This is a genomic window from Pseudomonas silesiensis (assembly GCF_001661075.1).
GTDB lineage: Bacteria > Pseudomonadota > Gammaproteobacteria > Pseudomonadales > Pseudomonadaceae > Aquipseudomonas > Aquipseudomonas silesiensis.
Genome location: NZ_CP014870.1, coordinates 3,923,744 through 3,980,757 on the forward strand (window position 1 = coordinate 3,923,744; position 57,014 = coordinate 3,980,757).

The 57,014-nt window shown below is 61.6% G+C and carries 53 protein-coding genes and 1 pseudogene (2 of these 54 running past the window's edge); 16 read left to right on the forward strand and 38 right to left on the reverse strand.

Annotated elements, in window-relative coordinates:
• Positions 1-456: the 5' end (the start) of an acetamidase/formamidase family protein gene (locus tag PMA3_RS17390; RefSeq protein ID WP_064678332.1), read on the reverse strand. 879 nt of this gene lie to the left of the window's left edge; the window shows 456 of its 1,335 coding nt (coding positions 1-456); the start codon lies at positions 454-456; its stop codon lies beyond the left edge, outside the window.
• 374 nt (positions 457-830) lie between these two features.
• On the opposite strand from PMA3_RS17390, the gene PMA3_RS17395 reads away from it, so the two are divergent.
• Complete coding sequence (locus PMA3_RS17395; protein WP_064680736.1) at positions 831-1,877, forward strand: class I SAM-dependent methyltransferase; 1,047 nt, start codon at positions 831-833, stop codon at positions 1,875-1,877.
• 263 nt (positions 1,878-2,140) lie between these two features.
• Positions 2,141-2,983, forward strand: a complete 843-nt coding sequence (locus PMA3_RS17400; protein ID WP_064678333.1) for an NAD-dependent protein deacetylase — start codon at positions 2,141-2,143, stop codon at positions 2,981-2,983.
• A 21-nt stretch (positions 2,984-3,004) separates the two neighbouring features.
• Here the strand turns inward: PMA3_RS17400 and PMA3_RS17405 are convergent, their stop codons facing one another.
• On the reverse strand, positions 3,005-3,907 hold the full coding sequence (locus PMA3_RS17405; protein WP_064678334.1) for a LysR family transcriptional regulator: 903 nt from the start codon (positions 3,905-3,907) through the stop codon (positions 3,005-3,007).
• A gap of 283 nt (positions 3,908-4,190) precedes the next feature.
• Here PMA3_RS17405 and PMA3_RS17410 point away from each other — a divergent pair, with 283 nt between their 5' ends.
• Genes PMA3_RS17410 through PMA3_RS17420 form a run of 3 tightly spaced genes read left to right on the forward strand, consistent with a single transcriptional unit; the run spans position 4,191 to position 6,784 of the window.
• On the forward strand, positions 4,191-4,889 hold the full coding sequence (locus tag PMA3_RS17410) for a CoA transferase subunit A (protein WP_064678335.1): 699 nt from the start codon (positions 4,191-4,193) through the stop codon (positions 4,887-4,889).
• A 36-nt stretch (positions 4,890-4,925) separates the two neighbouring features.
• On the forward strand, positions 4,926-5,591 hold the full coding sequence (locus PMA3_RS17415) for a CoA transferase subunit B (protein ID WP_064678336.1): 666 nt from the start codon (positions 4,926-4,928) through the stop codon (positions 5,589-5,591).
• Positions 5,592-5,602: 11 nt separating this feature from the next.
• The gene (locus PMA3_RS17420; protein WP_064678337.1) at positions 5,603-6,784 is read left to right on the forward strand and encodes an acetyl-CoA C-acetyltransferase; all 1,182 of its coding nucleotides are present in this window, start codon (positions 5,603-5,605) and stop codon (positions 6,782-6,784) included.
• Positions 6,785-6,909: 125 nt separating this feature from the next.
• On the opposite strand, the pseudogene PMA3_RS33660 reads toward PMA3_RS17420, so the two are convergent.
• Positions 6,910-7,040, reverse strand: a pseudogene (locus tag PMA3_RS33660) (NADP oxidoreductase); the annotation flags it as partial.
• Between the two features lie 223 nt (positions 7,041-7,263).
• On the opposite strand from PMA3_RS33660, the gene PMA3_RS17425 reads away from it, so the two are divergent.
• Both PMA3_RS17425 and PMA3_RS17430 read left to right on the forward strand, forming a co-directional pair.
• Positions 7,264-8,058 (forward strand): hypothetical protein, encoded by a 795-nt coding sequence (locus tag PMA3_RS17425; protein WP_064678338.1) that lies wholly within the window; start codon positions 7,264-7,266, stop codon positions 8,056-8,058.
• A gap of 173 nt (positions 8,059-8,231) precedes the next feature.
• Positions 8,232-8,819 carry a DcrB/PsbP domain-containing protein gene (locus PMA3_RS17430; protein WP_064678339.1) on the forward strand — a complete coding sequence of 196 codons (588 nt, stop codon included), beginning with the start codon at positions 8,232-8,234 and terminating at the stop codon, positions 8,817-8,819.
• Between the two features lie 2 nt (positions 8,820-8,821).
• Here the strand turns inward: PMA3_RS17430 and PMA3_RS17435 are convergent, their stop codons facing one another.
• The 4 genes from PMA3_RS17435 to PMA3_RS17450 all read right to left on the reverse strand — a co-directional run bounded on the left by PMA3_RS17435 (position 8,822) and on the right by PMA3_RS17450 (position 11,976).
• The gene (locus tag PMA3_RS17435) at positions 8,822-9,538 is read right to left on the reverse strand and encodes an alpha/beta hydrolase (protein WP_064678340.1); all 717 of its coding nucleotides are present in this window, start codon (positions 9,536-9,538) and stop codon (positions 8,822-8,824) included.
• A gap of 194 nt (positions 9,539-9,732) precedes the next feature.
• Positions 9,733-10,512: an ABC transporter substrate-binding protein gene (locus tag PMA3_RS17440; protein ID WP_064678341.1), complete on the reverse strand. Its 780-nt coding sequence runs from the start codon at positions 10,510-10,512 to the stop codon at positions 9,733-9,735.
• Positions 10,513-10,648: 136 nt separating this feature from the next.
• The gene (gene cobF / locus PMA3_RS17445; RefSeq protein ID WP_064678342.1) at positions 10,649-11,404 is read right to left on the reverse strand and encodes a precorrin-6A synthase (deacetylating); all 756 of its coding nucleotides are present in this window, start codon (positions 11,402-11,404) and stop codon (positions 10,649-10,651) included.
• A complete protein-coding gene (locus PMA3_RS17450; RefSeq protein ID WP_064678343.1) occupies positions 11,404-11,976 on the reverse strand; it encodes a histidine phosphatase family protein in 573 nt (190 codons plus the stop codon). Before PMA3_RS17450 ends, cobF begins: the two co-directional genes overlap by 1 nt.
• Positions 11,977-12,548: 572 nt before the next feature.
• Between PMA3_RS17450 and PMA3_RS17455 the strand changes: the two genes are divergently transcribed.
• The 3 genes from PMA3_RS17455 (at position 12,549) to PMA3_RS17465 (ending at position 15,727) form a co-directional block, all read left to right on the forward strand.
• Positions 12,549-13,565, forward strand: coding sequence for an arginine N-succinyltransferase (locus PMA3_RS17455; RefSeq protein ID WP_064678344.1), 1,017 nt, complete (start codon positions 12,549-12,551; stop codon positions 13,563-13,565).
• A 61-nt stretch (positions 13,566-13,626) separates the two neighbouring features.
• The gene (astA, locus tag PMA3_RS17460; RefSeq protein ID WP_064678345.1) at positions 13,627-14,661 is read left to right on the forward strand and encodes an arginine N-succinyltransferase; all 1,035 of its coding nucleotides are present in this window, start codon (positions 13,627-13,629) and stop codon (positions 14,659-14,661) included.
• Between the two features lie 196 nt (positions 14,662-14,857).
• Positions 14,858-15,727 carry an isocitrate lyase/PEP mutase family protein gene (locus PMA3_RS17465; RefSeq protein ID WP_064678346.1) on the forward strand — a complete coding sequence of 290 codons (870 nt, stop codon included), beginning with the start codon at positions 14,858-14,860 and terminating at the stop codon, positions 15,725-15,727.
• 196 nt (positions 15,728-15,923) lie between these two features.
• Here PMA3_RS17465 and PMA3_RS17470 read toward each other — a convergent pair whose 3' ends face one another.
• Positions 15,924-17,165, reverse strand: coding sequence for a M20/M25/M40 family metallo-hydrolase (locus tag PMA3_RS17470; RefSeq protein WP_064678347.1), 1,242 nt, complete (start codon positions 17,163-17,165; stop codon positions 15,924-15,926).
• A 223-nt stretch (positions 17,166-17,388) separates the two neighbouring features.
• Positions 17,389-18,462 (reverse strand): diguanylate cyclase, encoded by a 1,074-nt coding sequence (locus tag PMA3_RS17475; RefSeq protein ID WP_064678348.1) that lies wholly within the window; start codon positions 18,460-18,462, stop codon positions 17,389-17,391.
• A 219-nt stretch (positions 18,463-18,681) separates the two neighbouring features.
• On the opposite strand from PMA3_RS17475, the gene PMA3_RS17480 reads away from it, so the two are divergent.
• Positions 18,682-19,638 (forward strand): alpha/beta fold hydrolase, encoded by a 957-nt coding sequence (locus PMA3_RS17480; RefSeq protein WP_064678349.1) that lies wholly within the window; start codon positions 18,682-18,684, stop codon positions 19,636-19,638.
• A 110-nt stretch (positions 19,639-19,748) separates the two neighbouring features.
• Here PMA3_RS17480 and PMA3_RS17485 read toward each other — a convergent pair whose 3' ends face one another.
• From PMA3_RS17485 to PMA3_RS17510, 7 genes are all read right to left on the reverse strand, one after another.
• Entirely contained in the window at positions 19,749-20,426 is a 678-nt protein-coding gene (locus PMA3_RS17485) for a type 1 glutamine amidotransferase domain-containing protein (protein ID WP_064678350.1), read from the reverse strand.
• 788 nt (positions 20,427-21,214) lie between these two features.
• Entirely contained in the window at positions 21,215-21,388 is a 174-nt protein-coding gene (locus tag PMA3_RS32845; protein ID WP_167355121.1) for a hypothetical protein, read from the reverse strand.
• 11 nt (positions 21,389-21,399) lie between these two features.
• Complete coding sequence (locus PMA3_RS17490; RefSeq protein WP_056746628.1) at positions 21,400-21,642, reverse strand: hypothetical protein; 243 nt, start codon at positions 21,640-21,642, stop codon at positions 21,400-21,402.
• A 161-nt stretch (positions 21,643-21,803) separates the two neighbouring features.
• The gene (locus tag PMA3_RS17495) at positions 21,804-22,874 is read right to left on the reverse strand and encodes a lipocalin-like domain-containing protein (protein WP_064678351.1); all 1,071 of its coding nucleotides are present in this window, start codon (positions 22,872-22,874) and stop codon (positions 21,804-21,806) included.
• Positions 22,864-25,335 (reverse strand): ABC transporter permease, encoded by a 2,472-nt coding sequence (locus tag PMA3_RS17500; protein WP_064680737.1) that lies wholly within the window; start codon positions 25,333-25,335, stop codon positions 22,864-22,866. Before PMA3_RS17500 ends, PMA3_RS17495 begins: the two co-directional genes overlap by 11 nt.
• Position 25,336: 1 nt before the next feature.
• Entirely contained in the window at positions 25,337-26,005 is a 669-nt protein-coding gene (locus PMA3_RS17505; RefSeq protein WP_064678352.1) for an ABC transporter ATP-binding protein, read from the reverse strand.
• Positions 26,006-26,356: 351 nt separating this feature from the next.
• Entirely contained in the window at positions 26,357-27,163 is an 807-nt protein-coding gene (locus tag PMA3_RS17510) for a class I SAM-dependent methyltransferase (protein WP_064678353.1), read from the reverse strand.
• 179 nt (positions 27,164-27,342) lie between these two features.
• Between PMA3_RS17510 and PMA3_RS17515 the strand changes: the two genes are divergently transcribed.
• Positions 27,343-27,729 (forward strand): hypothetical protein, encoded by a 387-nt coding sequence (locus tag PMA3_RS17515; protein ID WP_064678354.1) that lies wholly within the window; start codon positions 27,343-27,345, stop codon positions 27,727-27,729.
• Here the strand turns inward: PMA3_RS17515 and PMA3_RS17520 are convergent.
• The 5 genes from PMA3_RS17520 to PMA3_RS17540 form a co-directional block, all read right to left on the reverse strand.
• The gene (locus tag PMA3_RS17520) at positions 27,720-29,150 is read right to left on the reverse strand and encodes a sigma-54-dependent transcriptional regulator (protein WP_064678355.1); all 1,431 of its coding nucleotides are present in this window, start codon (positions 29,148-29,150) and stop codon (positions 27,720-27,722) included. The genes PMA3_RS17515 and PMA3_RS17520 overlap by 10 nt on opposite strands.
• Positions 29,119-30,615 (reverse strand): sensor histidine kinase, encoded by a 1,497-nt coding sequence (locus PMA3_RS17525; RefSeq protein WP_064678356.1) that lies wholly within the window; start codon positions 30,613-30,615, stop codon positions 29,119-29,121. Before PMA3_RS17525 ends, PMA3_RS17520 begins: the two co-directional genes overlap by 32 nt.
• Positions 30,616-30,717: 102 nt before the next feature.
• Positions 30,718-31,752: an SCO family protein gene (locus PMA3_RS17530; RefSeq protein WP_064678357.1), complete on the reverse strand. Its 1,035-nt coding sequence runs from the start codon at positions 31,750-31,752 to the stop codon at positions 30,718-30,720.
• The gene (locus PMA3_RS17535; protein ID WP_064678358.1) at positions 31,749-34,556 is read right to left on the reverse strand and encodes a multicopper oxidase domain-containing protein; all 2,808 of its coding nucleotides are present in this window, start codon (positions 34,554-34,556) and stop codon (positions 31,749-31,751) included. The genes PMA3_RS17530 and PMA3_RS17535 overlap by 4 nt, the downstream gene beginning before the upstream one ends.
• A 181-nt stretch (positions 34,557-34,737) precedes the next feature.
• On the reverse strand, positions 34,738-36,186 hold the full coding sequence (locus PMA3_RS17540) for a sensor histidine kinase (protein WP_064678359.1): 1,449 nt from the start codon (positions 36,184-36,186) through the stop codon (positions 34,738-34,740).
• Between the two features lie 304 nt (positions 36,187-36,490).
• Here PMA3_RS17540 and PMA3_RS17545 point away from each other — a divergent pair, with 304 nt between their 5' ends.
• From PMA3_RS17545 to PMA3_RS17560, 4 genes are read left to right on the forward strand one after another with little or no spacing between them, the layout of a single operon-like run.
• The gene (locus PMA3_RS17545; protein ID WP_064678360.1) at positions 36,491-37,837 is read left to right on the forward strand and encodes a hypothetical protein; all 1,347 of its coding nucleotides are present in this window, start codon (positions 36,491-36,493) and stop codon (positions 37,835-37,837) included.
• Positions 37,838-37,872: 35 nt separating this feature from the next.
• Positions 37,873-40,107 carry an Ig-like domain-containing protein gene (locus PMA3_RS17550; protein ID WP_064678361.1) on the forward strand — a complete coding sequence of 745 codons (2,235 nt, stop codon included), beginning with the start codon at positions 37,873-37,875 and terminating at the stop codon, positions 40,105-40,107.
• A 60-nt stretch (positions 40,108-40,167) separates the two neighbouring features.
• Positions 40,168-40,629, forward strand: a complete 462-nt coding sequence (locus PMA3_RS17555; protein WP_064678362.1) for a curlin — start codon at positions 40,168-40,170, stop codon at positions 40,627-40,629.
• Positions 40,630-40,656: 27 nt separating this feature from the next.
• On the forward strand, positions 40,657-42,105 hold the full coding sequence (locus tag PMA3_RS17560) for a curlin (protein ID WP_064678363.1): 1,449 nt from the start codon (positions 40,657-40,659) through the stop codon (positions 42,103-42,105).
• Between the two features lie 150 nt (positions 42,106-42,255).
• Here PMA3_RS17560 and PMA3_RS17565 read toward each other — a convergent pair whose 3' ends face one another.
• The 17 genes from PMA3_RS17565 to PMA3_RS17645 all read right to left on the reverse strand — a co-directional run.
• On the reverse strand, positions 42,256-42,585 hold the full coding sequence (locus PMA3_RS17565; RefSeq protein ID WP_064680738.1) for a DUF6124 family protein: 330 nt from the start codon (positions 42,583-42,585) through the stop codon (positions 42,256-42,258).
• A 569-nt stretch (positions 42,586-43,154) separates the two neighbouring features.
• A complete protein-coding gene (locus PMA3_RS17570; RefSeq protein WP_064678364.1) occupies positions 43,155-44,423 on the reverse strand; it encodes an IS110 family RNA-guided transposase in 1,269 nt (422 codons plus the stop codon).
• 557 nt (positions 44,424-44,980) lie between these two features.
• Positions 44,981-45,847, reverse strand: a complete 867-nt coding sequence (locus tag PMA3_RS17575) for a CsgG/HfaB family protein (RefSeq protein ID WP_064678365.1) — start codon at positions 45,845-45,847, stop codon at positions 44,981-44,983.
• 29 nt (positions 45,848-45,876) lie between these two features.
• Complete coding sequence (locus PMA3_RS17580) at positions 45,877-46,311, reverse strand: curli assembly protein CsgF (RefSeq protein WP_064678366.1); 435 nt, start codon at positions 46,309-46,311, stop codon at positions 45,877-45,879.
• Positions 46,308-46,697, reverse strand: a complete 390-nt coding sequence (gene csgE, locus PMA3_RS17585) for a curli production assembly/transport protein CsgE (RefSeq protein WP_064678367.1) — start codon at positions 46,695-46,697, stop codon at positions 46,308-46,310. The genes PMA3_RS17580 and csgE overlap by 4 nt, the downstream gene beginning before the upstream one ends.
• A complete protein-coding gene (locus PMA3_RS17590) occupies positions 46,694-47,230 on the reverse strand; it encodes a type II secretion system protein (protein WP_064678368.1) in 537 nt (178 codons plus the stop codon). The genes csgE and PMA3_RS17590 overlap by 4 nt, the downstream gene beginning before the upstream one ends.
• Positions 47,205-47,579, reverse strand: coding sequence for a type II secretion system protein (locus PMA3_RS17595; RefSeq protein WP_064678369.1), 375 nt, complete (start codon positions 47,577-47,579; stop codon positions 47,205-47,207). Before PMA3_RS17595 ends, PMA3_RS17590 begins: the two co-directional genes overlap by 26 nt.
• A gap of 3 nt (positions 47,580-47,582) precedes the next feature.
• Positions 47,583-48,056 carry a type II secretion system protein gene (locus PMA3_RS17600; RefSeq protein ID WP_064678370.1) on the reverse strand — a complete coding sequence of 158 codons (474 nt, stop codon included), beginning with the start codon at positions 48,054-48,056 and terminating at the stop codon, positions 47,583-47,585.
• Positions 48,057-48,058: 2 nt separating this feature from the next.
• Positions 48,059-49,891 (reverse strand): secretin N-terminal domain-containing protein, encoded by a 1,833-nt coding sequence (locus PMA3_RS17605; protein ID WP_064678371.1) that lies wholly within the window; start codon positions 49,889-49,891, stop codon positions 48,059-48,061.
• Positions 49,888-50,406 carry a hypothetical protein gene (locus PMA3_RS17610; protein WP_064678372.1) on the reverse strand — a complete coding sequence of 173 codons (519 nt, stop codon included), beginning with the start codon at positions 50,404-50,406 and terminating at the stop codon, positions 49,888-49,890. Before PMA3_RS17610 ends, PMA3_RS17605 begins: the two co-directional genes overlap by 4 nt.
• Positions 50,406-50,954: a GspMb/PilO family protein gene (locus PMA3_RS17615; RefSeq protein ID WP_064678373.1), complete on the reverse strand. Its 549-nt coding sequence runs from the start codon at positions 50,952-50,954 to the stop codon at positions 50,406-50,408. The genes PMA3_RS17610 and PMA3_RS17615 overlap by 1 nt, the downstream gene beginning before the upstream one ends.
• A complete protein-coding gene (locus PMA3_RS17620; protein WP_064678374.1) occupies positions 50,941-51,486 on the reverse strand; it encodes a PilN domain-containing protein in 546 nt (181 codons plus the stop codon). Before PMA3_RS17620 ends, PMA3_RS17615 begins: the two co-directional genes overlap by 14 nt.
• Position 51,487: 1 nt before the next feature.
• On the reverse strand, positions 51,488-52,291 hold the full coding sequence (locus PMA3_RS17625; protein WP_064678375.1) for a hypothetical protein: 804 nt from the start codon (positions 52,289-52,291) through the stop codon (positions 51,488-51,490).
• A complete protein-coding gene (locus PMA3_RS17630; protein WP_064678376.1) occupies positions 52,272-53,978 on the reverse strand; it encodes a GspE/PulE family protein in 1,707 nt (568 codons plus the stop codon). The genes PMA3_RS17625 and PMA3_RS17630 overlap by 20 nt, the downstream gene beginning before the upstream one ends.
• A 51-nt stretch (positions 53,979-54,029) precedes the next feature.
• Entirely contained in the window at positions 54,030-54,581 is a 552-nt protein-coding gene (locus PMA3_RS17635) for a response regulator (protein ID WP_064678377.1), read from the reverse strand.
• A 222-nt stretch (positions 54,582-54,803) separates the two neighbouring features.
• Positions 54,804-55,757 (reverse strand): peptidylprolyl isomerase, encoded by a 954-nt coding sequence (locus PMA3_RS17640; protein WP_064678378.1) that lies wholly within the window; start codon positions 55,755-55,757, stop codon positions 54,804-54,806.
• Between the two features lie 13 nt (positions 55,758-55,770).
• A protein-coding gene (locus PMA3_RS17645; protein WP_064678379.1) for a cytochrome c/ABC transporter substrate-binding protein crosses the window boundary here: on the reverse strand, positions 55,771-57,014 show its 3' portion. Its footprint extends 307 nt past the window's final position; only the last 1,244 of its 1,551 coding nucleotides appear in the window; its start codon lies beyond the right edge, outside the window; it ends in the stop codon at positions 55,771-55,773.

The following is a 57,014-nucleotide window of genomic DNA, read 5'->3' on the forward strand; positions in this document are numbered from 1 at the left end:
GAAGCGAAACGCGCTGACTTCGGCGCCACAGGTGTTGCAGCGAATCGAGTCCTCGCCAATGCCTTCGACATGACTGGCCGGGTGTTCGGTGCCGCACTTGGCGCAGAACTTGGAGACGAACGGGTCGCCGTGATAACGCCCTTCAACGAAACTCATCACCCCTGACGAAGTGGCCAGCGAGGTGACGCGCATGCTTTTGATCTTGATCGCCACCGCGTCGCCGATGTCGGCCCCGGCAATCGCCACCGGTTGCGTCACTTCGTGGCCACCTTCAAAGGCCGGCGTGATCATCGGCCCCCAGCAACCCGGCGGCGTGCCGGTGATCAGAGTGCCGCCTTCGGCCAGCGGACCCAGCATAGGCTGGCTCGGGCCGATGAGGCCGTTGGTGTACTGGTCGACACGCAGGCGATTGACGGGAGAGTGTTTCAAGGCAGGTTCAGACAGGATCGTGGTCATTATTGTCCCCTTAACGGCATCAGAAGCGAAACGGCCGCCCGCTGCGACGACCAGGAAATTGCCTCGAAAGCCCGTGCTTGCGGGCGCCAGACAACCTTCACAGTTCATCGCAGGTTTGTATCCGGGGTGTGTTCGCCAGTGCACCGGTATTGAGGGCAACTGTATCGAGAAGGTGGATTGATACATTGGGATACACGCGATGTTGCGCTCGCAACGACTTTCGTCGCTCCGGTCAGCAGTGCACCTCTGCCGGACTAAACTTAGTGCACGCAGGACGTACTCATCGTCCTGGTCATTCCCACGACCACCGCCCAGGGCTGAACGCCTCGAAAAACCTCGCCTCTGGACCGTGATCCACCAAAGGAGCACACATGATGGACGAGGCCCGACTAAATGATTTCATGGGTAAACTGGTAAACGACATGGGCGGCGCGGCGATGCTGGCCAATGTCATCCTCGGCGAAGAACTCGGGCTGTACCGGGCCATGGCCGACAGTCAGCCGATCACCCCTGAAGCTCTCGCCGAAAAGACCGGCTGCAACACTCGCTTGCTGCGTGAATGGCTCAGTGCCCACGCCGCCTCCGGCTACATGGAACACCGCGACGGCCAGTTCAGCCTGCCCGAAGAGCAAGCCCTGGCGCTGGCGAACGAAGACTCGCCGGTCTACGTCGCGGGCGGTATCGGGGTTGTCGCGTCGTTTTTCCATGACAAGGACAAGCTGGTCAACGCCATGCGCGGCAATGGCGCCCTCGCCTGGGGCGATCACCATCCGTGCATGTTCAGCGGCACGGAGCGGTTCTTCCGGCCCGGCTATAAAGCGCATTTGACCGCCGAATGGCTGCCGGCACTCGAAGGCGTGGTCGCCAAACTGGAAGCTGGCGCCAAGGTCGCGGACATCGGCTGCGGCCACGGTGCTTCCACCGTGATCATGGCCCAGGCGTTCCCGAATTCGCGGTTCGTCGGGTTCGACTACCACGCGCCTTCCGTCACCGTGGCCACCCAGCGCGCGGAAGAAGGCGGCGTACACGGGCGTGCACGATTCTTCCAGGGCACGGCAAAAAGCTTTCCCGGCGATGACTATGACCTGGTCTGCTACTTCGACTGCCTGCATGACATGGGCGACCCGGTGGGCGCGGCGCGGCATGCCTATGAGTCGCTGAAACCGGACGGCACGGTACTGCTGGTGGAACCGTTCGCCAACGATTCGCTCGACGACAACATCACCCCGGTTGGCCGCTTGTTCTACGCCGCCTCGACCTTCATCTGCACGCCGAACTCACTGTCCCAGGAAGTCGGGCTCGGCCTCGGTGCCCAGGCGGGCGAGGCGCGGTTGCGCAAGGTCTTTACCGAGGCGGGCTTCAAGACGTTCCGGCGGGCGACGGAAACGCCGTTCAACCTGATTCTGGAGGCGCGTAAATAGATGCCGCAGACAGCTGAGGGCTGACCGTTAACCGCTAAAGGGTGGGAAACGCCAAAACCTGTAGGAGCCGGCTTGCCGGCGAAGGCTGCGGGCCAGCCGACATCGATGCCGGATGTGAGGCCGCTTTCGCTGACAACTCGGATCGCCGCACCGCGGCGCCTACAGTGGACCGAGCCATGTTGGCCCATACCCGCAGCCCCACCTGTCCGGGTGATCCGTAAATGCTACCCTGCAAGCAGTCAAGGCCCTATGGAGTGTTGAACATGCTCGACAGTCTCATCGGCGAACAACTCGACCGCCTCCAGCAGTTGATGGCCGATCGACCGTTTGCGGTCCTGACCGGTGCCGGCATCAGCACCCCGTCGGGCATTCCGGATTACCGCGACAACCAGGGTGTGCGGCGTGGCCGGTCACCGATGATGTACCAGGAATTCCTCTCGGCCCCCGAATCCCGGCGCCGCTATTGGGCGCGGGCGATGCTGGGCTGGCCACGGGTGCGCCAGGCCCGGCCGAACGAGGCCCACGAAGCCTTGTCCAGCCTGCAAAGCGCCCGGCAGATTGGCGGGTTGATCACCCAGAACGTCGACACCTTGCACGACCAGGCCGGCAGCCACGACGTGATCGAACTCCATGGCAGCCTGCACCGGGTGTTGTGCCTGGACTGCGGCCAGCGCAGCGAGCGGGATTCGATCCAGCAATTGATGGAGGCACAGAATCCGTACCTCGCCGGGGTGGACGCCGTGCAAGCACCGGATGGCGACACCCTGCTCGATGCGGCGTTCGAGGCGCGCTTCCAGGTGCCCCATTGCCCGCACTGCGCGGGAGAGCGGATGAAGCCGGATGTGGTGTTTTTTGGTGAAAATGTGGCGCAGGTAACGGCGGCCAAGGCCATGGCGGCGGTCGAAAAAGCGGCTGGACTGCTGGTGGTCGGGTCTTCGTTGATGGCGTTTTCGGCGTTTCGGTTGTGTCGGGCGGTGGCGGATCAGGGCAAGCCGTTGCTGGCGATCAACCTGGGCAAGACCCGGGCGGATGACATCTTGGATTTGAAAATTGAGGGTTCGTGCGAACAGCTTTTGCCGTTGCTGACTCAGCGCCTCTCCCCCTGATTATCCCACAGGGTATTGTGTTTATCGTGAAGACAGGCGCTCGCCCAGGTTTTCTTCTTTGAGAATATCGAACAACGCCTGCGCCGCCGCCGACAGTTCCCCACCCGGTTTGGTCAACACCCCGATCGCCCGCTCCACCACCGGATCGCGCAAGGTAATGCACCGCGCCCCCAGCTCGCGCATCTGCCCCGCGCACAGCGCCGGCACCGCGCTTACGCCCAACCCGCTGGCAACCATTTTTCCGACCGTCGCCAACTGATGGCTTTCAAACTCCACCGGCAATTTCATGCCCCGGGCCTGCAAGTGTTCTTCCAGCATCACCCGCACCGTCGACGGTCGCTGCAAGGTAATGAACGGCTCCTTCAGCAACGTCTGCCAGTCGATGTCGCCCAGTTCCGCCAACGCGCAATCATGGGGCACCACCGCCACAAACCGGTCCATGTACAACGGCGTGAATGCCAGCGACGAGCTCTGCATCGGTTCAAACGCCACCCCCAGTTCCACCTGGCGGTCACGTACCATTTCCAGCACTTGCTCGTTGATCACGTCGTTCACGGTGACGTTGACCTTGGGATAGCGCGCGCGGAACGTCTTGAGGATCGGCGGCAGCAGGTTGCCGGCAAACGAAGGCATGGCCGCCAGGGTCACGCGACCCCGCTGCAGGGTGAAGCGCTGGCGCAGCTCGTCCTCGGCATTGTCCCAGTCGGCAATCAGTCGCCGCGCCAGTGGCACCAGCGATTCGCCTTCCGGGGTCAATGCCACATTGCGCGTGTTGCGGGTGAACAAACGCCCGCCCAGGCCCTCCTCCAGCGCCTTGATGGTCAGGCTCAACGCCGACTGCGACAGGTGCAAACGCTCGCAGGCCACGGCAAAGCTCAGGCTCTGGGCCACGGCGAGGAAGGCGCGGATCTGCTTGACTGTCATGAACACTGTCTCCAACGTGATACGCATTCCCAAGGAGCTGCGGTGCGACGATTCGACTTGCCAGCGAAGGGGCCCGAGAGTCCTCCGAGGTCCTTCCCTGGTCCTGCGGCGTTCAACTGGCCGCCTTCGCTGCGATGCGGCGATCCGACAAGCCAGCGCCTACAGATTAGTGAGTTTTATCTATTAATCTACCCTAAAAATCAACTTAACAAATAAATCCAGCAGCGCGACACTCCATCCCATTCGGCTAGCCAGCCGCCCATAAAGAATAAAAGAGGTGCATATGGCAGGTTTCGACAAGCGCGTGAACTCCTACGAGGAAGCTTTGGCAGGTCTTGAAGACGGCATGACCGTGATCGCCGGCGGCTTCGGCCTGTGCGGGATCCCGGAAAACCTGATCGCCGAGATCAAGCGCAAAGGCACCCGTGACCTCACGGTGGTTTCCAACAACTGTGGCGTCGACGGTTTCGGCCTCGGCGTGCTGCTGGAAGACCGGCAGATCCGCAAAGTGGTGGCCTCCTACGTCGGTGAGAACAAACTGTTCGAAGACCAACTGCTCAAAGGCGAAATCGAAGTCGTCCTGACCCCCCAAGGCACCCTTGCCGAAAAAATGCGCGCAGGCGGTGCGGGCATCCCGGCGTTCTTCACCGCTACCGGCGTCGGCACCCCGGTCGCCGAAGGCAAGGAAGTGCGTGAATTCCACGGTCGCCAGTACCTGATGGAAGAATCCATCACCGGTGACTTCGCCATCGTCAAAGGCTGGAAAGCCGACCATTTCGGTAACGTGATCTATCGCCACACCGCCCAGAACTTCAATCCGCTGGCCGCTACCGCCGGCAAGATCACCGTGGTCGAAGTCGAAGAAATCGTGGAGCCCGGCGAGCTGGACCCGGCGCAGATCCATACCCCTGGCATCTACGTCGACCGGGTCATTTGTGGCACGTTCGAGAAGCGCATCGAACAGCGCACCGTGCGTAAGTGATCCCCTGCCCCCGGACCGAATGAAGGAATAACAACAATGGCACTTTCCCGCGAACAAATGGCTCAACGCGTCGCCCGCGAAATGCAGGACGGCTTTTACGTGAACCTGGGCATCGGCATTCCGACCCTGGTCGCCAACTACATCCCCGAAGGCATGGAAGTCATGCTGCAGTCGGAAAACGGCCTGCTCGGCATGGGCCCCTTCCCGACTGAAGACACCATCGATGCCGACATGATCAACGCCGGCAAGCAAACCGTGACCGCACGTACCGGCGCGTCGATTTTCTCCTCCGCCGAGTCCTTCGCGATGATTCGCGGCGGTCATGTCGACCTGACCGTGCTCGGTGCGTTTGAAGTGGACGTGCAAGGCAACATTGCCTCGTGGATGATCCCGGGCAAGCTGGTCAAGGGCATGGGCGGCGCCATGGACCTGGTGGCCGGCGCAGACAACATCATCGTCATCATGACCCACGCGTCCAAGGACGGTGAGTCCAAGCTCCTGTCCAAATGCAGCCTGCCGCTGACCGGCGCCGGTTGCATCAAGCGTGTACTGACCGACCTTGCCTATCTTGAAATCGAAAACGGCGCGTTCATTCTCAAGGAACGTGCGCCGGGCGTCAGCGTCGAGGAAATCGTCGCCAAGACCGCCGGTAAACTGATCGTGCCCGAGCATGTGCCGGAAATGCAGTTCGCTGCCCAGTGAGGAATCTTTCCATGCAAGAAGTCGTCATTGTCGCCGCCACCCGTACCGCCATCGGCAGTTTCCAGGGCGCCCTGGCCAACGTGTCGGCGGTTGACCTCGGGGCTGCGGTGATCCGTCAGTTGCTGGCGCAAACCGGCCTGGACGTTACCGAAGTCGATGAAGTCATCATGGGCCAGGTATTGACCGCCGGCGCCGGGCAGAACCCTGCGCGCCAATCCGCGATCAAAGCCGGCCTGCCGTTTACCGTGCCGGCGATGACCTTGAACAAGGTCTGCGGCTCGGGCCTCAAGGCCCTGCACCTGGCCACCCAGGCCATTCGCTGCGGCGATGCCGAGGTGATCATCGCCGGCGGCCAGGAAAACATGAGCCTGTCCAACTACGTAATGCCCGGTGCGCGCACCGGCCTGCGCATGGGTCACGCGCAAATCGTCGACACCATGATCAGCGACGGCCTGTGGGATGCGTTCAACGATTACCACATGGGCATCACCGCCGAAAACCTGGCGCAGAAATACAACCTGACCCGCGAGCAACAGGATGCTTTCGCCGCAGCCTCCCAGCAGAAAGCCGTAGCCGCCATCGAAGCCGGGCGTTTTGCCGATGAGATCACGCCGATCCTGATTCCCCAGCGCAAGGGCGATCCGCTGTCTTTTGCCACCGATGAACAGCCACGGGCCGGCACCACCGCCGAAGCCCTGGGCAAGCTCAAGGCCGCCTTCAAGAAGGACGGTTCGGTGACTGCCGGTAACGCCTCGTCCCTGAACGACGGGGCCGCCGCCGTGATCCTGATGAGCGCGGAAAAAGCCAAGGCCCTGGGTTTGCCAGTGCTGGCGAAAATCGCCGCCTACGCCAACGCGGGCGTCGACCCGGCCATCATGGGCATCGGCCCGGTCTCGGCCACTCGCCGTTGCCTGGACAAGGCCGGCTGGTCGATCGAGCAGCTGGACCTGATCGAAGCCAACGAAGCCTTCGCCGCGCAATCCCTGGCGGTGGCCAAGGACCTGGAATGGGACCTGGACAAGGTCAACGTCAACGGCGGCGCCATCGCCCTGGGTCACCCGATCGGTGCTTCGGGCTGCCGGGTGCTGGTGACCTTGCTGCACGAAATGATCAAGCGTGACGCCAAGAAAGGCCTCGCCACCCTGTGTATCGGCGGTGGTCAGGGCGTGGCCCTGGCGATCGAGCGGGCGTAAAGCGTTCAACAGACTGCGCGGGGGCCCACGAAGAACCGTCGCAGTCTGGCAACACCCCCGGTTTGTGGCGAGGCGGCGTTCCGACAAGCCCCCTCACCACAAACCGGGTTCTATTTGCCTGGCCGTTAGCCAAGTTTCACCAGATTCAATGCCGGCAGCGGTCCACCCGAAAACTGCACCAGCCGCGCCCCATCGCTCAATACCCAAGATCAATCCCGAAGAAGCCCGACTGATCGATCAGTGCTGCCACTTGTGCTCCAGAGGTAGATCGCGAAATCGGTCTGTCAGTCACTGCGATGTTGAAGGTGCCGCCGTCTTCGCGAGCAAGCTCGCTCCCACAGGGAATGGTGGTGGCTGGAAGGATTGCGCCTGTTCGGCTGGTTTTAATGCTTTGTTTGTATACAAAATTCGTCCATCCATAAAGCAATCCTCTGCCCGCAATGCTAACGTTGCCTCTCCCTCAGGTCGGAGATGCGTGCGTGCTGCTGCTCAAACTGCTGGTAATTCCCGGATTTCTCTTGCTGATTTCCCTCGCGGGCAAACGCTGGGGGCCTAGCGTCGCCGGCTGGCTATCGGGGTTGCCGGTGGTGGTCGGGCCGATTCTGTTTTTCCTCGCCATCGAGCAAGGTCAGGTGTTCGCCGCTCAATCGGCAACCGCAGCGTTGTCGGCGATGTTCGCCATGATTGCCTTCTGCGTGACCTATGCCCAGGTCGCACAACGGACGGGATGGCCGTGGGCGCTGGTCATTTCGCTGTCGGTGTGGGCCTGCGCTGCCGTGGCGCTGTCCTTGATCCCGCCGTCGTTGACGTTGTCGGTGATCGCCGCCGCGATCGCCTTGCTGGCCGCGCCCTGGTTGTTCCCCAAGGTGCAGCCCGTCCTTGCGGGCCCGGCGCCAAAGTCCGACAAACTACTGTTGCGCATGATGGCCGGTGCCTTGCTGACCCTGGCCGTCACGCTGCTGGCCAGCACCGTCGGCGAACGCTGGAGCGGCCTGCTCGCGGTGTTCCCGGTCCTGGGCAGCGTGATGGCGGTGTTCTCCCAGCAAACCCGTGGACCGGCCTTTACGGCAGCCTTGCTGCGGGCCACCGCGACCGGGATGTATTCGTTTGCCGCGTTTTGTCTGGTCCTCGCCTTGACCTTGCCCGGCATGGGCCTGAGCGGGTTCGGGCTCGCCATCGCGGTGTCCGTGGCCATGCTCGGGGTCACCAAACGCCTGCTCGCAAAGCCGGCGAAACCAGTGCCCGAGGTTGGAGAGCCGGCAATCCGGCGCTAGCTGATCTACCGGCTGGCGGCCAAAGGCCGCTTGCCCGACGAGTTGCAGAAACCGACAAGTCCGCTGCGGACCAGTTGTCGTAATCCTCCCCGACCATGCACGGCACAGTGTGAGTGCACCGGACTCTGTGGGATCATCGTCCGCCAAAGCGCGACCATCCCTGGAGATTTTGAATGTCATTGTTGAGTAAAAAAACCGTTGTCCTGTTGCTGATGGCGGTCGCCGGTCTCGTCGCGTTGAATGCACAGGCCGCCAAGGCGCCGGCCAGCGACAAGGCGCCGGTACAGCAGGTGTCGATGCTGGGCGGCAAGTTCAAGTTCACCTTGCCCAAGGGCTTTATCGCCACCCCATTGCCCGCCGGTGACGCCGCGACCGGTACCGCCGGGGCAACGGGCACCATGTACACCAACAACACCACCAAAACCGTGGTGATCGCCGCTGAAAACACCATTCCCGGCGGCGCCAACGTCAAGGACAACGACGGTCAGTTCCTTGACGCCGCAGTGTCCAACTTCGCCACCGAGCAAGCCGCCGCGCTGCCGGACTTCACCAAGCTCAGCGAGAAAAGCCTGACCCAGAAAGGCACGGGCCTGGGGCTGCGGCAGATCGACAGCACTGCCACCCAGGGCGGCGGCAAAACCCTCGACACCACGCTGATGGCCGCGTCCAGCAAGCGCATGGCGATCGTTCAGGTTATTTCCCGCCTCAGCGACAATGCCGGCCACGAGGCGCTGGTTAAACAGATCGTCACCGGCAAGTAGTGTCAGGGATTGAGACGCTGCAACCAGGCACTCAAATCCTGCATTTCGATAGCGCTGATGCTATGACCGACACCCGGGTAGGCATGGAACTCAGGCTTGAGTGACAGGCTCTGCAACAGTCTGTCAGCGTCAGTGCCATCGTTGTACGGCAGGCGTTTGTCCGCCGTGCCATGACCGATGAAAATCGCCAGCGAGCGGCGTTTTTCATCGGGTTTGAGCTCGGACTTGAGCACCGGCAGAATCCGCCCGCTCAACGCCGCGATTCCGCCCACTGCCTCGGGCTGACGCAGCGCCATCTCGTAGGACATGATCGCGCCCTGGCTGAAGCCCACCAGGAACACCTTGTCTGGCTGGGTGTGATACTTCTTCGCGGCCTGTGCAACGAAATCCTCCAGTATCTGCGCGCTGGACTTCAGATCATCGGTTTCGCCGTTATAGGCACCGGTGCCTTTTTCGCGAAACCACTTGTAACTACCCTCCTCCATCACCATCGGAGCCCGCACCGACAAGTAGTTGTATTGCTCGGGCAACGCCTCCTTGATGTCGAACAGGTCCTGTTCGTTACTGCCGTAACCGTGGAGGAAAATCACCAGGGGTTGGTCGCGGGATTCGGCGTGGGCCTGTTCCAGGTACTTGAGCGGCAGATCGGTTTGCAGCGGGGTTTGAGCGTGGACCGCGGCGGACGCCAGCAGCGTCAGCAGGGCAAAAAACTTCAACATAAAGCTTCCTTCACAGGTGCAGGATTCGGGTAGAGCCTAACACTGTGAAACGGGAAGTCGATGATGGCCTGGGGATCGGCATCGCTGCCTGGGCCATCTTCGCCGGCAAGCCGGCCTCGCTCCCACAGGGATCTCATTTCAACAGGTGGACTATGGCAACCGCATCAACGATTGCCACTTCTTGAACGGTCTGATCAATGGCCGTAAACGTCGAAGTCAAAGTATTTATCCTGCACCTGCTTGTACTTGCCGTTGGCGCGGATTTCGGTGATGGCGGTGTTGAATTTGTCTGCCAGCTCTTTATCGCCCTTGCGCACGGCGATACCGGCGCCGCCGCCGAAGTACTTGGCGTCTTCATAGGTCGGGCCGACAAAAGCGAAGCCCTTGCCCGCATCGGTTTTCAGGAATCCGTCGTCGAGGTTGACCGAGTCGGCCAGCATCGCGTCGAGGCGACCGGAGACCATGTCCAGGTTGGCTTCCTGTTGGGAGCCGTAGCGCACCAGGGTAATGCCGGCCGGTTGCAGGACTTCGGTGGCGAAGCGGTCATGGGTACTGGCGCGCAGCACACCGACTTTCTTGCCCTTGAGTTCGGTCAGCGGGTCCTTGACGTCGGTGCCTTGCTTCATCACGAAGCGCGCCGGGGTGTGGTAGTACTTGATGGTGAAATCGACGTTCTTCTTACGGTCTTCGGTGATCGTCATGGACGACAGGATGGCGTCGATTTTCTTCACCTTCAGGGCCGGGATCAGGCCATCGAACTCTTGCTCGACCCAGGTGCATTTCACGTTCATCTGTTCGCACAGCGCATCGCCGATGTCCACGTCGAAACCGGTGAGTTTGCCGTCGGGGGTTTTCATCGAGAACGGCGGGTACCCGGCTTCGATACCGATGCGGATCGGCTTGGCGTCATCGGCCACGGCGGTCAGGGAAAACATCGACAGTGCCAGGGCACCGAACATCACTAGCTTCTTCATTTATAACTCCAGTGTGGAGGCTTTTATTGGCAGCCTTCGATTGGTGTTCGGGGGCTGATTGCGGTTGTTCATAAGACCTCTGTGGGAGCGGCGGTGCGACTTGCCCGCGATGGGGCCCGCCCAGACAGCGACGTCCCTAAGGCTTACGCAACAAATAGGTATCCATGATCCACCCATTGGCCAGCCGCGCCGCCTTGCGCACCCGCTCGATCTCATCCGCCACCTCCCCTAGCTTGCCGCTGATGAGGATTTCATCCGGCGTTCCCAGGTAGGCCCCCCAGTAAATCTGCGTCTCGCGATCCGCCACCTGATGGTAGGAATCTTCCGCGTCGAGCATCACCACCAGGCTGTCGGCATCGCTCACCTGCCCCGCCGCCAGCCTCCGGCCGGTGGTGATTTCAATCGAGCGGCCGATGCGATTCAACGGCACCTTGTGTTGAGCCGCCAGGGCCTGGACGCTGGTGATGCCGGGGATCACTTCGAACTCGAACACGCATCGTCCCGAGGCCAGAATCGCCTGCAGGATCCGAATGGTGCTGTCGTACAACGCCGGATCGCCCCACACCAGGAAACCGGCGCACTGCTCGTCGGTCATTTCCTCATTGATCAACCGCTCAAAGGTCATTTGCTTGGCCAGGTTCAGGTCATCCACGCTGGTCTTGTAGTCCACATCACCCCGCTCACGCTCCGGGCTGGGGGCTTCAACGAAGCGATAGGTGCGATCGGTGATGTAGCGATCGCAGATCTCCCGGCGCAGGTCGATCAGTTTGTCTTTGCTCTGGCCCTTGTCCATGAGGAAAAACACGTCGACCTGGTTCAGCGCTTTCACCGCTTGCATCGTGATGTAGTCGGGGTTGCCGGCACCAATGCCGATGACCAGAAGCTTTTTCATCATTGTGTTTCCTCAAGGTCAGTGCAGGTTAAACGCAAGCGCCAGCACCCATTGAACCGCAACTCGATGGCTGACAGCGGCTCGACATCGATCAGATTGAACGCCGCGGCATGCAGCGTTTGAGTCAGTGCGGCGCGAATGACAAATGGATGGGTGATGGCAACGATGTGCCCCGGCGTTGCCTCCAGTGTCGTCAGCCAGGCGGCCACCCGCGCACCGAGTTGCACCACCGATTCGCCGCCATGGGGGGCCGAATCAGGGTCGGCGAGCCAGGCCTGGAGCATTTCCGGTTCAGATTTATGCAAATCGTTGATCCGCGAGCCTTTCCACCGCCCGAAATCGCAGTCCCGCAGCGCCGGGACCACCTCCATGTCACGGCCGAACAATTCGGCGGTTTGCCGGGTTCGCAGTTCGGGGCCGCAGAGCAAACGCGTCGTGCCCGTGAACCGGGCGCGACGGGAATCCATCGCCAATTGCCCGGCCATCTCCAGTGGCTCATCTGTAGGAAAACGCCCAAGTTTCTGTGAGACAGTTCTAGCGTGACACATCAGCGTTAAACGGATCGACTGCACGAATCATCACTCTGTTGAAAGGAACCAATGGCTTAACGCCGCCAATAACCGGGTAATTGTGCCGCAAGTCGCGCAATCGAGGGCGTTTCGTTTCAGCCTGTCCCTCGGTGTGTCCCGCCTTAAAATCGGCTATCTCCGATACCTTTATAGGCGATGGCCTACAAGATCTGTCGAGATCGCCGTAGCCCCCGGCATACGGGCATTTCACCCGCTTTTGCGGACCAGGAAACACTGTGAAAAATAAACTAGACAGGGAGCAGGCGATAAATAAATACTGCTTTCGAGGATCAGCAACTGTACCCGACCACCCATCCAGCAGGAGCCCGGATGCCCTCTCGCAACGACCACGATAACCGTCTCGACTCCCCCTGCGCTCTGTTGCAAGTTCGATGGCTATTTCAACAAGAAAACAGTCGCCGGCACGGTGCTGCCCCACCCACTGACAACGGCTGATAAAAATAAGTGTGACGTCTGACAGTCATGCAGACGATCGCCCATTCAATGCGTGGAAACCGACAGTGATAGTCAGGTCCGGTGCCGACCGCCGGACCCATTGATACAGGAGTGCATCCATGCTGGTCTTACGCCCGGTCGAGTTAACCGACCTGCCCCAGTTACAGCGACTTGCCCGCGAAAGCATGGTGGGCGTCACGTCCTTGCCGGACGACACCGAGCGTTTGCGCCGCAGGATTCTCGATTCTGGCGCCTCATTCGCAAAAGACGTGCAGGGCAATGGGCCGGAGAATTACTTCTTCGTGCTGGAGGATCCTTTGACCCGACGTTTGGCGGGCTGCTCGGAAATCCTCGCCACCGCAGGCTTCAGCGAACCGTTCCACAGCCTGCGCAACCGGCACTTCACCAGCGCCTCGCGGGAGTTGAACATCGAACATGGCGTACCCGCGCTGTCGTTATGCCACGACCTCAGTGGCCATACCTTGCTGCGGGGTTTTCATATCGATGCAGCGCTGGTGCGCACACCGGCATCGGAGTTGCTGTCACGGGCGCGGCTGTTGTTCATTGCCGCCCATTCGCGGCGCTTTGGCGACGCGGTGATTACCGAGATCGTCGGCTACAGCGACGATGAAGGCGGGTCGCCATTCTGGGATGCGCTGGGCAAGCATTTCTTCGACTTGCCCTACGCCGAGGCCGAGCGACTCTGCGGCCTGGATAGCCGGACCTTCCTCGCCGATCTGATGCCGCAATACCCGATCTATGTGCCGATGCTGCCGCAGGCCGCGCAGGATTGCATCGGCCGCGTCCACCCCGATGGCCAGGACGCCTTCGATATCCTCGAGCGCGAAGGATTCGAGACCAACAGCTACGTCGACCTGTTCGACGGCGGCCCGACGCTGTTCGCGCGCACCTCGAACATTCGCTCGATTGCGCAGAGCGAGGTCGGTGTCGCGCAATCGGGCTTGCCCATCGACGCCCGTGGCAGCTATCTGGTGAGCAACGATTCACTCGAAAACTATCGTGCAATCGTCGCCGACCTGGACTATCGCCCGGGACAACCGGTGGCCTTGGATGCCCAAATGTGCGCGGCGCTGCAGGTGACGCAAGGCAACACGATCCGGCTGATCGACCTTTGAGCAGCCTCCGATCCCGCGCCCAACGACAACGCCCGAACAGGCGTGAACAAGGAACCGCATCATGATTGTCCGCCCGGTCAGCGTCACCGACCTGCCCGCCTTGCTGGCCCTGGTGCGGCAGGCCGGCCCCGGCTTCACCTCCCTGCCTGCCAGCGAGGAACGTCTGGCCCACCGAGTGCGCTGGGCCCAGCGGACCTTCGCCGGGCAAGTCGAGCGCGCCGACGCCGATTACCTGTTCGTGCTCGAAGATGACGATCAACAGGTGGTGGGGGTCAGCGCCCTGACAGGCGCCGTGGGCCTGCGTGAGCCCTGGTACAACTACCGGGTCGGCCTGACGGTCAGCTCATCGCCGGACCTGGGTATCCAGCGGCAGATCCCGACCTTGTTCCTGAACAATGAAATGACCGGGCAATCGGAGATCTGCTCGCTGTTCCTGCATCCCGACCAACGCCAGGGCAACAATGGTCAATTGTTGTCATTGGGGCGCCTGTTATTCGTCGCCGAGTTTACGCACCTGTTCGGCGAAAAGCTCATCGCTGAATTGCGTGGCAGCGCCGACGAAAAAGGCAGCTCGCCGTTCTGGGACAGTCTGGGCCGGCACTTCTTCAAGATGGATTTCAGCCATGCCGATCACCTGTCCGGGCTGGGCAACAAAGCATTTATCGCCGAGCTGATGCCCCGCCAGCCGCTCTACACCTGCCTGCTGACCGAACAGGCCCGGGCGGTGATCGGCAAAGCCCACCCGAACACCGAGCCTGCGATGAATATCCTCATCGCAGAAGGTTTTGCCCATAAGGGTTATATCGACATTTTCGACGCCGGCCCGGTCATCGAAGCACCGATTTCGAAAATCCGCACCGTGCGCGACAGCCAGCCACTGCTGCTGGCCATCGGCACGCCGGACGATGAGGCCCCCGTCTGGCTGATTCATAATCGCCGCCTGGAAAACTGCCGCATCACCAGCGCGCGCGCGCGGCGAGTGGGCAACAGCCTGATCGTCGACCGCATTACCGCCAAGCGCCTGCAACTGCAACCTGGCAACTCGGTGCGCGCCGTGCCGCTGCTCGATCGACAACCACAGACGGTGGCGGCGTGATCGGGGTCTGGCACTGACACCGTGGCGAGGGGGCTTGCCACCTCGCCACAAGCAAGCTCCCTTGCCACGGGATTGGCGTCATTGCGGGGCGGCTTTCAAATTCGTCATCATTTCTCCCCCTTGCGCGTGATAGCCTTTCGTTTTCTCGGCGTTGACACTTTTGCTCAAGCCCTTCCATTCCATTGGTGGAACCCATATGTCCAGGCTTTCTCATCAAGATTTGCGGCGTAACTTTCGCCAGCTGTTCGCCTCCAATGCCTGTTATCACACCGCGTCGGTCTTCGACCCGATGTCAGCACGCATTGCCGCCGACCTGGGTTTTGAAGTGGGGATCCTCGGCGGTTCGGTTGCGTCGTTGCAGGTGCTGGGCGCCCCGGATTTTGCCTTGATCACCCTCAGCGAATTCGCCGAGCAGGCCACCCGCATCGGCCGCGTGGCCCAACTGCCGGTCATCGCCGACGCCGACCACGGTTACGGTAACGCGCTCAACGTGATGCGTACCATCGTCGAACTCGAACGCGCCGGCGTGGCCGCGCTGACCATCGAAGACACCCTGCTGCCGGCGCAATTCGGCCGCAAATCCACCGACCTGATCACCGTGGCCGAAGGTGTCGGCAAGATTCGCGCGGCGCTGGAAGCCCGGGTCGATGCGCAGATGGCAATCATCGCCCGCACCAACGCAGGGATCCTGCCGATCCAGGAAATCATCAACCGCACGCGGCAGTACCAGCAGGCCGGTGCGGACGGGATTTGCATGGTGGGGGTCAAGGATTTCGACCAGCTGGAGCAGATCGCCGAGCACCTGAGCGTGCCGCTGATGCTGGTCACCTACGGCAACCCGCTGCTGCGCGACGACAAACGTTTGGCCGAACTGGGGGTGCGAGTCACCATTGATGGCCATGGTGCGTACTTTGCTGCGATCAAGGCGACTTACGACAGCCTGCGGGAACAACGGCAGATTTTTACCCAGGCCTCGGACCTGAGCGCGACGGAGCTGACGCATACGTATACGCAGCCTGAGGAATATATTCGCTGGGCTGAGGAGTTCATGAGCGTCAAGGAGTGACAGTGCGGCAGGTATAGCTGTACTGACTGTCCGGACGCCTTCGTCGGAACGCCACCCGGGGCAAGCCCGCTCCCACAGTGACCGAGTTGTTTAATCGGACGCGGTCTAATGTGGGAGCGGGCTTGCCCCGGGTGGCGTTCCGACGAAGAGGCCAGTCGCTACACCGCAAAATCCGCGGGCCCGACTTACGCTTAGCTTACTTCTTCGCCAACTCCATAATCATCCGCGACAACAGATAAATCCGCGGCGCCACGCTTTCCACTTCCGCGTATTCCTCCGGCGTATGAATATTGCCACCGACGATCCCGAATCCATCCAGGGTCGGCGTCCCCACGCCGGCCGAGAGGCTGGCATCCGCCGCGCCGCCACTGCCCTCCTCCGTCAACTTGCGGCCGATTTCACCGTAGATCCCCTGGGCCATGGCCATCAACCGATCCGATTCCGCCGTCTGCGGCATTGGCGGCAAGCCACGTTGAAGGGTGGTGGTGACTTCAGTCTCGGCAATCAGTTTGTCCTTGGACACCCGCGCCAGGTCCTTCTCGATCCGGTCGAACTCTTCCGGTACCGCGGCCCGCACGTCAGCCTTGGCGGTGGCCTGATCCGGGATCACGTTGGTGCGATCGCCGGCCTTGATCACGGTGAAATTGATGGTGGTTTTCTTTTCCGCATCCCCCAGTTTGCCCAGTTGCAGAATCTGGTGCGCCGCTTCCATCGCGGCGTTGCGCCCCAACTCCGGCGCGACGCCGGCGTGGGCAGCCTTGCCTTTGACCTCGACCACCGCCGTGGCACTGCCTTTGCGCCACACCACCAGGCCATCCGCCGGGCGACCCGGCTCGAGGTTTAGGGTCACATCGTGGGCCTTGGCGGTTTTCTTGATCAGGTCGGTGGCGATGTCCGAGCCGGTCTCTTCGCTGGCGTCGAGCAGGAAGGTGATCTGGGCGTAGTCCTTGAAGTCGAGGTTTTTCAGGACTTTCAGCGCATAAATGCCAGCGACGATGCCGCCCTTGTCGTCCATCACCCCCGGCCCGTAGGCGCGGCCGTCCTTGATGTGGAAGGGTCGCTGGGCCGCTGAGCCTTCCTTGAATACCGTGTCCATGTGCGCCATCAACAGGATTTTCGCCTTGCCGGTACCTTTGAGGGTCGCCAGCACATGGTTGCTTTTCTCCGGGGTGTTCGGCACGAGCTCGATGGTAGCGCCGAGTTTTTTCAGCTCGTCGATAGCGATGTCACTGACCTGGGTAAGGCCCGGTTCATAACCGGAACCGGAGTCGATGTTCACCAGCCGCTCCAGCAGTTTCAGGGCCTCGCCCTTGTACTGCTCCGAATCGGCGAGGATTTGTTTGTGGGGTTCGGCGAACGCCACGGGGGCGAAGGCGCCGAAGGCGAGCGTCAAGCAGAGGCTGGTGGCGAGCAGGGAGCGAGGGAGATTGAGCGTCATGAATCGATCCTTGTTTCGTGTCGGGGGAGCTGAAACCCTACCTGACTGACTCGCGCGGCTCCATACCAAATGCGACACATACAAACCTGAACAACCACCGATCCCTGTAGGAGCGAGCTTGCTCGCGGTGGACGTCCAGACAATGCGGGCATTCAGACTGCCCGCGTCATCGTTGACGTCCATCGCGAGCAAGCTCGCTCCTACAAGGGGCCCATGCAGGCCCTCAGACCGGGTCGAGCAACTCGCGCCGAGGCCGGCCATCGCCGCAGCAGATCACCCGGTTGCGACCCGTGGTCTTGGCCTCATACAGCGCCCGGTCGGCGTCGTTGAGCCAGAAGGTCGCGTCGGTGTGGGCCGGATTGAAGGCAGCCAAGCCGATACTCAGGCTGACTTTCAGCGCCGGGTTCTGCTCATAGCCCAGCGTGGCGAAGCGATCTCGTAGCGCGTCCATGGCAGCGGCGGCGCTGGCGAGTGGCAGATCCGGGAGGATCACGCAGAATTCATCGCCACCGTAACGACCGGCGAGGTCGGCTGCCCGCAGGTTCTGTTTGAGTATCTTGCTCAGCTGGCGCAACACGATATCCCCGGCGACATGGCCGTAGGTGTCGTTGATGGTTTTGAAATGGTCAATGTCGATCAGCGCAACCGCCCCGCCCCGATGCTGGCGTTGGCAGCGCTGGAATTCGACTTCCAGTTGATCCTTCCAGGCGCCGTGGTTGAGCAGGCCGGTGAGGCTGTCAGTGCGGCTCAGGGCAAGCAACTCACGCTTGTGACGGCCCAGCGTCGTGGCCTGACGGAAACAGATCCAGCCCAGCGCCAACGGGTAGAGACTCAGCAAGGGCAGACAGGCATACAACTGCAGCGGAGTGGTCTGCGCGATGGACAGCGGCGTGAAAATCAGCCAGCCGATGCCTATCCCCAGCACCTGCGCGATGGTCCCCACCAGCAGGAAACGCAGGCCCCCGATCGCCACATTGTTCATCGCCATCATCGACAGCGTCGCCGCGGTGGGCAGTGGATTGAACTGCATGGCGGCGACCCAGAAACCGCCGAGGAAGGCATCCATCAGGATGTTCCGGTGCTCGGCGTGGAAGGGCACCTTCGCCCGACGCGCCCATTGGTAGGCCACATGCGGCCACAGAATGCCGTTGAGCAGCATCAATACCCAGACCCACGGGGCCGGATCGAGTGGATACATTGCCGCGCCCACACACAAAAGCCCAAGGGCCAGGCCCAGGGTTCGCGATGTATAAAGCCTCCTGGCCATTGAAAGTCCTTTTCCTCCCGTTTTTTCCATGGGGCCTCTATGCCGCTGACGGAACCTGAACACTCCAAGGTTACAGGTGTGCTGGAAGTCTATCAGGGCAACGTCAAATAGCCATCACCGGCTGGCGGCCTGAATATCGTCCCATTGAAAAAAACACATCTGCGTCTATCGAAGTTCGCCCCTGAGCGGAACGGACCTACACTGAAATGAGATCGCAGCCTGTCCCGATCAGATAGAAGGAAGACGCTGATGCTTTTGTTGGTTGTCGCAATCGCGGTTTTCGTAGCCTGGAGCTGGTTGAGCTACCCGGCCATCGGGTATTGGCTGTATGACCTGAACATGGCGGCGGAAGCCAAGCTGTATCGCCTGCACAAGATCGTTGTGCCCATCACTGAAATGACGGTTTCGACCTGGCAAGGCGGACCGTACGAGGCATCCAGCAGCGTGCTGATGCTCCACGGCTTCAGCGCCGACAAGAACATCTGGCTGCGCTTTGCCCGCCACTTTGTCGGCAACTATCGGGTGATCATCCCCGACATTGCCGGTCACGGAGAAACCGGCTTCAAAGCGGGCGGCGGTTACGACATTGCGTTGCAGGCCAAGCGGATGATCCAGTTGCTCGACGTCTGCGGGGTCGAAAAGGTGCATGTGATCGGCAACGCCATGGGTGGCTACATGGCGGCGTGGCTGGCTGCCAACTATCCAGATCGCATTGTCTCATTGGCCCTGATCGACCCGGCCGGTGTCGCCGCGCCAGAGGTCAGTGACCTGGAGCGGCATCTGGCCAAGGGGCACAACCCGTTTCTGATTCACTCCAAGGAGGAGTTCCAGCGTTTCTACGCCATGACCATGACCCAGCCGCCGTGGGTTCCCGGTGTGGTGCTGGACGCCATTGCCCAGCGCTACGAACAGGCCTGCGATGAACTGGAAGAAATCTTCAGGGAGTATCGCGCCAGTGCGCCGATGGAACCGCGGCTCCCGGACATCAAGTGCCCCGCGCTTTTGGTGTGGGGGCGCAAGGACCGCTTGATCGATGTCAGCAGCGTGGCCATCTGGAGCAAAGGCATCGACGATTTGCGGGTGGAGATCCTGGAAGGCATCGGCCATCTGCCCATGGTCGAAGACCCTTCGCACACGGCACAGGTGTATCGGGAGTTTTTGGCATCCCAACGTTCGGAAAGTCCCCAGGATCAACGGCTGCACTGAACCAGTAGTCCTTCGAAGAATGAAGTTCGCAGGATTCTGGATCGCAGCCTGCGGCGGCTCCTGCAAGTCCACATACCCCGCAGGAGCTGCCACAGGCTGCGATCTCGATCTTATTTCAGCGCCGCCAGAAGCGCCTCGGCAGCCCCTTCGGAAGACGCCGGGTTCTGCCCCGTCAGCAACAAGCCATCCGTGACCACGTAGCTCGCCCAATCAGCGCCCTTGGAATACAGCCCCCCCTTCTCCTTAAGCATATCCTCCACCAGGAACGGCACGACATTCGTCAGCTGCACAGCGTCCTCCTCGGTGTTGGTGAAGCCCGTCACGCGCTTGCCCTTGACCAACGGCTGGCCATTCGCATCCTTGACGTGACGAAACACCCCCGGCGCATGGCAGACCGCCGCGACCGGTTTGCCGGCCTGGTGCAGCGCCTCGATCAGCGCGATCGAATTCGGGTCTTCGGCCAGATCCCACAGAGGCCCATGGCCTCCCGGATAGAATACGGCGTCGTAATCTTCGGCTCTCACACTGCTCAACAAGGCGGTAGAGGCCAGGGCGGATTGGGCGGCGGAATCTTTGCGAAAACGCTCGGTGGCAGCGGTTTGCGCATCCGGCTCATCGCTTTTCGGGTCCAGGGGTGGCTGGCCGCCCTTGGGCGAGACCAGCGTCAACTGAGCGCCGGCATCCTTGAATACGTAATACGGTGCGACGAACTCTTCCAGCCAGAAGCCGGTTTTCTTGCCGGTGTCGCCCAATTGATCGTGGGATGTCAGAACCATCAGGATTTTCATGTCGCTCTCACTCCATTCCAGGGTTATTCGCACGCTGAACCGCGCACAGGGACCTGTGTGATGGACCCTTCACAGCGTCAGTTTGTTTCACTGGTCGTTCGCGAGTTCTGAGTGATGGCGCATAGCCTTGACGAGCGTCCGTCTGTGCCATGGCCTGGCCGTAAACAAGGACTTTTACTGCTGCGCACCAAGGTCTTGAGTGAAGTACAACTAACTGCGCGATGCCGTACAACTTCAAGCGCATCTGCGCAAGACTCCTCAGAACAACTCTTTGAATGGGGTTGATCCGGCCAAAATATTTTGCAGCGCATTATCCAAACAATCGGCATATCCATTAGTGCTGCCAGCAGATGTATTCATCTGAAGGACTGGAAGAATCGATCACCCAATAAAAATGGGCGACCACGGTCGCCCATTTTCAATACTGGAACTTTTGACATTCTGCTCCAGTGAAAGTGTTCGCCCAGTGTAGGGGCCTCGGCAATCCGTGCACTGGTAAAGAGCCCTGACACTGGGCGAACGGGAAGTATTTTAATACAACTTAAAGAATATGTCCGGATATATCAACATGAAATTATTTATTAAATGTCGCCCTGAATATAATTACATCCACCTTAAACTCACCAGTTCGATCATTACCCGATTATTACAGAAAAGTTACAGAAGCCAACTTAGAGTCAATACTCAACTTTCTTAACAACACTTACTTCCTTTATGTTGGTGATAGACCGTCCTTCAGTTTCATCTGAACCTTCCCGTTTTGTGCGGACAAGCATCGACCTCGACCTTCACGGAGTATTCGCTGTTTCCTGCGCAGTAGATTCGCCGCTGTCAGTGCCTTTACCACTGTCCTTGCGTCGAGTCGGATCGGTGGGACGCAGGGCGTCGTTATCGCGTTCAACTTCTCCCGGTGGCCGCGGCTCGTCGGGATGTTCCGTGGTCTCTGGTGTTTCGCGGTTCATGATGGTTCTCCTCAGGCTTCGGGATCGTCGACTTCCTGGGCGACGTTCACTGCAGGTGAATCCTTATGGGATTGATCGGCCTTGGCCTTCAACGCCTGCCACTGCTCGAGGTCGATGGCGCCTTGCCCCAGCAGATCATCGGCCACTCGCAACAGCTCGGCGTAATGGGCATCGGGGGACTGCTGCCAGTAGGCCTTGTCTTCGAACAGGCGCTGCCACGACGCAAGGTCAGGCGGTTTCAGGTCGTCGCTCATGGAGGGCTCCCGCTTGGGCGTTCGTAGGGTAGAGGGTTGAGCGGGGTTCGGAGTTCCGGTGGGATGGGGTCAAGATAAAGATAAAGATAAAGATAAAGAGATCGTCCGAACGCGGCGCGAGCCTTCGGCAGCTCCTGCAAGTGGCCTGCGACCTTTTGATTTTAGTAGCCGGTCATTTCAAGATAACCCTGCCCTGCGTGGCTACCACTCAACTGCACCGGCCCCTCCCAATAGGGAATGCGCAAATCCATCCAGGCCTTGGGGTTGAGGGCATCGAGGGTGATGTCGAGTTGCTTGCCGGGAATCTTGATCGACCAGCGCACGGGCATGGCACGGCCGGCGACTTTCGCCGTGTCCTGCGCAGTGAGGAGGATGTCGGCGGCGTGCAATGATTGCGTCTGCCCCCGGGCGTCGATCCAGGTGCCGGTGAGGTACGGCTCGCCGTCTTTATGCCGCATGCGGTACAGCATGACCTGTTCGCCGCTGTCCAGGTGCAGGGAAAACCAGTCCCAGCCCGTTTGATTCGCGGTCAGCGGCTGGCTGCTCCACTCACGGTCGAGCCAGGCCGGGCCGCTGACCTGATAAACCTTGCCATCGATTTCGAGTGAGCCACTGGCCTGGAAAAACGGTTGGCTGTAATAGTAGGACGCCTGGCCCTGTTCGGATTTCTGACTGAACCCTTTGTCGCCCTGCAGCACCAACGGACGCGCAGAGGTCAGCCGCAGTTGGTAGTTGAACGCCTTGTCCCGGGCATTGAGTTGCATATCGGCCAGAGGATTGTCAGCGCTGGCCTGACTGCTGAAATGCCAATCGTCGATCCACGCGCTGAAAGGCGTCAGGTTCACCCCGGCCTGACCGACGCCACCCCGGGCATAACGTTCGGCTGCGTAGTGCACCGTTGCCGACGTCACCGCGGCGTGCCCCAGCCAGATGATCGGGCTGCCCCAACCTGCTTGCTCGGACGCGGCGTTCAACGCACTGCGAAACAATGTCCATTGCGCGCCGAACTCGTTGCCCTGATCGTCCTTGAGGTTGGCGGTGACATACCACCATTCGATGCGAAAACCGTCGTGGGGGCCGTGATCCGCCGGGAAACTGAAGACCCTGCCAGGCACCACCGGCTTGAACGCGGCAGCCTGATTGCCCAGCCCCGCGAAGCCTTTCTGATCAGGCGCCGGGTTATCGCACCCGCCGAGCAACGCCAGCAACAACACCGCCACCTTAATCCTCATGGGCAAAGGTCCTCAGCAAATCCGCCGGTTGCGTGCGATACAGCGAATACAGCGGCCACGCCGACGCCAGCAAGGTCGCGAGCAGCGCCAATCCCAGCAACTGCAACAGCTGCAGCGGGAACACCTGCAGCGGCAGGCGCCAGCCGAAAGCCTGGACGTTGATCACGGCATTCAGGCACCAGGCCAGCGCGATGCCCAACGGCAATGCCAGCACCAGCGTCAGCACCGCCAGCAACCAGGTTTGCCCAAGGTTGAGCAGCATCAATTGCCGGCGCGTCACACCCAGCGCCCACAGTGGCGCAAGCTGCCCGAGGCGACTCTGGCTCTGGGTCAACAGGCTGATGAACAACGCCACGCCCGCCACGCAGAGGGTCAGGCTGTTGAGCGCAGCGGTCGCGGCGAAGGTGCGTTCGAAGACTTGTGTGGACCAGCCCTTGAGTCGTGCCTGATCGACGATGCGGCTGTCATCCAGATTGAAGCGCACCTGCAGCGCCGTCAGGAATGCCGGGATCGACGGCGGGTCGATGCGCAGGTTGAAGCGGTTGGGGGTCAACTGTGGCCAGCCGCGCAGCAGGTGATCGGCGTTGAGCAGAATGTGGCCCTTGGGATTGCCGTAGTCGGCGTAGATCCCGACGATCTGTGGCGACCACGGCCCCCCCGGTGTCGGTATCGTCAGGTGATCGCCAAGGCGCACCTTCAAGCGCCGGGCCAGTTGCTCGCTGAGCATCAACGTATCGTCACTGGCTAGGCGATCCCACGGTTTGTCGCCCAGGGCCTCCAGCAGCGGCCAGTGCTGGCGATAGGTCGGGTGATCGATGACGCCAAAGACATCCGCCGGCCAACCTTGCAACTGGACGGCTACCTGCCAGTTGGGCAGCACCGCGGTGAGCTGCGGCTGTTGTTTGAGCCAGGTGTGCAGTTCCCTGGCTTGCGCCGGGTTTTGCGGATTGAGGTAGAGCTCGGCGGTCAACCGTTGTTCGAGCCAGTCGCTGAAGGTCTGGCGGAAACCGGCGGTCATGCTGCCGGCACCGATGTTGGCCGCCAGGGCCAACAACAGCGCCATCAACGCCAGGCTCAAGGCCGGCAATTGCTGTCGGCAATCGGCGACAAACCATTGACCAAGCACTGAGCGACTGCGCCGCAACACCAGGCTCAGCATGCTATTGAGCACCACCGGCAGCGCCAGCGCGGCACCCAGCAATAGCGCGGCCATCAGCACGAAACCGCTGGCCAGGCTGTCGCCCCGCAACAACGCCAGCAGCGCAATCACAGCGGCAGTCCCGGCCACCCAACCCTGACGTCGCAACCAGCGCGCGTGTGCCTGATGCCAGGCCTGCGGGTCGGCCAGGGCCAGCAATGGCAGACGCGCTGCCCGCCACAGACTATTGGCACCTGCCAGCAAGGCACCGAGCAGGCTCAGGCCGACACCGCTGAACCACCACCATGGACTGAGGCTCAACTGCCCCGCCACTTCGGCGCCATACAGCCCCCGCAGACTGGCGGCGACATCCGGCAACAGCACGCTGGCCAGCAAGTAGCCGCTGACCACTCCGGCGAGACCGCCGATCAGTGCCAGGCCACCCAGTTCCACGGTCAGACACGCAATCAACATCCGCGCGCTGACGCCGCAGGCGCGCAGGGTTCGCAACAATCCCCGGCGCTGTTCCAACGCCAGGCCGATGGCGGCGTGAACGATGAACAGGCCGACCACGAATGACAGGAAACCCAAGGCATCGAGGTTCAGGTGAAAGCTTTCGGTCAGGCGCGCAAGATTGTTCTCTTCGGCGCTGCTCTTGAGTTGCAGCAGGCCTTTGAATTGATCGGGCAGCGTCGCACTGAAGTCCCTGGGCAGCAGCAGGCGCGACAGCTGATCCGGCAAGCCGAGGATTTGCTGGGCAAAGCCGATATCCACCAGCAACATACCCGGCGCCATATCGGCTTCGGCACGCAGCGGCGGCAACGCGGTGCCGCTCACGCTCACAGGCTGTTCGCCCTCGCGCAAGCCCAAAGCCTGCAAGGTCTGCGGCGAAATCCAGGTCCTGCCCGGCGGGCTGAAAAACTCGACGATCTGCTCGATCGCCAGTGCCTGCCCGGCCACCGCGGAACCGGCTGGCAGCGACACCGGCTCGATGCCCATCAGCTGCAAGCGCTGGTCTTCATGGCCCTTGAGTGTCAGCCGACCCTGCAGCACCGGCGACACCGGCCAGCCTGCGCGACGCAAATCGATAAACACTTGTTGAGGGAAGGTTGCGCCGCCGGGGGTACCGAGACTTGCCTGTGGTTCACCGCCGATCAACTGGCTGGCCCGGGCATAGCTGTCTCGCGCCTGGCTGTTCAGCGCCTGCACACCGGCCAGCAGGCTGGTGGCGAGCCACAGCCCGGTCAACACACTGAAAAATTGCACCGGGTGCTGTCGCCAATGGCTGAGCAGCGCCCGCAAGGTTTCGCCGAAGACCCGCACCTCAGCGCTCGTCCGCGCCAGCCAGACGGCCACCCTGCAGTACCACTTTCTCTGCCAGTCGCGCCGCGACCCGGGGGCTGTGGGTGACCATCAACAAGGTCGTGGGGCTGTCCTCGAGCAGTTCCAGCAACAACTTCAACACCTCGTCGCTGGTGGCTTCATCGAGGCTGCCGGTGGGTTCGTCGGCCAGCAGCAGTTTCGGTTGCGACGCCAGCGCCCGGCCCAGCGCCACCCGCTGCTGTTGCCCGCCGGACAACTGCTCCGGATAACGTCGCAGCAGATCAGCCAACCCCAGACGCTGCACCAGGTGCGCCTGCCAACGCGGATCATGCCGCCCTGCCAGCCGCGCCTGGAACGCCAGATTGTCCTCCACCCGCAAGCTGCCGATCAGGTTGAACTGCTGGAACACCAGGCCGATTTCAGTCCGCCGCCAGTTCGCCAGTTGCCCTTCGCTCATCTGTTCCAGGCGATGCCCGCCGCTGACGATGCTGCCGCGATCGACCTTGTCCAACCCGGCGATCAAGTGCAGCAAGGTACTTTTGCCACTGCCCGACTCGCCCATCAGCGCCAGGCTGCTGCCGGGTTTCAAGGTCAGGTCGACACCTTGCAATACGGGTAATGGACCCTGGGGAGTGGCGTAGCTTTTGAAGACGCCTTGGACCGACAGCATGGGGGCAGGCTCGTTGAGGTCAGTGAGCCTAGGATAGCGGACGGCAGCGACACCGCGTTATCGTTCATCGTGGCGGTGCGGCGATCCGACAAGCCACGCTCCCACATTTGATTTGTGTTTGAGCAAGTTTTGTGGCCGACACAAACCCCCTGTGGGAGCGGGCTTGCCCGCGAAGGCGGCGGTACATTCAACATCAATGCCAGCTGATCCACCCCTTTCGCGAGCAAGCTCGCTCCCACATTTGATTTGTGTTTGAGCGAGTTTTGTGACCGACGCAGATCCCCTGTGGGAGCGAGACCGGCTTGCTCGCGAAGGCGTCAGTGGCAGCTACACATAGTCCAGCTCAGAAACTCAACCCTTCACCCCCACCAATGTAAAACACAATGGCAACTGCGCCTTCTGCTGTTGATACCGGTCATAGAGTTCCTCACGATTGGAATGCGGGTACTCCTTGAAGTGGCTGATCCGCAGCCCGGCGTCGATGGCGCCGGTGAAGATCGCGCCCAGCGTGTGCACGAACCAGTAGGACGTCGCGGATGGCTGTTCGACTTTCCCTTCGTAGACGATCGGCTGGTCCTGCACGAAAGGTTCGCGGCGAAAGTACGAGCTGTCCAGGCGAAAGGGATCAGTTGACTCGGGGTCGAACATTTCCAGGAAGGGGTGGGTTTCGTACACCACCAAGCTGCCGCCAGGCTTGAGGGTTTGCGCGACATGGCGGAAAAATTCGCCGATGTCCGGCATCCAGTTCAAGACGCCAATGGTGATCAGCGCCACGTCGAAACGATCGCGAAGTTCGCCAGGCAGGCGATGGATATCGGCCTCGATGAATTCAGGCGCATGAGGCGAACGCGAGGCCAGCTCCCGGGCCTGATCGAGAAAAGCCACGGACTGGTCGACGCCGACCACGCTACGGGCACCCAGCGCAAACAGCGAGAGGCTTTCACGACCGTTGTTGCAGCCCAGCTGCACCACATCCTTGCCGTCGACGCCGACCTTTTCCAGCAAACCGGTCAGGGTCTCATCCAGGCAGGAAAAACCTCCATGTCCCACGGCGCTCGAAAGGGCCTGCCATTCAGGGGCGTCCTTGTGGTGTCGGGCGGAGTCATTCCAGGCATCGCGATTGCTGGCGATGGCGTTTTCTCTTGTCGGCATTTCCATTGCACGCTCCAGGACTCGGGTATTGATTAACCGGCACGAGTCTAGATCAGCGCCTTGAAAAAACCCATTTGGCGTTTGTTGGTTTCTTGTAACCCAGGCAGCGCAAACGCGTACCCGTATGCCAGCTATAGTTAATGGCCTTGGGGAAATGCGGGAATACCGATTTCGCAGGTGCAACCATGAACAAAACCGATCTGATGCTGGCGTTCGCTGTTTGCCTGACCACCGCCGCCCAGGCGGAAGACCTGACCCCCACCACCGATTACAGCAGCGGGTTCAACTATTATGGCGAGAACCAACCCTTCGCCCATCCCGTTCCACTGTCCCTGAGCACCGTGCCGCCGCGGTCGTACATCCCCACGGCCCCGGGAACGTTCATCCCGATTGCGAGCCAGCATGTATTCCATGACTCAAGATTGCCGACCGTCGCGGATGCCACCGTGCGGGTGTTCATCCGCTCCTACGACGCCGAACGCGGCGTCTACGTCAACGAAGAAGTGCTCGACCCCTCCTGTATGCTCGCGTGCCTCAGCGGCCAGGAACTGCCTGCCCAGGTCTACCACTGACGTTTGTCCGGGCGCGCGAGGCCGAGCTTTTCGATCCGGTAACGCAGCATGTCGCGGCTCAGGCCCAGCAGCCGTGCGGACTTGGTGACGTTCCAGTCGGTCTTGTCGAGCATCTTGCGCACCATGTCGCGCTCCACTTCCGGCAGGTTCATCGACTCGGTGCCGTTATAGACCGGGCGCGGTTCGCTGTGTTGGGGTTCCTGCTGGTACGCCAGCGGCTCGTCCACCAGGCTCAGGCACACGTTCAACTGATGGGTGGCGATGGTGTCGCTCTGGGCCAGCAGCACGGTCTGCTCGAGCATATTGCGCAACTCGCGCACATTGCCCGGCCAGCTGTAGTTGAGCAGCAACTCTTCGGCCTGGTCGCTGAAATGCAGGTGCGGCTTGCCATAGCGTTTGCCGTGGATCGCCAGGAAATGCCGGGCCAGCACCAGAATGTCTTCCCCACGGGCGTACAGGCGCGGCATCTTGATCGAGATGATGCGCAGGCGGAAAAACAGGTCGCGGCGGAATTTGCCCTGCTGCACCATCTGTTCGAGGTTGCAGTTGGTGGCGCTGATCACCCGCAAATCGACTTTGCGCTCCTTCACCGAACCGACCCGGCGTATGGTCCGGTCTTCCAGCAGCTTCAGCAGCTTGGCTTGCAGCAGCAGGTCCATTTCCCCGACTTCATCGAGAAACAGCGTACCGCCATCGGCCGCTTCCACCAGCCCGACGCGACGATCCTTGGCGTCGGTAAAGGCGCCTTTCTCGTGACCGAACAGCTCCGACTCCACCAGGTTGGAAGGAATCGACGCGCAGTTGAATTCTATGAACGGGCCTTTGCTGCGCGGGCCGTCGAAGTGCAGCGCCCGGGCCACCAGTTCCTTGCCGGTGCCGGTCTCGCCTTCGATGAGTACGGGCGGCAGATCGGTGTTGGCCATGCGCCGCTCGGCGTCGAGCAACTGCCCGATGGTGTTTTTCAGATACTGCATGGGCGCCGAGTCGCCGATCAAGGCCTGCACCCCGGACTTCTGCGCTTCGCGTTCCTGATAAAACGACAGCGTGCGTTCCATCCGCTCGGTGGCCAGGGCCTTGTCCAGCAATAGCTTGAGCTCCGGCAGGGCCACCGGTTTGGTGACGTAATGGAACGCGCCCTCTTTCATCGCCGTCACGGCATCTTCGACGTTGCCGTAACCGGTCATCATGATCACTTTCAGATCCGGCGCGCTGATGCGCAGCTTCTGAATCAGGTCGTGACCGCTCATGCCCGGCAGCGAATTATCGGTGAGCACCACATCAGGCACGAACGTGCCCAATTGCTCCAGTGCATCCTCGGCCGAGTGGCAGACCGTCACCTCGAAGTCTTTGCGCTCCAGGTAGGTCTGAATATTCTCGGCAAGGAGTTCATCATCCTCGACCAGCAGTATGCTGCGCTCCATGTTCCCCTCCCGTTGCCACTTTAAAGTTGAGAATGACGCGGGTTCCTTCCTGCTCCTGGCTGGTCAGTACGACCGAGCCTTCGAAACGCTCCATTATTCGTTTGACCAGGGCCAGGCCTACGCCCAACCCGCCTTGTTTGGTGGTGAAGAACGGCTTGAACACCATTTGCTGTTGCTGCTGGCTCATGCCCTTGCCGGTGTCGCTCAGGGTCATGCAGACCCGCCCTGGCTGCGGCCATTCGATGTCGATACTGAGCACGCCGCCCTTGGGCATGGCTTCCAGGGCGTTGGCGAACAGGCTGTTGAGAATCTGCGTGAGCAAGACCCGTTGGCTGACAACCGACGGCCACGCCCGTGGGGTGAAACGCACCTCTACCCCGTAGCGCTTGATCAGCCCGTCGAAGGCCCCTAGGGCATCGTCGATGGCCAGCACCAGGTCCACGGTTTCATCGTCATCATTCACCGGCCGCAACGACATCAGCAATTCCCGGACCCAGCGCGACATGCGGTCGACCTGGTTGATGATGTCGCCGATGTTTTTCTGCGAGCTCTGGCTGGCGATCTCCTGGGCCAGTTCGGCGCTGGAGCGAATGTTCGCCAGCGGATTGCGCAGGCTGTGGGCCACCGCCGAGGACATTTCGCCCAAGGCAACGAAGGTCTCGTTGGTGATCAACTGTTTCTGCTGGCTCTCGAGCAGTTTTGCCGCACGCCGCACTATCCAGAACAACGCCAGGTAAATCGCTGCGCCGCCCAGCACGGTCACCAGCCAGATGGCTTTGAAACCGCGCTGGATGCGCGCCACCAGATCCACCGGTTCCTTGTAGATTTCCACCATGGCGATCACTTGGCTTTTGTCGGCATTGAACATCGGAATGTAGTTCTCGATGAACAGGTATTCAGGCTCGCGCAGCAATCGCTGCTCGGGGCGTTCCTCGACAATTTTGTGGTAGCTGGTGGACACCGCCTCTTTCATGGCAAAGGACTCATCCAGCTCGTCATCGCCTTCAATGCGCTCACCGATCAACTCGGGATTGGTCGACCAGACGACGGTACGGTCCTGGGCATAGACCGTAGCCAGCAGCAGGTCGGGCAAATGCTCCACGTGATCGAGAAACTCGACGCGGGCGGCGGCTCGGGTCGCCGGTTCGACATCGGGATAAGCATGGTCCTGGCGCGGATCGAGCATCTCACCCATGGTTCGGTTGGGGCTGATCGCAGCATGGCGGATTTCGGCATCGCCCATGGCCTGGATGAACTGCGCGGTCAGCATGGAATCGCGTTCGACACTCTCGATCACCACGAATCGCGTGGAAACGTAGCCCAGCCCCAGCGCCACGGCAGCGATGATGAAAAAACTGCCGAAGGAGAACCAGCGCAACAAATTGAATGGCCCGCGCCTGCCCTGGCGTTCTGTTACCGGCGTCTGCAACGACGCCGCTGTCTTTTGTTGTTCCAATGTCTGCATGGGTCGGTCCTGGATGCTTGCGACAAGCCTTTTCAGCCGTGTTTCGAATCAGTGTAGGTGTCATTGTTGGAGACAGATGGCACCTTTGATACTATTTAGCCGCTAGTGCGATTGCACCGCCTGTAACGGCTGCTGCCGTTCGGTTTCCTCCTGCAAAAAAGCCAGGATGGACTGCGCCGCGTTCTCATCCAGACGCAGGTTGGGCATCGCAATCCTGTCGAAGCGCTCGAACAATTGCATCGCGATCGGGTCCTTTTCGGCCAGCATGCGGTCCGGCTCGCGGATCCAGCGCGCCAGCCAGGCCGGCGCCCGCTGACGTGTAACGCCGATCAGGTCGGGACCGATGTCGCGCATCCCGGTGCCTTGCCCATCCTGAGGGCCGAGGCTGTGGCATGAGGCGCAGCGGGTGCGGAACAATTCTTCGCCGGTGCTGGGCGGCCGCAGCTGCGGCGCACTGACGTAGCTCTGCTCGACACTGGGTTGCTTCCAGTTCTGCAAGGTATTGGCCAATTGATCGGCCAGAATCCACGGGTTCTCGAAGGGTGACGCTTTCATCCAGCGGCCCGTGCTCTGGTTGCCGACGATCAGGCTCAGGTTGTGATCCTTGTTGCGACCGTTGTCGACGCCTTCGATGAACAGCCCCAGCTTGTGCCGCAGCTCGGTGACAGCGTCGAAGTCACCGGTGAGAAATTGCCAGCCCGGCCCGACCTTGAACCGTCGCGCATAGGCCTTGAGCACCTCGGGCGTGTCGCTGAGCGGATCGATGCTGATGGAATAGAAAAAGATGTCCTTGCCGACCCGGTCCCCGAGCAACTGTTGCACCTGGCGCAGGCGCGCGGTTTCCAGCGGGCAGGAATCGCTGCAGGTAGTAAATATGAAATTGATCACCACCACCTTGTCCCGGATCAGGTCATCGAAGAAATGCACCTGCCGACCGTCCTGGTCGGTCAGCAGGGTATTGGGGAAATAACCGGCGCCCCAAGGTGTCGCCGCCGCCGCAGCCGGCGCCTCGGCCACCTCGTGGGCCACCAACAACCGGGTAGCGAGCAGGCAGCTGACCAGCATCAGTACCAGGTGCAGGCCCAAGGCTGTAGAGCGTGGCGTTTGCCCGTTCATGTCGGCTCGCTCCCGATTCATTTCTTGACCGGCACTTGTGGGCCGAAGCCATCGCCGGTGCGGAAGGTCGGCAGGGCGGCGGAGTTGACGTAACGCACGCCATCCCAGCTCGGCAGCGGCGTCGGCATCAACTGCAATTGCCCCGGCTTCTCGATGTCCCAGCGCAGCAGCATGGAGTTGTCCTCATGCTGGGTGTTGTGACAGTGCTCCATGTAGGTCCCGGCGAATTCACGGAAGTTGATCGCGAACTCGACGCTGTCCAGGCCATCGTCTTCCGAACCGATGCGATAGACGTCCTTGCGCGCCCATTTTTCCCATTCCGGTGGTGCCTTGCCGCCGCGGCTCAGGATGATCCCCTCCTCGAAGTGCACATGCACCGGGTGGCTCCAGCCCTTGCCGCCGGCCTTGATGTTCCACACTTCCAGGGTGCCGAACCCGGTGACACCGGCATCGGTGGGGCCACTGGCCAACTGGGTCGAGGTGTTCAGGCGACGCGGGTCCATATGGAAGCCGAAACCGCCGTCGGTCTTGACCGTCCAGGGCGCTGTGTCGGTGCCGTCCGAGCGCCCGTAGGTGAAGGTGCGGTGACGGGCCTTGGCCAACAGCGCCTTGTCGGCGACGGTATCGCGATGGATCTTCAGCGGGATCATCGCCATGCCTTCGGCCTTGCCCGGTTTGGCCGGCTCATAGGCTGCCGGGTCCATCGCCAGGTCCTGACCGGTGTAGGCCTTGACGTTGAGCTGCAGGATTTTGCCCACGGCCGGGTCGCCCTTGTCCCACTGCGGGCCCTTGCTGCTTTGCTTGATCACCGCCAGGTATTTTTCCGAGAGCACATCGCCCAGGGCAATCGGCTCTTTCGGGCCCTTGCCGTCGTCATGGGCCAGCAGGTTGACGAAGAACAGTTTGTCCCCTGGCTTGATCCCGTTCTTCGCGAAGTTGACGATGATGTCGAAGCGTTCGGCGATGCCCTGGGTTGGCAGGATTGCGTTGTGATTCTGTTTATTGCCGTCGGCGTCCAGGTCCATGCTGCCGTCGAACGGCACGCTGTGCTCCATGATGTTGCCGTCGTTGGCAATCAGGTGGAACGGCACCCGACTGTAGGACACCCCGGCGTTTTTCGGCCCGGGAAATTCACCGCCGTTGCCCTTGACCTCGCGCACCAGGGCCAGCTTGAAATAACGCGACACCGAGCCGTTGAGGATACGCAACCGATAGCTGCGGGCGCGCACGTCCAGGGCCGGCTTCCACTGCCAGTTCACCAGTATCTGGTCACCGAGAAAGCCATCGGTATTGAACGGGTTGAACCAGAGTTGGCCGCCCTGATCCCAGGCCTTGTCGGCGATCAACAGGTTGACGTCGTAGTCGCGGTTGCCCCACGGCAAGGCGCTGCCGCTGGGGAAGCGCAGGTTGACGCCGTCGTTCACCGATTCGTTGCCACGGTCCAGGGCGCTGTAGTAGTTCATCATCGCCGCGTTGCCCTTGTAGACGTTCTGCGCGGTGAAATCGAGCATGTGATCGTGGAACCAGTGGGTGCTCATGGTTTCGCGCCAGTCGCCACGGATCTTGATGGTGCCGTGGTCGCACGTCTTGAGGCCGGGGTTCATGTCATTGACCCACAGGGTTTCCCCCGGTGAGCAGGGAAAGGCCGCGCGGGGGTCTTCGGCGCGGGTATTGATGCTGTCGTAACCGGCCAGCTGAAGCGGCCAGCGATAGTCGTAATACTGCCCCGGAAAGAAAAACGCGTTGGCGTAACCGTCGCTTTCCGCCGGTGCGTGACCGTTGTGTTCGTGGGTGCTGATGGTGTGCAGGCCGAAGCCCATGTTGGCCGACGGGTCGATGGGCAAGCCGTTGTAATGGCGCATCAGCACCGGCTGGCCGTACCGCACCATCAGCAATTTCGGCGGCAAGGTGCCGTCGAAGGTCCAGACCGCGTTGTGGTTCTGTACCGGCATGTTCGGGTGAAAACGCGCGTCGACGCCTTTGGCCGTGCCATCGGTCAGGGGTACGCCGGCGGTGTTGTGATAAAGGCCACCGGGACCGAACTCACCCAGGGCGTAACCATGCATCTGGCGACTGTCGCGCAGGCCGCCGTTGGTTCGCGCACCGGTCTGCACGGTCTTGTAGGCCGCTTGCGGGTAGAACTCGTTCCAGCGTTGATGCGACCAACCCTTTCCTGGCGGACGGCCTTCGGCGGCAGAGCCGATGTGCCGGTTGAGGAAGTACTCGATCTGCGCCTGCCACGGATTGCGGTCGACCACGTTGGCGAACTGGCTCGGGAATGGCGTCAGTCCCGGTTGGCGCAGGAAGGCATCGAGGGCTGCGCCGGGGGGCGCACTGCGGGCCGCACTGGTGGGGTCCTGCTGAGGCGCCGGGCCGATCACCGCGGGGGGAAATCCCAAGGGTGCCGCCGGTGTGGTGGGGTCGAGTTTTTCCGGACCGAATTCTTCGAACAACACCAGTTGCTGAGTGAACGGCTGAGCGCCGAACAGCGGGCTGGGCTTGCCATTGGTGGGGTAGTTGAAACTGGTCTGCACCGTGGGCGGCAGGATGTTTTCCTGGCGTGTGGTGTCGCGGCTGCCTTTGACGCCATCGGGCAAATCGAAGGCGTCTTCGTTGGCCTCCGGCAGGGTCAGGATGGCGTTCAGCGCGGCCGGTTTGTCGACGGGTTCGTCGTAATACGCCGACGGGTCGGTGGGTTCGGGCTGTCGTTCGTCATCGATGGGGCTGGCACGAAGACCGGCTGTTCCCAGCGTCATCGTCAGAAGGACGCTCAAAGGCGTCAGGAAGCCGAACCGCTTGAAGGGGAACCGCGCTTTACTGTCCATCACCAGCCGCCTCGAAGTCATGAAGGGGTACTGGTGATTTGCAAGGAGCTCGCCATATTTGTAACTATTTTTTACAAAGGATTAAGACCTGACAAAACAGTGGCTTATCAACATCAATGTGCCATGATCGGCACGCAGCTGGGGAAAAACACCCGCTACCGGGGAAAGTTCACACCCGTTTTCAGGTGAGCCGTTTAAACGCAAGACGCACGGTGGTGCCCTCGCCCTCGCGACTTTCCAGGGTCACCCCGCCGCCGAAACGGTCCATGATCCGCTTGACCAGCACCAGCCCGACCCCCAGGCCACCGCGCTTGGTGGTGTAAAACGGCCGGAAGGCCATGCTGCGCTGCTCTTCGTTCATGCCTTTGCCGGTGTCGCTCACGACCACGCACACGCCGTGGGCATCGGTTGGCTCCAGGGTAATGGTGAGCGTGCCGCCCTTCTCCATCGCCTCCAGTGCATTGGCCAGCAAACTGTTGAGAATCTGCGTCAACTGCACCTGCTGGCTCAGGACCATGGGCGTTTCCGTGGGCTGGAACACGACCAGGACGTTGGCCTTGGCGATCTGCTGCTCGAAGGCCATGAGGCTGTCGTGCAACGCCGCCACCAGATTCACCGGCTCCGCTTCGTCGTTGAGCGGGCGCAAGGATTGCAGCAGCTCCCTGACCCATTTCGACATGCGATCGACCTGGCCGATGATGTCGTTGATGTTCTTGTGCGCCGCGCCGCTGTCGAATTCCAGCGCCAGTTCAGCGCTGGAGCGAATGGTCGCCAATGGATTGCGCAAGCTATGGGCGACCGCCGACGACATCTCGCCCAGGGCGACGAAGGTTTCGTTGGTGATCAATTGCTGCTGTTGCGCCGCCAGCTGAATCGCGGCCCGGCGCACGATCCAGTACAGCCCCAGGTAAATCAGCCCGCCGCCCAGGGCGGTGGCCAGCCAGATCAATACCAGGCCGCGCTCCATGCGATTGATCAGGTCCTTGGGCTCCTTGTAGATCTCGACCATCGCGGTGACTTTGTCGCCGTCGGCATCGAACAGCGGAATGTAGTTCTCGATGAAGATGTATTCAGGGGGTGTTACGAACTTCTGCTCCATGCGGCTTTGATCGACGTCGTGATAGCTGGCCGACACCGGGGTCTTGGAGGCAAAGGCATGATCCAGGTCGTCGTCGGTATGGATGGTAGTGCCCATCAATGCCGGGTTGGTCGACCAGATCACCATGCGGTCGGGGGCGTAGATATTGGCCAGGATCACATCCGGCAGGTGTTCGATGTGGTCGAGGAATTCACCACGGGCATTGGCCCGGGCCATGGGGTCGACGTCGGGAAAGTCTTTGTCCTTGCGGGGGTCGAGCAACTCGCCCATGGTCCGCACGTTGGGAATCGACACATGGCGCACCTCGGCCGAGGCGATCGCCTGGATAAACTGCGATGTCAGCAAGGCATCGCGCTGCACGCTTTCGGTAATCACGAACCGCGTGGACACCGACCCCAGCGCCACGGCAACCGTGCCGATCACCGCCATGCTGACGAGCGAAAACCAGCGCAACAGATTGAACGGCGGCTTGCGCGAGTGCAGGCGGGTATCGCCCTCCTGCGACAGGAGCGCTTTGGTAGGCATGTTCATGGACATTTGTTCCCGACGTTTCCCCTATAGGGTTATAGCCCAATGCTGGCCGTTTGCCCGATGTCGGGGTTTGGACCGGCAAAGGCTGTGGTAGCTATCCCACACCTCCCCGCCTTCCCCACCTACCCCCAATGCTGGGGACAATGGCCCGTTCGCTCGAGCGCCTGTCTGATAGCGATTGACCGCCGAATGCCCGCGTTCCGGACCTCTCAAGAATGTTTTCGCCTATTGGTACGGAAGTTGCCCCACCCCCTCTCAACTGACCCACCTCACGGGACAGGTACTCTGATAGAGGGATTAACTCATGCACCCTTTACTGTCCAAAACTGCGACCGCCCTGGTCGTGAGTGCTCTGGCCCAAGGCATCGCTCAGGCGGCGCTGTATGCCGTCGACCCAGGACCTTACCTTCCATCCAACGGCTCGTTCGCCGCCTGGTATCAGGACACCCACGGTCGAACCCTAGACCTGTGCCTGTCCAAGGCTGTCAGTTCCAGGGCTCCCGGAGCACCCGGCGCGCCGTCGTACATGTGTACGTTGCTGCCGACCCCCGGCGTATTCGACGATGCACAACCCATCGTCTTCCCGACCAACTTCCCTGACGAAGCCTTCTGGTTCACCGCCGACGCGGCAATCGTCGACGCTGCCCGGGGCATCGACCTGTCGTTCGGTACCGCCATCGAAGCGGCCTTCGCCGCTGAAGAACCGGTCGAAGGCGACCAGATGAGTTTTGCCCGGGTACGTATCCGCGTCGACGTGCCCACCGCTGGCACCTACACCATCACCCACCCTTATGGGGTCGACATATTCGACGTGCCTGCCGGGGGCACCCGGGTGATCAACATGACCCGCGACATCGGCATCGGTTCGCCGAAAACCTACGACGGCGCCCTGCGCGGTGACGTCGGACCTTTCCTGCGCAGCGTCAATGGCCCCTACACCGAGACCAATCCGCTGACCGGTTCGGCCGAGCAATTCATCGGCGACCCGAACCTGGAAGAGGCCGTCACCGGCAGCCCGTTCAACACTAACTTCGTGCGCATCGAAGGGCCCAATGGCCTGGATCTGCGTACCACGCTGTTCAGCATCTCCGGCAAATTGTCGACGGTGGTGCGGCCGACCCCGATGATCGCCCAGCGCAGCACTTACTCGCGCAAAGCCGGTGAAAGCGCGCCGATCGCCCAGCAGGACGTGTTCGTCATGGCGCCACCGCCGCCGGCGACTGTCGGTGTGACCAGCAGCAGCCCGGTGCTGAACATGAGCGAAGCCAACACCACCGGCAACTGGTACGCGCAGTCCGCGGCCAACCCGACCTTGCCGAGCACGGTGCAGGTGACCGCCGACAACCACCTGGCGATCCCCACCAGCACACCGACCACCTTGTCCATGGCGCTGACCGACCTGGTGGTGATCCAGCGTGCGGAATACAGCCTCAGCAGCGGGCAACTGACCCTCGTGGCCTCGACCAGTGATGAAACTTCGCCGCCAGTGCTCACCGCCACATCCGCCAGCGGTGCCGCCATCGGCGCCCTCAGTGGCGAAGGCGCGGTGAAAACCCTGGCTACCGGGATCTCGCCGATTCCACCGGCCAAGGTTCGCGTGACGTCATCCAATGGCGGCAGCGACACCGAAGAAGTGGTCATCGTGCAATGAACGCTCACACGCCCAGATCCTCATCAGGAGGCATCATGAACAATTGGCCACGCCTGGCGCTCAACGCCCTGGGACTGACTCTATCGCTGTCCGGCAGCGCGTTCGCGCAACTCGCCGCCGTCGACCCCGGCCCTTACACCTTCGCCACGGGGAAATTCCCCATGTGGTATGAGGACAACAACCAATTGAAGCTGGAGCTTTGCCAGTCCCGGGCCGCGAGCTCGCGGGTGCCGACCACCACCCCACCGTCCTTCATGTGCATCCTGGCGGCGGAACCGGGGGTCTACGACGACGCCCAGCCGATGGTCTTCCCCGACAACTGGCCCGGAGAAGCCTTCTGGTTCGCGGCGGAGACCGCAATCCCGCAAGTGGGCAACAGCGGGTATGAACTGGAAGTGTATGTGGCCGCGGTCGAGGCGGCATTCGGCGCCGAAACTCCGGTGGAGGGTGATCAGGTCTCCTTCGCGCGGATTCGCCTGCGCGTCTCGGTGCCCACACCCGGGATCTATACCATCACCCACCCTTACGGGGTGGAAACGATCAACGTCACCACCACGGGTCGGCGCGCCATCAACATGACCCGGGACATCGGCATCGGTGCGCCAGGTAACTTCAGCGGTGTGCTGAACGGCAACGTCGGCCCGTTCCTGCGTAGCGTCAACGGCCCCTACACCGAGATGAACCCGGACACCGGAACCGTCGAGACCTTCGTCGGCGATCCGAACCTCACCGAGCAGGTCACCGGCAGCCCCAACAACACCAACTTCGTGCGTATCCAGGGACCAGCCGGGACCATCGAGACCAACCTGTTCACCGTATCCGGCAAAGTCCTCGACAACCGTGCCCAGACCCCGGTGGAAATCGACCGCGCCACCTACCGGCGCACCGACACCGGCACGCGGGTCGAAGTCTTCGGCAAATCGGGCAACGCGTCGAGCCTGTGCTTCCGCGAAAGCATTGCCCTGGTACCCGGCCCACCGCTGTCGCCGTGCCTGATCAACATGACCGGCGACAACAATGGCTTGTTCTTCGGCCAGCGTCAGTTCACCGGCAACGTGCCCCCGGTCGTGGTGGTCACCGCCACCAACCCGACAGGTACCACCCGGCCGACGGCAGTGTCGAGCAAGGTCACCGACGTGGTGAAAGTCCAGACCGCTCGCTACAACTGGAGCAATCACAGCCTGCTGATCGAGGCCACCTCCACTGACGAAGTGGCGGTACCGGACATGGTCGCCCAGGGTTACGGACGTCTGTCGAAGACCGGCACCCTGCAACGCCTGACCGTTGCCGACCTGATGCAGCCACCGGCCACCGTGACGATCAAATCCGCCGCGGGCGGCAGCGATACCGAGCCGGTCGTGGTCGTTGGTTCGGCCCCGGATACCGGCGAAAACCAGGCGCCGATAGCCGTGGCCGACAGCGGCAGCACCAGCTTCGGGGTGCCGATCACCCTCAGCCTGCTGGGCAACGACAGCGACCCGGACGGCGACACGCCACTGAGCATCACCGCGCTGACCCAACCGGCCGCTGACCAGGGCACCGTCGCCTTGAGCGGCACGGCAGCGGTGGTCTATACCCCACCGGCCGTCGTCAATGCACCGCTGACCACGACCTTCACCTACAAGGCGCAAGACGTCAAAGGCCTGGCTTCGAGCGCTCCGGCGACCGTGACCATCACCGTGGCGCCTAACCAGCCTCCGGTGGCCGTCGTCGACAGCATCGCGACCCTGGGCGTGGCGGTACCGATCAACGTGCTGGCCAACGACACCGACCCGGAAGGCAACGTACCGTTAACCGTCGCCATCCAGACCCAGCCAGCGACCGGTCGCGGCACCGTCAGCACTGACGGCACCGTGATCACCTACACCCCACCGGCCACGGTCACGACGGCCTTCACCACGACCTTCACCTACATCGCCAGGGACAGCTTCGGCGCCCAGTCGGCGCCGGCCACGGTCACGGTGCAAGTCTCGCCAAAACCGGCAGCGGAAACCTTCGCGGTGACCGCGGCCACGGTGACGGCCCGTTCCAACAACCGCTTCAACTGGGACTTCTCGGGCACCTCATCGGTGACCACCGGCAACACCATCACCGTCCAGGTGACCACCCCGACCGGGCTGGTAACCCTCGGTACCACCACGGTGCCGTTGACCGGACGCTGGCGCCTGACCGTGAGCAACAGCACCACGGTGATCCCGTCGGCGAACCCGACAGCAACCATCCGCTCCTCCCAGGGCACCGTGCGCACTGTCGCCGTCACCGTGCAGTAAGCCCTCGCCCCACCGATCTGGCCGATCGGTGGGGCAGGCCTCTTTCCCAAGGACGCCACCATGAAAAAATCGACCGCCACCCTGCTCTGCCTGCTTCTGCTTTGCAGCAGTGCGGGCGTGCGCGCCGATGATTTGATGGAGAACGACGACCTGGCGCCCGCAGCCGACCTCGGCGAGTGGCCAGCGCCGATCGGCCAGCAAGCGCTGATCGACCAGAACGGCCAGGCCAACGTCGCGCTGCTGCAACAGAACGGCCAGTCGCTGCTGGGTCACATTGTCCAGTCGGGGAGCAATCAGGAAGCGTTCATCCTGCAGCAAGGCAGCGACCTGATGGCCCTGATCACCCAGCAAGGTTCGGGCAACAACGCCGGGATCACGCAAAACGGCAGCCACAACCGCGCGCAGATTTCCCAGAACGGCAACAACAACGACGCCAGCATCGACCAGGCCGGCACGGGGCTTTCCAGCGCCGTGACCCAGTCGGGGAACGGCATGAGCGTTTCGGTCAAACAGTATCGCTAAAGCACTGCACCACTTGGAGGTTTCATCATGTTCAAACTGACGCCCCTTACCGCCGCCATCCTGGTCATTGTCAGTGCCCAGGCGATGGCCGACGACAGCCTTTCCACCCAGAACCAGGTCGGTACCGCCAACATCGCCGAGGTGACGCAAATCCAGGCCAGTTTCAGTACCGCCACCCAGACCCAACTCGGCGAAGGCAACAACGCGGCCGCCAAGCAAGAAGGTGCCACCGGCACCATTACCCAGGATCAGGTCGGTGACTTCAACGCCGGTTATGCCGAGCAGCTGTACGAAAACGGCAGCACCATCGTCCAGCAACAGGTCGGCGCCTTGAACATCACCCATGCCAGCCAGTCGATAGGCGCACTTGGCGCCAACCAGGCGTTGCAGCAACAGCAAGGCACCGGCAACTTCTCTTTCATTTACCAGGAAGGCCAGGACGGCAATACCGCCACCACCTCGCAGCTGGGTGACAGCAACGAAGCCAACGTCGAGCAAATCGTGTCCGGTACCGGCAACAACGCGACGGTCATCCAATACGGCACCGCCAACTACGGCACCGGCGAACAGATCGAGCACGTGGCCGGGCAGATCAATATCAATCAGGCCGGCGAAAGCAACTATGCCTATGGCCACCAGACCTTGGGCAACGGCGGCACCGTGACCATCAACCAACTGGGCGACATGAACGGCAGCGAAGTCTGGCAAGACACCCAACTCGCCAGCCAGGCCACCGTCGACCAGATCGGTACAGCCAACGAAACCATCGTCGACCAGAGCTTCGGCGAAAACAACGTCGCCCAGGTTCTGCAAGTCGGCGACCTCAACGCGATCTACGCCGACCAGTTCGAGTCCGTCGGCTCGACCCTGGCGCTGTACCAACAGGGCACCGGCAACGTGCACTTCACCTACCAGAGCGGCGACAGCCATGTGCTCAATGCCAACTCGGTGGGTAACGACAACAAGGTCTATGCCAGCAACTGGAAAGGCCCGCAAGCCGGTGGCCAGTTCGGCAGCAACCAGCGTGCGACCGTCAACCAGCTCGGCAGCAACAACATCGCCAGCTTCACCCAGGATGGCGCCGGCCACATCATGACCACCAACCAGGCCGGTACCGGCAACAAGACCACCGTCAGCCAGGCCGACACCTACAACGAGCTGTACTTCGACCAGAACGGCAGCGACAACATCCTCATCGCCTCGCAACGCGGCCTCACCAACCTGGCCCAGGGCACCAGCACCGGTATGGGCAACAGCACCGAGTACGACCAGTCGGGCACAAGCAACCAGGCCTTCACTACACAATATGGGGATGATAACCAGATCGTTGTGAAACAGGCTGACACCATGAACGTGGCGTATGTGACCCAAGGCGGGACGGGGAACATTGCCAATGTTGACCAGAGTGGGATGACGCAGATGGCGACTGTTCAGCAGTATGGGACGGGTAACCAGGCGACTGTTCTGCAGCAATGATTGTAGGGTTGTGAAAAACCGCGAGCCTGGGTGCAGGATCGCGGTTTTTTTATGGCTGACGCGGTTGCGTAGGAGCGAGCGGTGCGACGATTCGACTTGCCCGCGAAGAACGATAACGCGGTCTACCTGACGATCTCTTGTAGTGACTGTTTAGTCTTGAGGATCGAGGTTATCCAGTGCCCGGTTGACTGTCAGATCAGCCAGCATGATGACCTGCTGGATGCCCAACACCATGCTGCGCTGCGGCCCATCTACAAAGGTCGCGAAGTCACTGGCCATGACGCTCGCCGACGCCAGCGACTCACAGGCGTGTGCCAACAGGCTTTCGGTGTCGATGTCCGGGGCGATGATGAACATTGTGCTGGGTTTGCGGGGTGTGCAGGTTTTGAGAATGGCGGGTTTGAGGCGAAGGTTGGAGGCGCGGGCGGCGGTAGTGCTTTCGCTTTGTGATTCTGGGGGATTCGGTGTCGGTTTGGGTATGGTGAAGATCCTGTAGAAAAATGAAACCACCATGACCTGTCGCTAAACAAGCAAGGGTGGCGGCTGTACGAAGGTTAGCGAACCGGTACAGGTAAACCCGGCAGACCCGAAAGTCTCCGACGCACAGCCGCCATGATCAAATTGCAGACATAGAAGCCTGCAATGAGGACTGAAGTGCTGTTGCTCCCTGTAACTGTTCGGATCGCTAAACCCGATCGCTGAATTTGCAGCGATAGGGCAACGATAAAGACCAGGGACAAAGCGCACAAGCCGGCGGATTCTGGCGTAGTTGTAGGCAATGGCGCAAGGTGATGTAGCCTTCAAGTCGGTCCTACAGACAACTGCTTGAACCCATAAAAGTCGGGTTGGCTGTCAGCCGCCTTCGCGAGCAAGGGTTCCAGGTGTATCCGTGAAATCAGGTCGGCTGTCAGGCCGTCTTCGCGGGCAAGCCTCGCTCCTACAGGGGTCCGGGTACACCCGCGCTCTTCACCACTCATCAGGCCGAGCGTTAGCTCGCCTGCAGCTCTTGATTTTGATCCACCCGCCCCTTCATGCCCTGAGCCTTTCCGTCAACCCGAAGCTTCCTCCATTGGTATCTCTATCAATGTTGATCCCCGGCGTATCAAAGCCTGCAGGTAAGCCTTTTCGTCATAGACGGTGCTGGTTTTCCAGCACCGATAAACGATTCTGATCCACTTGAAAGCGAGCCCTCTGAGAGTCGCTTGGTATGAGCAGCCTTTCGCCCGCTGCTGCCGATAATAGGCCTCGGCCCATGTGGATTGAGTGATGCTGTGAGCGGCCCATTCGACAAAGGTCTGGCGCAAGAAAGTTGAGCATTGGTAGCGCCAATACACGAGTTTCTTTTTTCCGCTACGCTGGGTAACCGGTGCGATTCCGGCATATCGCTGCATCGCACTGGCGTCGTTAAATCGATCTCGCTGCTCACCAAAAGCCACCATCAGGCGCGGTGCAAGATGTTGGCCGGCTCCAGGCAGTGCCTTAAAAATCGGGTAATCGGCCAAGGTGTTGGCCGTTTCTTCGATCTCGCGATCAAAATCCTTGATGATGGCAAGGAGCCCTTTGAGTTGCGACGCCAAGGCCGTCGCGTACAGCTGTGAAGGACGTATCACCCCCGGATCCTGCGTCAGAGGAATCGCTTTGCTGATGATTTCCCAGCGCGCTTGATTGAGCTGAGAGCGACGAGCGTTGTGCTCGTTAAAGAACTTGAGAAAGGCACTCTGGCGAGATCGCTGGATGTGGTCAAGCGTGGGCCAGCACATCAGAAAGTCACAGAACATCACGGTGTCATGATCGCTAAACAGTTCCAGGGCCAATGGATAGTACTGTTTGAGCGTGCAGATCAAGCGGTTGCCCATCCTCACTCGCTCGTTGACCAGTGCGCGCCGATGTTCCGTCAGGCTGGCCAAAACACGCATGGCAGGGCTTTGCGGCATCAATTGGGGGAACCGAAGGGGATAAGTGAGCAACAACTCGAGAGCCCATTGAGCATCGGTCGGATCATCCTTGGCGCCGCTGCCAATAAAGGTTTTACGATGTTTGGCCAACGTGCTCGGATTAATCGGAAACAGGCAGAAAAACTCGTACTTTTGCAGGGCCGCCACCAACGGGCCCTTGTTGAGTTCAAGCGCAATTGCAATCGGAGCACCGTAGCGCTCAAACAACGATTTCGCCCAACGATCAATCGATTGGGGCGTGTGGTCGATTACTGAGAAGTGCCGTCGGGTTTCCCCCGCGACCTGCAAACACACGTCGTGCTTAATATCTGCCCAATCTATTCCGACATAAGCAGTGAATTTCTGAGACAGGAGCGTTTGCATCAACCACCTCCACAGGCGCTAAAGTACATGCAGGGACATGCATGCTTGCGTCCAGCGAAAGCGATATAGAGAGCCGTGTCGGGCTTTCCCTGAGTATTCGTTAAAGGGCGCAAGCGCACCTGGGGGCTCGAAGATGAAGGGGTAATCATCGAGTGCTTGGGAGGCATATTCGTAGCCCACAGGTGCATGTTCCTTCTCGGATCAAGACTGACTTCGAGACATCGAAGTATGGAAGAAGAAGGAACAGACAACCTATATCGGGAGGCTGAGTGGAGGTGTTCATCCGGGGAGTGGCGCGCAGCGCCGTTCGACGCAGTCGAACACGCTGCATGTAGGTCGTAGCGAAGCAGACCGGAGGGCAGTGTCCCCGGATGGACACCGGAGCGAAGGCACCCCGAGCCTTAGCGAGGGGCCGGACGCCGGGGCGAGACCTTTGGTTCCTTTGGGGCGTTTGCCAAAGGGACTCGCCGTAAGGGCGAAACCATAAGCGGCCGTTACCGCAGCAACGGATATGTACTCAACCAACAAGAACCTGGTCGGCCCGAAGGCCGCCACGTTCACTCATCCCCACCCTCTGGCACCACCTTGGCCTGGGTCAAATACCGATCCAGCGTCTCATCCTGCACCAGCGCCGTCTTGTCCCCCGCCACCTGCCACATCTTGCGTTCAATCCCCTGGGCCAACAGATGCCCCACCGCCGCCTCGATCGCCGACAACACACACAACTGCGCCGGCTCGTTCGTGGTGTACCCGACCTCGGCCTCAAGCAACTTCTTGAACTCGATAAACTTGAACACCCCGGCACTGCGCGCCACGGAGTAGATGGTCTTGCTGGTCATCACGTTGGCCAGGATCTGCCCGCTGCGCACATCCACCGCCCGCAGGTTCACCGTGACCTGATCCACCCGATATTCGCGAGAAATGTCGATGCCCAGGTAACCGGCCCCTTCCCCGCCGCTGCGCACGTTGGTGTCGTACGCAATGATCCCGCCCTCGAGCATCATGTTCGCCGCCTGCAAGGGCGGCAACTCACCCTGGATATTCATCGGCGTATTCGGCTTTTTCTGCGAGGCGCGGATGATCTTGCGTTCGGTCAGCAGGTTCTGCAGCCCCTCGCGTTCCAGCACCACGAACCAGCCGCTGGCCTGCATCGCGTCCATCAACATGCTCGCCGCGCCCTGGGTCACGCTGGTGGAAAAGGAACTGGCCGGGGTCGGTTTGTACTGCCCGGTCTGATCCCGGAAGCCGTACACCACCGCCATCAACCGGCCCTTGGGTCGTGGCATGTTCAGCAAGTCGTAATAGGTCGACGCCCGAGGTGTCAGGGTCGGGGTTTCGGTGTCGTGCTCCGCCGACATCGGCTCGCGCAGACTGCACCCTTGTAATGCCGCCAACATCAGCCCTAGCGCTATTATCTTTTTCATGTCCTTGACTCCCCATTGACCGAGTCCCCTCAAGGGGCCAGGCCATTCACCTGGATTTCCGAAATTTCACCGGTCGCTCGGTCGGTCACTTCAATAGTCAGTGCGCCGGAGTCGTCGATGACGTTGACGATAAAAGCGTCGGTGGACAGGCTCCCCGTGTTGCCGGTGGAGATGTTGTCCAGCAACTGTCCCAGCAACCGCGATTGCAACTGGCTGCTGAAGCGTTCGAGGGCTGAGGTCCCGGCCAGGGAAGCCCGGTCTTTCAAGTCCGGATCGTCGTAATCGTTTTGCGACTGGGCTTTGTTGAGCAGCCAGGTTCCGTTCAACGGGTTGCCGCCGAACGTCGGGTTGACCGGTGTGTACACCAGCTCCGTGGCCTGGACCAGACCGCCGCTGGCCAGCCCGAGCAACCAGATACCGGCCCATGACAGCCCGGGGCGGTGCAACAATGTTCTCGTTTTCATAATTCGTCCCTCTCTAGGTCCGTGGTGTCCTGCAACAAAGCTTCCAGCTTGCGTTTGACGATCTGCCCGCGCACCCAGTCGGCGGCGTCGGACGCCTCCTCCTTGAGTTCCACAGTGTTCGGCGGCAGAAAGCGCCGATACACCAAACGCTGTTGGTATTCCACGGTCACCAGGCTGCCCCAGCGTGCGGAAGGTCGTTCGCGTACCACCAGGTTGAAATCCATGGGGCTGGTGGCGCGCAGGCGTTCACTGAACGCGTAATAAAACTCGTGGCCTATGTGCGAGATGGTGTCATCGACGATGAAGCCCATCATTTCGTCCTCTTCGGCGGCCGCGGCAAACGGCGTCGCCAGCAGCAGGATCAGGGCCAGGCAGAATCTGTTCATGGCATCACCCCTTGTGGTGACCGGGACGGACTTTTCGGCCCCGACGTGCCTTCGAGGAACGCCTTCTCGGCCACGAACTGCCAGTCCTTGTAACTGGCCATGCCGGTGAAGTCCGACCATTGACTGGGGAAGTCCGCCTGTTTGAGCGGCTTGTCCGTCGAGGGGCTGTAGAGGCCGGTGATGCGCCCGTCGAAACCACGCATCAGCGCCCATTCGCCGCCCCCGATCGGGTCCGGGTACAGTTGGCGAATATGGTGTTGGGCATTGGGAAAACGTTCGTCCTGCAACAGGTCCGCCAACTCTTTCGGGTACTGCGCCAGGCCCGGCGAACTGCGGTAATAGCTGCGCAGGGCCTGGGCGTACTGGGTACCGACCCAGAGCAACTGGCGTTCACGATCGCGGCGCGAGGCGGTCGACCATAATTCGCCGGCACTGGCCAGGCCCATGCCCATCACCATGATCAGGAACAGCACGCCCAGGTAGGTGAAACCCGCCTGGTTCGAGGGCTTACCACTCGGCATAAAGGCTGCCATCACGCGCCCTCCCGGTTGCACCGCTCTTGATATCCGCGACCCCGCCCGGCACACCGTCCGGCGGCGCCACCAGGACCCACAGGTCCTTGCGCTCGGCAATCGGGTCCATCGGCGGGTTGCGCAGGTAACGCTGCTCCACCAGCTGTTCGATGGAATCGGGGTAGCGCCCGGTGTCGCCGTAGTAGTGGTCCAGCGCCTCGCGCATCGCCGACAGGCTTTGGCGCAGGGTGGTCTCCTTCGAGGCCTCGAGGCTGTTGAAATAACGGGGCAAGGCGATGGTCATCAGCGTCGCGATGATTGCCATGACCACCATCAGTTCCAGCAGGGTAAAACCCTTTTCCCGGCGCATAAGTCACCACTCCCGGTAGGCGATGCCGTTGAGACCCTTGCCGCGCGCCTGGGAGTAGACGTCAAAGACGTCCTCGCCCTCCCGCGGGCTTTGGGCCGTACTGTCATAGGAACGCAAGCCCCAGCCGCCTTCGTCGTCGCGCTTGACCGTGGCCAGCGGGTCGCGGGGCACCCGGCGCAGGAAATAGAACTTGGCGCCCTTGGCGCTGCGCACATCGCGCACGCCGTCCACCAGCACTTGCAGGTTCGGTGGATAGCCGCTGTTGTTCAGCGACTTCTCGATATAACCGGCGTCGAAGGCGCGTTTGTAGGCGTCGATGGCGTCGCGGATCTGGTACAGCGCCGTACGCAGCTCCTGTTCCTTGCCCCGGCGCACCACGGTCTCGGTCAGCGGCGCAGCCATGCCGGCCAGCAGGCCGATCAGGGCCAGCGTCACCACGACTTCAATCAGGGTAAAACCGCGTTGCGAGGCGTTCATGATCAAGGCTTCTCGATAACGACTTGGGTGGTGACCGCGACCGGACGATCAATCGCCGCAGGCGCAGCAGCCGACTCCAGCCGCCGGTCCGGCGCCTGGATGTGCATGCTGGTTTCGGTGCCGGTAGGGAATTCCATGTCCGACGGGCTCTGGTACGGCAGGTTGCGCACGATCCGCGGGGTGATCGACAGCACCAGTTCCGACTTGCCGACGGTGTCCTTGTTGCTGCCGAACAAACGACCCAACCCGGGAATGTCGCCAAAGCCAGGGATCTTGTTGCCGGTGGCGCCATGGTCGTTGCGCATCAGGCCGGCGAGGATCTGGGTTTCGCCGTCATGCAGGCGCAGGGTGGTCTGGGCGTTGCGGGTGTCGACCTGAACCGGAATCGTGCCCTGGCGGGTCGGCTCCAGCGGGGTGGCGTTACTGACTTCCAGGGCAATCTTGATCGCCACTTCGTTGTTCAGGTGCACGGTCGGCTGTACTTCAAGTTTAAGACCGACATCCAGGTAGGTGACGCTTTCGGTGATCACCGGGCCCTGGGTCGACGGCACCGAGGTGGCGCTGATGATCGGCACGCGCTGACCAATGTGGATGCGTGCCTGTTCGCGGTTGCTGACGCGAATCACCGGGCTGGCCAGGGTGTTGATGTCGTTGTCCTGGGCGTTGATCTTGGCCTGGGGCGATGGCGAGATGGTGATCCGGCCGGAGTTGATGCCTTTGAGCTGATCGAGCAGGGTCACCGCCGAACCGTCGCTGTTGACCACGCCGAACGTGTTGGGCCATTGCAGACCGAGGTCGAGAATCCGCTGGGTGGCGACTTCCATCACCTCCACTTCCAGCACCACTTCCGGGTTGGACTGGTCCTGGGATTGCAGGAGTTTTTCCGCCATGCGCACCGCGTCTTCGCTGTCGCGCATGGTCAGGGTATTGAGGCGCTCATCGACGAACACGTCGCGGGTCTTGAGCATGGTCTTGATCATGTTCAGCGCGGTGTTGGCATCGATGCTGGTCAGGTAGAAGGTGCGCATCACCAGCTCCTGGTAATCCTTGACCTTCTGCGGCGAGTCCGGGTAGATCAGCAAGGTGTTTTCGTTCACCACTTTCTGGTGCAGCTGGTTCTGTTGCAGCAGTAATTCCACAGCGTCTTCGATGCGCACGTCGCGCACGAAGATGGTGGCTTTCATGTCCGGGCGCAGGTCCTTGTCGAAGATGAAATTCAAACCGGCGACCTGGGACAGCACTTCGAAAATCACCTTCAGGTTGGCGTCGCGAAACTCCAGGGTCACCGGCCGGTCCAGGCGGGTGCGCAGCTGCGGATAGGGGATCACGTTGCGGCTCTGGACCAGGCGGATGTTGCCTTGCAGTTCCAGCGCGCCTTCATTTTTCGGGTCGAGTTCGAGGATCTGTTTCACCTGGCGATCGGCGCCGTAGATGTCACCGCGACGCAAGTCGCCACGGGCCAGTTCGAGTTTGTCTTCCATGCTGCGCAGGTAGTCGAGCTGACGCAGTGCGTCCTGGGCGCGGCGGTTGTTGGGCTCGATGGTCAACACCCGGCTGTAGGCCATGCGTGCCGAGGCGAAATCCCGGCGTGCGCGATCGGTGTCGCCCTGGGTCAGCAGCGCCGTGATCGCCTTGGCCCGACCGCTGTTGAGCAACAGGTGCAATTCGGTATCGCGCGGGTTCTCCCGCAGCCCTTCCTCGACCCGGGCCAGGCCGGCTTCGTACTGGCCTTGTTCAATCAGCTCGGACGCTTCCTCGTTGGCCACTTGCGCCGTACTGCACGCGACCAGCGCTGTGCACAGGCCAAGGCTCATCAACAACCGGGATTGGTTCATTGCGTGCTCCCCACAGACAAGGTCTGGGACAAATGCAGAGGCAGGTAGACAAAGCTCAGTTCCACATCGGAAATGCCCTCGATCCGCCAGGTTTCGTCGATCACATCCCCTTTGCGCACGACGTATATTTTTTCGCCGTTCTGCAAAAACACTTGCAGGTCGGAACGGTCATCCAGCTTGCCGATGAACTGGAATGGCATCGGCGGTGCGCTGGGGGCTTGCACCACCGGGGTGACGATGACGGGTTGTTCGGTGACGCTGGCAAGCGTCGGGGCCGCCTTCCAGCTGCGGGCGGCAAACAGGTCGCCAGCCGGGGTCAGGTCCTTGACCACCGCCGGTTTTTTTGCGGCCGCCGTCACGGGCAGTGCACCGCGGGCTTTGCCTGTGCTCGAGGTGGACGCGGTGGCGACCGAGACCTCGACCTCCTCCGACGGCATCCAGTCATCGGGCAACCAGGTCAGCGCCGCCGCCACACCGAAGAACGCCACCCAACCCACTACGCGCTTGGTATTCATCATGACCTCGACAGGTAAAGGGTCATGCGGATCCGCCCGGTCAGGTCGGTGTCGGCGATTTTCTTGCGCTGGAACTCCACGTCCTCCACCACCACCGCCGGCAACTGGCCGAGCAAGGCATGCAGGAAGCGCCGCAGTTGCGGGTAGGTGCCGCGCACCGGCAGCAGGATCTGATAGCGGGCCAGATGGGTCTTGGGGTCGATGCCCAGGGAATACTCGCCGCGGGCCAGGGTGATGCGTTCCTGGGCCGCCAGCGCGTAGATCTTGTCGATGGCGACCGTGGCCTGGGGCTGCGACGGCAGCTTGCTGCGAAAGTCGTCGAGCTGACGCTGCGGCACCACCGGCGCGGCGACGCTGCCGTCTTCGACCCGGGCCAGGTACTCGCCGGCTTCGCGGGTCTGCTGGCTGAGGGTTTGCAGCGCCTGCCAGTCCGGCATCAGGCCGCCCAGGCCATACAGCAGCGCCAGCAGCAGCATGGCCAGCCCGGCCAACCCCGGCACACCCAGGCCTTGCAGGTATTCGTGGACGATCAATCTAGGGATTTGCATCGCCAATCTCCCAAGCAGCCGACAGGTTGAATTGCACCGGTTGTTCCGGCGATTTGACGACGATTTCGTGGCTCAGCAGCGACACGTCGGACAGCTCGTCGCTGGCTTCGAGGCGCTGGTGAAACGCGAGCATGGCTTCCAGGTCCCGTGCCTCGGCGCTGATCCGCACCTGGCCTTTGCGCGCATCCGGGGTCAGGGTCAGCAAGGCAATGTCTTCCCGGGGCAGGGTTTCGAGCATGGCGAACAGCCGTTCCCAGGGGCGACGCAGTTGCTGCGACACCTTGCGCATCTCGGCCAGGTTCTGCGCCTGCTCCCGGGTCTCGGCCGGGGTCAGGCTGGTCTTGGCGCCGGAGTCGCCGGTGAGGACGCGCTGGGCGGTCTGCAGATGGCCTTGCTGTTGCGCAGCCTGTTCACTGAGGTGCTGCTGGACGAAGAAGCAACCCAGGGTCAGCACCAGGCCACCGGCCAGCAGGCTCCAGCCCAAGGGGCCCGAGCGGCGGCGCGGCTGAAAGTCGAGCATCAAGGCGCGCATGTCAGGCCACCGCCCGGGACATGACGTACAAGGCATCGCGTACGCCGGTCCGGTCCTCTTCAAGGGTGCGCAGTTGCACACCGGGTACGTCTGGCTGTGCCTCGATACGCGCCGGCGCATGCAGGTAGACGCTCAATGGCCGCTCGCTGGTGGAGGCCTGCAACTGGCTTTCGCGACCGATCAGCGCGGTCAGTGCGGCGTCGCTGTCGCCGGTGCCGACCGAGCGCACCGCCGCCCAACGCCCTTCCCGGGCCAGCAGCAATACACTGCGCACCGGCTCGGCGACCACGAACAGAAAGTCACCGGCATCGAGGCTTTTATCGAAGTGGTTGAAAGCAGCCATCAGGTACGGCTGCACCGAGCGCAAGCGCAGGCCGCGCTCGCTGACCAGGCTGCGCAGGCGCGCCAGCAGGTCTTGCGGCAACGCGCTGGCGACGCGGTCATAGCCCGCAGGCTCGGCCGACAGCACCAGGCTCCAGGGTTGGGTCGGTGCGCCGAAGAGGTCTTCGAAACACAGCTGCGCGAACCCTTGCAGTTCATCAGGGCTACTGATCTGGTCGCTCCAGGGCACCAGGCAAAAACGACTGAAGTGCCCGGAAATCACCACGCTCAATTCGGCACCGGCACGGGTATGTTCAGCCAGCAGGCAGTCGAGGGTGTCCAGGGCCACGGCCCAGGCATGAAAACCTTCGTCGATAAAGCCGACGCTGCCCAGCCACAGGGTTTCGTTGCCCTTGCGCTGGCCGAGGCCGACGCCGCTGGCGCCGAGCACGGCGACAAAACGATCACGAGACAAAAGTGACACGATTGATCTCCTCGAGCGTGGTCCGCCCCTCTGCAACCAGTTCCAGAGCCGACTCGCGCAGCAGGCGCAAGCCACGTTTGCACGCGTGTGCCTTGATTTTCGAAACGGGTTGGCGCTCGACGATCATCTGCCGCAGTTCGTCGTCCAGGTGCAGCAGTTCGGCGATCGCGGTACGCCCGCGGTAACCGGTGCCCCGGCAATGGCCGCAGCCTTTGCCGTGGACGAAGTGATAGTGATCGACCTGCTGTGGATCGAGTCCGCTGAGGCGCAGCTCTTCGTCGGTCGGGTTGCTCGGCGCGCTGCAACTGGCGCACACAAGACGGATCAACCGTTGCGCCAGCACCGCGTTGAGGGCCGAGACCAGGCTGTAAGGGTCGATTTCCATCTGGGTGAAACGGCCGATGACGTCGAACACGTTGTTGGCGTGAATGGTGGTGAACACCAGGTGCCCGGTGAGCGCCGACTGCACCGCAATCTGCGCGGTGTCGGGGTCGCGGATTTCACCGACCATGATCTTGTCCGGGTCATGGCGCAGGATCGAGCGCAGGCCGCGGGCGAAGGTCAGGCCTTTCTTTTCGTTGACCGGGATCTGCAGCACGCCGGGCAGCTGATATTCCACCGGGTCTTCGATGGTGATGATCTTGTCCACGCCGTGGTTGATCTCGGTGATCATCGCGTAGAGGGTGGTGGTCTTGCCGCTGCCGGTGGGTCCGGTGACCAGCACCATGCCGTAAGGCTCGGCGGCCAGCCGGCGCAGCTGGCGCAGGGTGTGTTCTTCAAAACCCAGGGCCTGCAACTGCACGCCACTGACCTTGTCCGCCAGGTCCTGTTTGTCCAGCACCCGCAGCACCGCGTCCTCGCCGAAAATGCTCGGCATGATCGACACCCGGAAGTCGATCTGCCGGCCACTGATGCCGATTTTGAAACGACCGTCCTGGGGCACGCGCTTTTCGCCGATGTCCAGTTCGGCCATGACCTTGACCCGGGAAATCACCTGTTCGGCGAACTCGCTGCCCTGGATCTTGCTGATGTTGTTCAGCACACCATCGATGCGGTACTTGATCACCAGGCCGCTGCCGGTGGTGCCCAGGTGGATGTCGCTGGCGTGCATTTTCAGCGCGTCGTACAGGGTCGAGTTGACCAGCTTGACCACCACGCTGGCGTCTTCGCTGATGCTGGTCAGGGACAGGCTTTGCAGGGTATCGATTTCGGTGCCGGCGTCGGCCTGGGCGTTGAGCGATTCCACCGCGTGGAAGCTCTCTTCATGGCGCGCCAGGTAGGCTTTCAGGTCGTCGGCGTGCACCAGGTACAGCGGCGCGCCATGCAGGCAGTCGTCGATCCAGGCCAGGCGCGCGGTATCGAAGGGGTCGGCAAACACACCGATCACCGCATCGGCATGACGCAGCAGGATGAATTCGCGCTTGAGGCATTGGGCCAGGGTGACCCGGTCGAACACCGGGGTGGCTTGAAACAGGCTGTCGGTGTCGAGCACCGGATAATGCAGGGTCGCGCCGAGGCACTGGATGAAGGGCATGGGGGCCAGTTCGCACAGCACCCCGAGGGCTTCCAGGACCCGCTCCCCGGAGCTGGTGGCCCGGGCCCGGGCCTGGGCCAGTTGCTCACTGGAAAAACGAGACGGTACACAGTCCAGTAGCGCCGGTTCGACGGCAAGGGATAGACGGTCCATGGCATGCTCTCCAACGCCGGGGGCTTTGAGCCCTGTCGACGCGGCGAGCCATTACAGCTTGTCGCGCCCCTGATCCCCGGTGAGCAATTGTTCGTCGTCTGGTGCCTTGGACGTCGATGGAATACGTCGACGATCTGCCAGCACCCAACTGCCGTCGTACAACTGCAGCGGGAAACTTTCGGTCCTGCTCTGGCGTCGTTCGACAAAACCTTCGGATGTGCCCATGCCTGCTTTGGGTTCGCGCTCCATGCCCAGAAGATCGCAGACTGCTCGGGCCAATTCCGCCAACGGAAAGGGTTTGAACAGGATATGACTGACTCCGAGTTGCCGGGCCCGCTCACAGACTTCAGCGGTTGGGTGCCCCGTAATCAGTACAAAATGGCAATTCCTGTTCCGGCGGACAGCATCGAGCACCTCAAAGCCTTCCATATCGGGCAAGCGGTAATCGAACACCATCACATCGGGTGCGAACCGTTCGGCTTCACCGATACCCGTCGCACCGTCATGTGCAATCCGGACGTCCAGCCCTTGCGCCTGAAGGTAATCCTTGAGGTTTTCGGCAAGGAGCTGTTCGTCTTCGACAACCAGTACTTTGTTTAACAAGGTCGACTCCTTGAAACCGCAGGTCCGATGTTCCAGCCCTGGGAGTGCGCCCTTTACAGGACTAACGCACACTTCATGCCAGGCTGGGCGCCGGTATTATTATCTCTTCATGTCCTTGAATTTGAAGACAATGCCCTATCGTCCAGCACCCTCTCCCCCCAAAGGCGGGGAAGCGTGTGGATCGGCACTGAAGTTCTTTCCCCACTAGTGGGGGGTAAACCTTCATTCATCGTCAATTCGCTCGATTCGATTACTGGAACGCAGCTGCGCCAGAACGTCTCGACGAGCCTGTGCCTGGTGTTGCCGGGCAAGGTACACCCGGACCATCTCAAGCCCTTGCTCCTCCGAGACATCGGTCGCCTCCAGGCGGTTCTGCACTTGGATCAAATGCCAGCCGACCGCCGTCCGAACCGGCTCACTGACGGCTCCCGGCGCCAGGGCGAACGCCGCCGCTTCGAATTCCGGCAACATGCGCCCCCGTGGAAAATAGCCCAGGTCCCCGCCTTCGCTGGCAGATACATCTTCGGAACCGGCCCGGGCCACGCTGGCAAAGTCCTCGCCCTGAGTGATTTTTACACGCAACTGCTCCAAGCGTAGCCGCGCCGCTTCAACTGTGGAAGGGTCGGCGTCTTGCGCCACCTTGATCAGGAGGTGCCGGGCCTGGACTTCCTCGGGCCGGCTCATTTGCGCGCGATGCGTTTCATAGAAGTCGCGGATCTGCTTTTCATCCGGCCCGGCGGCCTTGGTCAGGTCGGCAAACACCTGACGGGCGGCGATTTCACGGCGGGTGTATTCGATATAACCGGCTTCGTCAAAGCCGGCGTCCTCCAGGCGCCGGGTGAACTTATCGGCATCGCCGATCGCCTGCCGGGTCTGCTCAACCTGGCTTTGCACCATGGCGTCGCTGATCACCACCCCGCGCTTGACCGCTTCCTGCCACAGCAGCTCGCGGTCGATCAGCGCGTCGAGGGCGGCCTGACGCAATTGCTTGTAGGCCTTGGGATTGCGAATGCTGGCCACGGCCCGGCCCTGGTCCTCGAGGAATTCGGCGAAATAACGCTCCAGGCGCCATTCGGAAATTTCTTCGCCATTGACCCGTGCGGCAGCGGGGCCGTTGCCGCCAAACGTCGCGGGCACCCACATTGTCAGCAGGATCAGCACAGTATTGAGTTTCATCATCGACCTCCGGTCAGGGCGTGGCAGCAATGGGTTTATAGGGTGCTACCAGATAGAAGCGCTGGTTGGGCAGCTCGACGGTGACGATGTGCGCGCCGCTCAAGCCCTGGCGGCGACCCGGGCCGAAGCTGATCTTCGGGGTCAGCCCGGTCTCGAAGTCGTGCAGGCCTTCCAGCGAGTTGACGAGTTTCTCGCGGCTGGCGTCGCGCCCGGCCTGCTTCATGCCCTCGCTGAACAGCAGCATCGAACTGAACGCGCCCACTTGCAGCACCGCGTGCTGACCGCCGAGCCCCTGGTGCTCGCGCATTCGGGTCAGCGCCAGGCGCCCGGCCAGCGTCCAGTCACTGGGCACGAAGGGATAGGCCAGAAACACTCGCTTGGAAAAACCACTGGGCACTTGCAACAGATCGCCGGCCACCTGGTTCGAGGCGGCGAACAGGTAAGGCACCTGCCCCGCGGTCTGCAAGCGTTCAGCGAAGCGACTGAAACCACCGCCGCTGCCCAGGTAGAACACCGAGCGCGAGCCCAGCGGCACATCGTCCCGTGCCGGGTCATAGGCTTGCAGACTCACCTTTTGCCAGGCGTGATCCTGCAAGTATTGGCTGAGGTTCTGCGCCGCCAGCTGTTGTCCGGGCTCGTCCGGGTAGGTGATCAGCGTCGGTCCCTGGAGCACCCGCAAACTGTTGGTGGCGTAATCGGCCAGGGCGATCAGTTGTTCACGCAACCCCGGCAGCGGCTCGAAAATCTGCCGGCTGACCTGGGTTGTCCCCAACAGCGACAGCGGTCCGATCAGCGGGATACCGGCCCGATCCAGGCGCGCGGCCAGGTCCGAATCCAGTGCCGGCACCAGCGGTGCGATCAGGGCGAACACCTGCTCCTGCTCGATCAAGCGGTCCAGCGCCTGCTCGGCACTGGCGCGATCCGGGCCCGGATCGACGATGGTCAGGTACAACTGCCGACCATGAATCCCCCCCGTTTGATTGATGCTCGCCACACAGCCCTCGAGCACAGCGGCTACCGTAGCGCCCTCTTCGCTCAACGGCCCCTGGCTTGGCAACAACGTGCCCAGGTGTAGCGTGCCGGCGGTCAGGCCCGGGTCGCGGTCGTCGGCCAGGCGCTTGAGGTAGGCCGTGAGGTTGCGCTGATCATTCATCGACAACACGAACCGCGGCATCGCCGGATCCAGCCGATTGTTGCCCGGATCGCGCCCTTCCTGAATCGCTCGCGCCAACAGGCCTTCGGTATACGCCGGGTAGT

Coding starts and splice junctions, on each gene's coding strand:
- PMA3_RS17395 (WP_064680736.1), top strand. CDS start 831: ATGGACGAGGCCCGACTAAATGATTTCATGGGTAAACTGGTAAACGAC.
- PMA3_RS17400 (WP_064678333.1), top strand. CDS start 2,141: ATGCTCGACAGTCTCATCGGCGAACAACTCGACCGCCTCCAGCAGTTG.
- PMA3_RS17405 (WP_064678334.1), bottom strand. CDS start 3,907: ATGACAGTCAAGCAGATCCGCGCCTTCCTCGCCGTGGCCCAGAGCCTG.
- PMA3_RS17410 (WP_064678335.1), top strand. CDS start 4,191: ATGGCAGGTTTCGACAAGCGCGTGAACTCCTACGAGGAAGCTTTGGCA.
- PMA3_RS17415 (WP_064678336.1), top strand. CDS start 4,926: ATGGCACTTTCCCGCGAACAAATGGCTCAACGCGTCGCCCGCGAAATG.
- PMA3_RS17420 (WP_064678337.1), top strand. CDS start 5,603: ATGCAAGAAGTCGTCATTGTCGCCGCCACCCGTACCGCCATCGGCAGT.
- PMA3_RS17430 (WP_064678339.1), top strand. CDS start 8,232: ATGTCATTGTTGAGTAAAAAAACCGTTGTCCTGTTGCTGATGGCGGTC.
- PMA3_RS17435 (WP_064678340.1), bottom strand. CDS start 9,538: ATGTTGAAGTTTTTTGCCCTGCTGACGCTGCTGGCGTCCGCCGCGGTC.
- PMA3_RS17440 (WP_064678341.1), bottom strand. CDS start 10,512: ATGAAGAAGCTAGTGATGTTCGGTGCCCTGGCACTGTCGATGTTTTCC.
- cobF (WP_064678342.1), bottom strand. CDS start 11,404: ATGAAAAAGCTTCTGGTCATCGGCATTGGTGCCGGCAACCCCGACTAC.
- PMA3_RS17455 (WP_064678344.1), top strand. CDS start 12,549: ATGCTGGTCTTACGCCCGGTCGAGTTAACCGACCTGCCCCAGTTACAG.
- astA (WP_064678345.1), top strand. CDS start 13,627: ATGATTGTCCGCCCGGTCAGCGTCACCGACCTGCCCGCCTTGCTGGCC.
- PMA3_RS17465 (WP_064678346.1), top strand. CDS start 14,858: ATGTCCAGGCTTTCTCATCAAGATTTGCGGCGTAACTTTCGCCAGCTG.
- PMA3_RS17470 (WP_064678347.1), bottom strand. CDS start 17,165: ATGACGCTCAATCTCCCTCGCTCCCTGCTCGCCACCAGCCTCTGCTTG.
- PMA3_RS17475 (WP_064678348.1), bottom strand. CDS start 18,462: ATGGAAAAAACGGGAGGAAAAGGACTTTCAATGGCCAGGAGGCTTTAT.
- PMA3_RS17480 (WP_064678349.1), top strand. CDS start 18,682: ATGCTTTTGTTGGTTGTCGCAATCGCGGTTTTCGTAGCCTGGAGCTGG.
- PMA3_RS17485 (WP_064678350.1), bottom strand. CDS start 20,426: ATGAAAATCCTGATGGTTCTGACATCCCACGATCAATTGGGCGACACC.
- PMA3_RS32845 (WP_167355121.1), bottom strand. CDS start 21,388: ATGAACCGCGAAACACCAGAGACCACGGAACATCCCGACGAGCCGCGG.
- PMA3_RS17490 (WP_056746628.1), bottom strand. CDS start 21,642: ATGAGCGACGACCTGAAACCGCCTGACCTTGCGTCGTGGCAGCGCCTG.
- PMA3_RS17495 (WP_064678351.1), bottom strand. CDS start 22,874: ATGAGGATTAAGGTGGCGGTGTTGTTGCTGGCGTTGCTCGGCGGGTGC.
- PMA3_RS17505 (WP_064678352.1), bottom strand. CDS start 26,005: ATGCTGTCGGTCCAAGGCGTCTTCAAAAGCTACGCCACTCCCCAGGGT.
- PMA3_RS17510 (WP_064678353.1), bottom strand. CDS start 27,163: ATGGAAATGCCGACAAGAGAAAACGCCATCGCCAGCAATCGCGATGCC.
- PMA3_RS17515 (WP_064678354.1), top strand. CDS start 27,343: ATGAACAAAACCGATCTGATGCTGGCGTTCGCTGTTTGCCTGACCACC.
- PMA3_RS17520 (WP_064678355.1), bottom strand. CDS start 29,150: ATGGAGCGCAGCATACTGCTGGTCGAGGATGATGAACTCCTTGCCGAG.
- PMA3_RS17525 (WP_064678356.1), bottom strand. CDS start 30,615: ATGCAGACATTGGAACAACAAAAGACAGCGGCGTCGTTGCAGACGCCG.
- PMA3_RS17530 (WP_064678357.1), bottom strand. CDS start 31,752: ATGAATCGGGAGCGAGCCGACATGAACGGGCAAACGCCACGCTCTACA.
- PMA3_RS17535 (WP_064678358.1), bottom strand. CDS start 34,556: ATGGACAGTAAAGCGCGGTTCCCCTTCAAGCGGTTCGGCTTCCTGACG.
- PMA3_RS17540 (WP_064678359.1), bottom strand. CDS start 36,186: ATGAACATGCCTACCAAAGCGCTCCTGTCGCAGGAGGGCGATACCCGC.
- PMA3_RS17545 (WP_064678360.1), top strand. CDS start 36,491: ATGCACCCTTTACTGTCCAAAACTGCGACCGCCCTGGTCGTGAGTGCT.
- PMA3_RS17550 (WP_064678361.1), top strand. CDS start 37,873: ATGAACAATTGGCCACGCCTGGCGCTCAACGCCCTGGGACTGACTCTA.
- PMA3_RS17555 (WP_064678362.1), top strand. CDS start 40,168: ATGAAAAAATCGACCGCCACCCTGCTCTGCCTGCTTCTGCTTTGCAGC.
- PMA3_RS17560 (WP_064678363.1), top strand. CDS start 40,657: ATGTTCAAACTGACGCCCCTTACCGCCGCCATCCTGGTCATTGTCAGT.
- PMA3_RS17570 (WP_064678364.1), bottom strand. CDS start 44,423: ATGCAAACGCTCCTGTCTCAGAAATTCACTGCTTATGTCGGAATAGAT.
- PMA3_RS17575 (WP_064678365.1), bottom strand. CDS start 45,847: ATGAAAAAGATAATAGCGCTAGGGCTGATGTTGGCGGCATTACAAGGG.
- PMA3_RS17580 (WP_064678366.1), bottom strand. CDS start 46,311: ATGAAAACGAGAACATTGTTGCACCGCCCCGGGCTGTCATGGGCCGGT.
- csgE (WP_064678367.1), bottom strand. CDS start 46,697: ATGAACAGATTCTGCCTGGCCCTGATCCTGCTGCTGGCGACGCCGTTT.
- PMA3_RS17590 (WP_064678368.1), bottom strand. CDS start 47,230: ATGGCAGCCTTTATGCCGAGTGGTAAGCCCTCGAACCAGGCGGGTTTC.
- PMA3_RS17595 (WP_064678369.1), bottom strand. CDS start 47,579: ATGCGCCGGGAAAAGGGTTTTACCCTGCTGGAACTGATGGTGGTCATG.
- PMA3_RS17600 (WP_064678370.1), bottom strand. CDS start 48,056: ATGAACGCCTCGCAACGCGGTTTTACCCTGATTGAAGTCGTGGTGACG.
- PMA3_RS17605 (WP_064678371.1), bottom strand. CDS start 49,891: ATGAACCAATCCCGGTTGTTGATGAGCCTTGGCCTGTGCACAGCGCTG.
- PMA3_RS17610 (WP_064678372.1), bottom strand. CDS start 50,406: ATGAATACCAAGCGCGTAGTGGGTTGGGTGGCGTTCTTCGGTGTGGCG.
- PMA3_RS17615 (WP_064678373.1), bottom strand. CDS start 50,954: ATGCAAATCCCTAGATTGATCGTCCACGAATACCTGCAAGGCCTGGGT.
- PMA3_RS17620 (WP_064678374.1), bottom strand. CDS start 51,486: ATGCGCGCCTTGATGCTCGACTTTCAGCCGCGCCGCCGCTCGGGCCCC.
- PMA3_RS17630 (WP_064678376.1), bottom strand. CDS start 53,978: ATGGACCGTCTATCCCTTGCCGTCGAACCGGCGCTACTGGACTGTGTA.
- PMA3_RS17640 (WP_064678378.1), bottom strand. CDS start 55,757: ATGAAACTCAATACTGTGCTGATCCTGCTGACAATGTGGGTGCCCGCG.